Below are 57,671 nucleotides of genomic sequence, written 5' to 3'. Positions count from 1 at the left end.
TATGCACAATATTCGAAACTGAAAGTTCATACTACTAAAATCGTAACGGTTCAGGAAGAACTGACATTTGGGCGCACAACCAAGATTACAATATTAGTAGATAGTGATATTATAGAGGAGTTTATTTCACGTCCTGATGAAGATTTTTTAAAATACATGGCTGATTCAGCGGCTCAAAAGCTATTCAAGTATTTTAAAGATCTGGAAAAGCAAAACAAAATGATTACTCAATATTAAAATTCAGAATTGAGTACATTTTTCGATAAAGCGTTTACTATTTAATGTTCAAACTAAAAAGTATCTATATGAAAACTATAGCATTACTCGTTTGCTTGTTTGGTTTTAGTACAATATCAATTGCACAAAACCTTCAATATAAAGCGGCAAACCCAAATTTTGGAGGCGATACTTTCAATTATCCGTGGTTGCTTAGTTCTGCCCAGGCTCAGAATGATTATAAAGAAGACACCAATTCGCAGTTTAAGCAGCAAACAGATTTGGAACGTTTCAAAAGCAATTTGAATAATCAATTGCTAAACAGACTTTCAAATTCATTATTTGATAATCAATTTGGAAGTAGCACAAATACAGGAAGTGGGACTGGAACGGGAACAGGTACTGGCACAGGCACAGGAACTGGTACACTTTCTCCAGGAACATATGTTTTTGGAACGCTTTCGATTGATATTTACCATTCTAATTTAGGATTGGTGGTTAATGTTTTGGATACAGATACGGGTGAGCAGACACAAGTAATTCTTCCGGGGCAATAAATTTAATTGTCCGAGTAAAAAATAAGGTTCATGTATTATTGTAAATAAGTGAGATTATGAATAAAAGTCCCCTTTTTCTATTTTTATTAATTTGCCTATTCTCAGGATGTGGAGCATATTTTAATCAGCCTGTTGGGGTGCAAAAAGCGGTATATGGAGAAAATACTCCAGCCACTGCCAAATTGGTCGAAATGCCAAAACCAAAAGAGCAGATAGTTGTAGGTGTATATAAATTTAAAGACCAAACAGGACAGTACAAGCCTACTGAACTGGGAAGTACCTTTAGTACCGCTGTTACACAAGGAGCAACATCGATTTTAATAAAAGCCTTGCAGGACTCAAAATGGTTTGTGCCTATCGAGCGCGAAAATCTGGGAAATCTTTTAAACGAAAGAAATATTATTCGTTCTACGCGTCAGGAATACGCATCAAAAACAGAACCAAATGAAGCAGTTTTAACGCCGCTTTTATTTGCAGGAGTATTGCTTGAAGGAGGGATTATTTCTTATGATACCAATATTATTACAGGTGGTTTTGGAGCGAGATATTTTGGAGCTGGAGGTTCAACTCAATACAGACAAGACCGAGTAACTGTTTATTTGAGATTGGTATCGACTTCAAACGGGAAAATCTTAAATACGGTTTACGTTTCAAAAACTATTTTATCACAAAGTATTGATGCAAGTTTATTCAGATATGTTAATTTAAACAGACTTCTGGAAGTTGAAACTGGTTTTACTCGAAATGAACCAATTCAGATGGCGGTAACAGAAGCTATTGAAAAAGCAGTAGAGGGACTTATTGTTGACGGAATTAAAGACAAACTTTGGGAAGTAAATGCACCACAAAAACAAATTGACGACTTTGTAGCGGCTTATGATAAAGAGAAAAGCGATGCCGATTTAGCTCAATTATATAACAGAAATTTAAGCGAAAATAGAAGAGCAAGATTTGGTATAGAAGCAGTGGGAGGAACAACCCTAATGCAAGGTGATTATCCAAATCCAAAACCTATGCCTATGATAAGAGGAGCGGTGAAATTCTTTTTCTCGCCCACATTTAATCTGAGTGCTTCATCAAATGCTTTTCAGGTAGCAAATAAAAATTATATGGATTACGGTTATTTGTCTTTAGATCTAAATCTGGAATGCATCATATTGCCCCGCGACGTTTTTTCTCCTTTTGTTTTTGCCGGAACCGGATTCGAATTTGATCATCATCGGGAAAATTTTCATAGCAAAGTACAGGCTGGAGCAGGTGTCGAATATTTGGTTTCGCCGCACATTGGACTCAAATTGTATGGAGAATTTAATGCGGCATTTAGTGATAATGTAGATCATCTGGTCGCCGGAGTGCGGGATGATTATTTCTATAGGTTTGGTTTTGGGATGACATATTATTTCCCAAAAAATACAAATTACAAGAAAAAATAGGCAGCCTTTTGATCTTTAATAATTTAATGATTAAAGGATTAAGTTCAATATAAGTTTAATAAAATTCAGTCTCAAATGAAAATAGGATTAAAAATTTTGGCGTGCTTTTTTCTTTTAATTTCTTGCAGTGAAGAGCAATTTGATAATACAGGAACTGGTTCAATTAAAGGGCGTGTTGTTGACGTTCGTACTTATACAGGCGTCGAAAATGCCCGTGTGTCGTCGAGCCCGACAACAAGTACTGTTTATACAGATAAGGATGGATATTTTAAAATTGATAAAGTCCCAGTTGGTAAATATGCTTTTCAGGCTCAAAAAGATGGTTTTATCGCAAGATTTCAGCCAGCTACAATTGATAAGGATATTGAAATTGAAGTTATTTTTGAATTAGAAGTCTCAACGGCGACTAATAAACCGCCAGAAATTCCGGTACTTACTGCGCCAACAGATAATGCTACTGGACAAGCTTTAAGTCTTAATTTGACCTGGACTGCCAAAGATCCGGAAGGAGATCCGCTTACGTACACTGTAACTGTGAAAAACGGAACTACAGACGAAGTGAAAACCTATTCTGATCTTAAAACAACAACTTTAGCTATTAAAGATTTAAGTTTCAGCACCAAATATTACTGGCAAGTAAGTGTTGATGACGGAATAAACAAGCCTATAAATAGTGTGACAAATTCGTTTAGAACATTGGCATTCCCGAATCCGAGATACATGTATGTGAAAAAGATAAAAAACAACAATGTAATTTTTACTGCTGATGATGCCGGAAACGAACTTCAATTGTCTTCAGCAGAGGTGAATAGTTTCAGACCGAGAAAAAATTTAAGTATTAACAGAATTGCTTACATAAGTACTGACGGATCTCTGAATCAAATCTTCAGCATGAATCCTGATGGTACCGATGTGCGAAAAATTACAAATTTTGTACCTATAGCAGGTTTCAATATGGATAATGTGAGTTATTCCTGGAGCACAAACGGCAGTCAGTTGATTTATCCGAATTTTGACAAACTCTACCGCATAAATGCTGATGGATCTGGATTGACGCAGTTGTTTAAAACACCAAACGGCAAGTTTATTTCTGAATGCGAATGGAGTCGCGACGGAAGCCAAATTGTTTTAAAAGTAAATGATGTTTCAGGATATAGTGTCGAAATTTATGCAATAGATATGAGCGGAACTGTTTTATATACGGTGCTTTCTGGAGTAACAGGAGGTGCAAGCGGAATTGATATTTCGATTGATAATAAAAGAGTGGTGTATACCAGAGATGTTTCCGGATTTGAAAATGCAGATTACAGACGCTTAGATTCCAGAATATTTATTTACACCGTTGCAACAAATACATCGGCAGAATTGTCGTCAGGTAAAGAAAATGGTTTCAACGACCTCGATGTGAAATTTTCGCCAAATGAAGCAAAAGTCATTTTTGTAAATACCTCAAATGACGGGCTTTCAGCCAAAAATATACAAACCGTCAGCACAACAGACGACAGTACAAGGACAACTTTGTTCCAAAATGCGTCGATGCCTGATTGGAAATAAAAATATCATAATCTTCGAATAATTCTGATGTCTAAAAATCGGCAGTGTTCTCGCTGTCGATTTTTTTTATGAAAAACATAATTTCATTTTAGGAGATTAAGTGACAATAAAAACTAATTTTAAATTGGTATAAACCCAAGAATTAAAAAAACTAGTTATCTTTGCACCACATCAACACAAACTAAGTTTCATGAGTTCAGATTCTAGCAAAAGGTACGCACAAAGAGGTGTTTCGGCATCAAAAGAAGACGTACACAACGCCATAAAAAATATTGATAAAGGTTTATTTCCGCAGGCATTTTGTAAAATTGTTCCTGATTATCTTACCCAAGATGCAGAACATTGCTTAATTATGCATGCTGACGGAGCTGGTACAAAATCGTCTTTGGCGTATATGTACTGGAAAGAAACCGGAGATCTTTCTGTTTGGAAAGGCATTGCACAAGATGCTCTGATCATGAATATTGACGATTTATTATGTGTTGGCGCAACAGATAATATTCTGCTTTCTTCAACTATTGGAAGAAATAAAAATTTAATTCCGGCTGAGGTTATCTCGGCAATCATTAACGGAACAGAAGAATTAATCAACGAATTAAAAACTTTTGGAGTAACTATTCATTCAACAGGAGGAGAAACTGCCGATGTTGGTGACGTTGTTCGTACAATTATTGTTGACTCGACTGTTACAGCTCGTATGAAACGCAGCGATGTTGTAGATAACGCAAATATAAAAGCAGGTGATGTAATTGTTGGTTTGGCTTCTTTCGGTCAGGCAACTTACGAAAAAGGCTATAATGGCGGAATGGGAAGCAACGGACTTACTTCTGCACGTCACGATGTTTTCGGAAAATATTTGGCTAAAAAATACCCAGAAAGTTACGATGCAGCAGTTCCAGAAGAATTGATTTATTCTGGACAGGTTAATTTAACTGATGAAGTTGAAAACAGCCCAATCAATGCAGGTCAGTTAGTGCTTTCGCCAACGAGAACTTATGCTCCAATCATCAAGAAAATTTTAGATAAATATACTCCTGCAGACATCCACGGAATGGTTCATTGCAGTGGAGGAGCGCAGACTAAAATTCTTCATTTCGTTCAAAATTTACACATTATAAAAGATAATTTATTTCCGGTTCCGCCATTGTTCAAGTTAATTCAGGAACAATCAAAAACAGACTGGAAAGAAATGTATCAGGTTTTCAATTGCGGTCACCGTATGGAAATCTATGTTCCGGAAAACATTGCACAAGATATTATTGAGATTTCAAAATCATTCAATGTTGATGCACAAATCGTAGGAAGAGTAGAAGCTTCAGATGCTAAAAAGCTTACCATTACCAGCGAATACGGAACATTCAATTATTAATTTTTTACGTAGAGACGCACAGCAGTGCGTCTTTCGTCATTTTAGACGCACAGTTGTGCGTCTCTACAAATTATAAAACGGCAATATTATGTACGAACTACTTTTTTGGAGATATCTGGATGAAATTTACCTGAACAATCAGGAGGTTTATGAAGCTCTTGTAGAGAAACAAGAAGTAGAAGGTCTGGCTGCGCTTCAAGTAGATGTAATCGTAAATAGAATCAATTCCGTTTTCTCAGAATGGGAAAGAGTGGATGAAAATAGTTGGAAAAACCCAAAAGGAAAAGGTGCTTTTCAAGTCATTACAACTCCTCAAAGCATAAAAATTGATTGTTATGGAACTGAAGGAAAAACCATGAACCAATTGGTTTCTGTGATGGAAGAATTCAAATGTCCCCTGTACGATCCGCAAGTTCCCGAGCGTTACGACGAAATGAGTGAATAATTTTTTTTAAGAAATTATGGACTTCAAAAAATAAGAACAGAAAATAAAGTCCCTTAGGGGCTTTTTTTATTTAAAACGCTTTTTAAAATCAAAAAATAATTTAATAACCAAAAATGAATTATGACTAAAATATCAAATTTCAATTTCACAGATACTATTATTTTAGAAGACGACTTTGTTTTGTTGCGCCCGCTTCAAGAATCAGATGTAGAAAACTTATTAGATATTTCAATCAATGAACCGGAAACCTGGAAATATTCATTGGTTGGAGCAGAAGGAAAAGAAAATTTGATCAATTATATTCAATTGGCAATTAAAGCCAGAGAAAACGAAAAGGAATTTCCTTTTATCGTTTTTGATAAAAAATCTCAGAAATACGCAGGTTCAACACGTTTCTACGATATAAATCTTGAATTCAAAACTTTGCAGTTAGGATATACTTGGTACGGATCGGAGTTTAGAGGAACTGGTTTAAACAAACACTGCAAATTTTTACTGCTTCAGTTTGCTTTCGAAGCTTTAGGATTAGAAAGAGTTGAATTCCGCGCAGATAATAATAATGAAAGAAGTATTGCCGCGATGAAAAGTATTGGCTGTAAAGTTGAAGGCGTTTTAAGAAGCAATATGCCAACAAGAGACAGCAATCTCCGACGTGATTCTATAGTTTTAAGCATTCTTAAAAACGAATGGTTTGATGAGGTAAAAGAAAACCTAAAAAATAAACTATAAAAAAAGCAAAGCAAAAAGAGCCAACGGCTCGATCTATTTTTAAACTGGATTGAAATCCAGCTCTACAATATAAAACGTTCCTTCGGAACTCTTTTCGATTGTATATGTTTTTTTCAACAAATTAGAATCTATTACTGTAAAATGGTTTTTTCTAAATTTAAATCGATCGCATTTTTTCATAGAACCAAAAAAATAAACAGAATCATTGTAAAAAGCCGTTAGGCTCGAACCATATTGTAGGGCTGGACTTCAGTCCAGTCTAAATGAAAAGCGCAAAAATAGATTCATTAATATCCCCACAAAATTTATATTTTTTAAAAGCATATTTTGTTGTATTTTTCTAAACTAAAAATATAGGTAAATCGTTTTAGTAAATACCTGATTTGTTTTGAATAAAAAATATAATGATTTTAAAAAATAACTAATGAATAGATTAAACTGTAAAAGCCTTCTTTTTGGACTTTCATTTTTGATGCTTGGAACCATTTCAAATGCACAAAAAAAAGAATCTGAAAAGCGAAATTTAATTCAGTACGTTGATCCAATGATTGGAACAGCAAGAATGGGACATACTTATCCAGGTGCTACGGTGCCTTTTGGTAGCGTGCAACTTAGTCCTGAAACTGATACAATTGCATATGGTTTGAACGGAAAATATAACGGTGAAGTTTATAAATATTGTGCAGGATATCAATATGAAGACAAGACAATTGTAGGATTCAGTCATACACATTTTAGTGGAACTGGTCATTCCGATTTAGGTGATTTTTTGATTATGCCAACAACAGGAAAACTGCAATTGAACTCTGGAGTTGCGTCAAAACCTTTGTCGGGTTATCGATCAGCATTTTCACATTCAACAGAAAAAGCGGAACCAGCTTATTACAGCGTTTTTTTAGAAGATCATAAAATTAAAGCCGAATTAACAGCAACAACTAGAGTTGGAATGCATCAATATACATTTCCAAAATCAGATGAAGCACATATTATTTTGGATTTAACTTCTGGAATCTATAATTACGACAAGAAAAACGTTTGGACATTTGTTCGTGTAGAAAACGATACTTTAATTACCGGATACCGCCAAACTAATGGCTGGGCAAGAACAAGAACGGTTTATTTTGCAATGTCTTTCAGCAAACCAATTAAAAGCTACGGACAAGCTGCACAAGAAAAAAGCGTTTACAGAGGTTTCTGGGGAAGATTCGACCAGACGAAAAACTTCCCAGAAATGGCAGGACAAAATCTAAAATTGTTCTTTGATTTTAATACCGAAGAAGGCGAAAAAATCAAAATTAAAATGGCATTATCTCCAGTAAGTTCTGCTGGAGCATTAGAAAACATGAAAAAAGAAGTTCCGGGCTGGGATTTCGAAAAAGTAAAAAAACAGAGCCAGGAAGTTTGGAATAGCGAACTGAATAAAATTCAAATTGAAGCCATTCAAAAGGAAGATTATGTAAACTTTTATACTGCAATGTATCACGCCTTTTTAGGTCCGACAGAATATATGGATCTTGACGGAAATTATAAAGGACTTGATATGAATGTTCATAAAGCCGAAAAATTTAAAAATTATACCAGTTATTCATTATGGGATACTTATCGCGCTTTGCATCCTTTCTTTAATATTGTTCAGCCAACACGCAACGCTGATATGGTAAGTTCAATGTTGGCGCATTCAGATCAAAGTGTACATAAAATGCTCCCAATCTGGTCACATTATGCGAATGAAAATTGGTGCATGATTGGTTATCATTCGGTTTCTGTAGTGGCCGATGCAATTGTAAAAGGAAACATTAATTTTGATGCAGAAAAAGCGCTTCAGGCATGTGTCAATACAGCAAAAGTTCCTTATTACGATGGATTAGAATATTATATGAAAATGGGTTATGTTCCTGAAGATAAAAATGGAGCATCAGTTTCTAAAACTTTAGAATACGCATATGATGACTGGGCAATTGCACAAGCAGCTAAAAAACTTGGAAAAACAGAAATTTATAATGAATTCATCAACAGATCGAAAAATTATAAAAATGTTTACGATGAAAAAACAGGTTTTATGCGTCCAAAATTAATCGATGGAACTTTCAAAAAAGAATTTGATCCGCTAGACACACATGGACAAGGTTTTATTGAAGGAAATTCATGGAATTACAGTCTATACGTTCCGCAAGATCCTGCTGATATGATTAAATTAATGGGCGGAAATGAGAAATTTAAAGTTCGTTTAGATTCTTTGTTCAACATGCATCTTCCAGATAAATATTTCGAAAATACAGAAGATATTACCAGAGACGGTATTATCGGGAATTATGTGCACGGAAATGAGCCTTCACATCATGTAGTTTATTTGTATAATTGGACAGATTCTCCGTGGAAATCACAAGATAAAATCCGAATGATTTTGAAAAAAATGTATCGCAACGGAGCAGATGGTCTTGGAGGAAATGACGATTTTGGACAAATGAGTGCTTGGTATATTTTTAGCAGTTTAGGCTTTTATCCTGTTGCTCCAGGTTCTGATGAATATGCATTAGGAAGTCCGCTCGTGAAAAATGCAGTTTTTAATTTAGAAAACGGAAAGAAATTTGAAGTAGAAACTGTAAATCAATCTGATAAAAATGTATTTGTTAGTAAAGTACTTTTGAATGGAAAACCATTAGACAGGCCATTTTTAAAGCATACTGATGTTATGAATGGTGGAAAGATTACTTTTTATATGAGCAGTAAACCTAACAAAAAAGGGTACTAGTTGTAACAAGTTTTTAAAACCTGTTAGGTTTTAAGAATATTAATTCGTGAATTCGTGGCGAATAACAAAAAAACTTCACGAAATTTGCACTTCAAATAAAGACAATTAATATGAAAATAAATCTAAAATCAGGAATTGACAAATTGCTTTTCGGAATGAAACAGAACGATGTAACGGCTGTTTTAGGAAAACCTGATAAAAACTATAAAGACGAAGATGACAATGTGATTTTTGTATACAATGCACATAAAATCAGATTAACATTTTATGAAGAAGAAGATTTGAAATTTGGTTATGCAGTTGTATCAAGCAATGATTTAGAAGTTTTCGGATTCAAAATAATCGGAAGAAATATTGCCGATGTAAAGAAAGATTTTGCTGCAAAAGGAATTACAAAATACAATCAGGAAACTTTTGATACTTTCGAAAATTACTTTAACGAAGACAATTGGTTTATTCTTCAAACCGAATTTGATGAAGTAGTAAAATTTGAAATTGGCGCAATCATTAATAATAAAGATGAATTTGACTGGAAGTTTCCGGTGAAGAAATAAAATAAATATAAAAAAACCGACAATCACTTGTCGGTTTTTTTTATTTGTCTTAAAAAGAAATTATCCTTTTAACCACGCATTTTTAAGTTTTTCTTTTGAAGCATCAGTAGCTTTAAAAGTTTCAGATTCTTCATAAGGTAACTTTACAGTTCCCTTGATAGTTTCTTCTTTTCCTGCACGTTTAATTTTTACAGTAATTGGATCGTTTTCTTTCCAGTTTTCACTTTCTCCAATTAAATCATAAATATTCGCAAGAGAATAAGGTTTGTCATTAATAGAAACCAAAATATCGCCACCTTTTAAATTTAGGTTTTTGAAAAACGCATTTGGTTCAATATCAGAACGAACAGCAATTTCTTTAGTTTGTTTGTCAACAGAAATATAAGGCGTTTGTCCTTTTAAGAATACTGGACTCGCTTTTTTCTCAGTTGCTTTTGTTACTCCAACTTTTGCTAAATAAACATCATAAGGAATTGGAGTTGTTCCAGCTACATATTTATTTAAGAATTCACCAACTTCAGGATAAGTCAATTGTGTGATTTTAGCAAAAAGTTCATCATCATTAAATGGTTTTTCAATACCATATTCGTTTGATAATTTATGCATTAAATCAAGAATTCCTCTCTCGCCATTGCTTTTTTCTCTAATAATAATATCGATACACATACCAATCAAAGCACCTTTTTGGTAAACATTCAAATATTGGTCTTTATATGGCTGCTCCAAAACATTTTTACTCATTACAGTAAACGACATCGTATCATTTAAGCCTTTTGCCTGTTCGATTTTATCAGCGATTCTAGTGTAAAATTCAGCTTCATCAATTAAACCTTGATTGATTTGGAAAAGATTTGCAAAATATTCTGTAACACCTTCATACATCCATAAATGCTCTGACATTTTTGGTGCATTGTAATCAAAATACTGAATTTCTTTTGAGTGAATTGTCAATGGCGTTACAATATGGAAAAACTCATGAGAAACTACATCTTTCATTGATTCAACCAATTTTTCTTTCGGCATTGATTCCGGTAAAACAACCGTTGTCGCTGTTGGATGCTCTAATGCTCCAAAACCGTGTGCATCATCTTTTGCCAAGCTTGATAAATACAATAAAACAGTATATTTTTTAGTAGAATTGATTTTTCCTAAAAAGTTTTTCTGCGCCGTCATCATCGTTTTCATTTCCGGCGTAATGCTTTCTGCAGTAAATTTCCCTGTTGGAGAATAAACAGCAATCAAAATATCCATTCCGTTAACGTTGAATGTCGTGTAATCAGGTTTAGAATACATAATCGGATTTTCAACCAAAACAGCATAACGAGGCGTTGTAAAAACGTCGCTTGTCTTACTTGCATCTTCATCAGTCATTGAAGTTGCGCCCCAAAGCGTTTCAGGATGCGTAATCGTAACTTTATAAGGTACATCTAATTTGTCCTGAAAATAACCAACAAAACCGTGTGTATTCACCATAAAATTTACACCGGCGTTGATGTTAGTTCCAGCTGGAGAAAATACATCATCATTTCCAAAACCGGTTCCTTTTTCAGTGTCGAAAGTATCTCCAACTAAATAAGTGATTTTTTTAAGTGTTTTTGCATTAGAAATTGACCATGAATTATCATCAATTCTCTTTACAGTTAACTCATTTCCTTTAGCATCAAAAGCTTTAAATCCATCAGAATATTTACCATAATTATCTGTAGAATAAGTTCCAGGAACTGTTTTTGGAATACTGTAAATTACTTCATCCGTTTTAATTGCCGGAGGTGTAACAGTCACCAGGACTTTATCATCTTTAACATCTACAAGATTGATGTTAACATCTACAGTTTTGCTTTTTGCATCTCCCGATGTGCTTCCCGTTTTACAGCTCCAAAATGTTACAGCAAGAGCTAAAGTGTAAATTATTTTTCTCATTTGTTCGCGTTTAGTTATGTGTATTTGACTTCTAAATTATCAAATTGTTACACTTTTATATAAATATAAAAAAAAACTCCTGAAATTCAGGAGTTTTATCTTAATCTAGTTTGTTCTTTATGTAATATTTTCCATCCAAATCCTCATCGAAGTCGTCAATTTTGACTGGCTTTGGTTTTGGCTTATTTGCAATTGCCTTTTTTTTCCACATTTCAAATTTTTCTACAGGCATCTTCTTTTTCATGATTTCAAGAACTTCCTTTTCTGCTAATCCAAATTCTTTTTTTATGATTTCAAATGGATTTTTTTCTTCTAAAGCTAACGAAACAAGTCTTTCTGTTTGTTCCCAATTCAATTCTTTGCGGCTACTCTTTTTCATCTCGTGAAAATTAATTCAAAATAGAGGTTAATGATTAATAGATTGATTTTCATTTTATATATCAATATTAATAAAAAAAATAATTAGTTGGTACGCTGAACTATTTTTTTTTATTGATTTTAACTGTTTTTTGCTGATCTTGATTTTTGAAACGGAATTTGCAACAAATTTGCTAATTTGTTGTGTTCTTCGGGCTTCATATGAGTATCAACTCCGTAAATTAATTCTTCTTTTGGCAAAGTTGTAAATGTTCCGAAAAGACGATCCCAAACCGAAAATATATTTCCATAATTACTGTCTGTGTAAGGAAGCATATAATGATGATGAACCTTATGCATATTTGGAGAAACAATTAGGTAACTTAAAAAAACATCCAGCTTTTTTGGTAACGAAATATTGGCATGATTGAATTGCGAACCAATAACGGATAGTGATTGGTATAGAAAGACCATCCACATTGGACTTCCAACAATTAATACACCTAAAGTTGTAAAGATAAAACGAATGACGCTTTCGCCAGGATGATGCCTGTTGGCCGTAGTTGTATCAATCCAGGTATCTGTGTGATGAATAAGATGAAAACGCCATAAAAATTTTATTTTATGCTGTACGAAATGTGCCAGATAAGCGCCAATCAGATCCAGTAAAAGCAAACCTATTATAGTATAAAGCCAAATTGGGATTTCAGGAAGCCATTCCAGGATTCCAAAATGATTTTCAGTAGTCCAAGCTGCGGTTTTGATTAAGATAAAAGCTAAAACGAAATTGACAATAATTGTCGTAAGCGTAAAAAAGATATTGATTCCTGCATGATGCCATTTTTTGTACTGCATCTGAAAAAGAGGAAAAGTATTTTCGATTAGCCAAAAAAGAGTTATTCCTCCAACCAAAATTAAGCTTCTGTGTGAAGAAGGAATTGTACTGAAATAGATAATAATGTTATTCATAATTCAATAATGTATTTGTTCAAATGTAGTAAAATTGACGAAATAACAACATGAATTATGATAAATATGTATTTTAACTTCTAATTTATTAAATTATTTAAAATAAAAAAAAAGAGAAAAAAGGTTGTTAAAACTTCTTTTTTCTCTTGATATGATTTTATTAGGTAACTAATTTATTTTGATGTCTTTGGCTTAAGCTTTTTTAATCAGGCTGATAATGAAGAGTAAAACCCACGCACCACCAACAGCAATTAAAATTTGCCAAAGAAGTCCGCCTCCACCAATGCCAAATTTTCCGGCAATCCATCCGCCAATAAAACCGCCAATGATTCCGACGATAATATTACCAATTAAACCAAATCCTGCACCTTTCCAGATTTGACCAGCTAGCCATCCGGAAATTGCTCCTATAAGTAAGAAATATAAAAATTCCATAATTGAATGTTTTTAGTTTATGTTTGATTTATTTTGGGGATTAAGCTTCATCATGATTTTGCAGCAAAGTTTTATAGATAAACCCAGCTACAATTGCACCTAATATTGGCGCCACCCAAAATAGCCAAACTTGAGATAAAGGTTCACCTCCAACAAAAATTGCCTGAGATAAAGATCTTGCAGGGTTAACTGAAGTATTGGTGATTGGAATACTGATTAAATGAATTAAAGTTAAAGCCAAACCAATTGCGATTCCTGCAAATCTTCCGTTTGCGAATTTGTCTGTAGCTCCCAAAATCACTAAAAGGAAAAATAAAGTCAATACAAATTCGGCAATAAAAGCTGCCTGAAGTGAATACCCGTCAGGAGAAAAAGCGCCAAAACCATTTGATGCAAATGCACCAGCTTTTGTATTGTCAATTACAAAACCGGCTTTTCCAGAAGCGATTGTGTATAAAGTTCCTGCCGCAGCAATTGCTCCAATACACTGTGCAATAATGTAAGGAATAAGATCTTTTGCTGAAAATCTTCCGCCAGCCCACAATCCAAATGAAACTGCTGGATTAAAATGTCCACCGGAAATGTGACCAACAGCATATGCCATTGTTAGAACCGTTAAACCGAAAGCTAAAGCAACTCCTGCAAATCCAATTCCTAAATCAGGAATTCCGGCTGCAAAAATCGCGCTTCCGCAACCTCCAAAAACTAACCAAAAAGTTCCAAAAAACTCTGCAAATAATTTTTTCATAATTAAGTAATTTTAAATTAATAGATTCGATTATTAAAGGGTATATTGGAATGCCCAAAAAATCAAAACAATTTGTAAGGGCAAACGTACAAATAAAATCCATTTGGGTAAATTAAAACTTGCTTTTTTATTTTGGTACATGTATAAATTCGCAGGAAATACTGCAATTAACAATGCAATAATTCCCCATGCGGCAAAATTTTTTGTAAAAGGAAGCAATAGGAGGAAGCCTAATATGATTTCGGCAGCTCCACTTAAATTATTTAGTAATTTGGGGTTTTTAAATGCGGGCGGAATGATCTTAATGTACATTCCCGGCTTTCTGAAATGATTAATTCCGGCAATTATATATAAAAAAGCCATTAAATATAAATGCCAAGGTTGTTTCATGATATAGTGTTGTATATCACGAATTTATAAAAAAATTAACAATTATTGCATTACAAGGCCCTTTTTTTTAAAGAGCATCAAAAACGTCTATTTTTTAGCCTTGAAATTTACATTCATAATAATTATGGCGAGAATGATTAAAACAATTCCGATCCATTGTAAAAGGATAACTTTTTCATTCAAAAGAACAAAAGCCATTGTAACAGAAACAGGAAGTTCAAGAGCAGAAACAATACTTCCTAATCCAATTCCGGTCAAAGGGAAACCAGCATTCATTAACATAGGAGGGATGATGGTTCCAAACAAAGATAGAACAATTCCCCATTTCATAAAAATAGCCAGATTAAAAGCTCCTGTCTGAGTTGCGAAAGCGAAAGAAAAAACAATTACAGCTCCTCCCAAAAGCATATACAAACTGCGTTGTGCAGACGAAATTTCGGTTGCAACACGATTTGCGGTAAACATAGTTGTAGTGAAAGAAGCAGCTGCTAAAATCCCCCAAACGATTCCTCTCCAATCCAATTGAAAATCAGCATGAATAAGATTTGTAGCCAAAGCTGTTCCAATAAGAACAATAAAAACGGCGATTACTTTTTGTTTTGAAGGTAGTTTTTTTTCTAAAATCATTTCTAATAAAACGCCCATCCAAACCGTCTGCATCAATAAAACAATCCCAATTGAAACCGGAATATATTTTACAGCCAGATAATAAAACAAACTTGTCATTCCTAGTGAAGTTCCGGCAAGCATCAGGCTGAAAATGTTTTTTGAAGAAGCTTTTACAGCAGTTCCTTTATTTTTTATTTTCTGAAATGCATTGATTATCAAAATTCCAATTATTCCCAAAACAAATTGAGAAGTTGTTACTTCGGCTGTTGTATATCCTTCAGAATAAGCCATTTTTACAAAAGTAGCTAGCATTCCGTAAGTTGTAGCTCCTAAAGCAACTAAAAAAACTCCTTTTAATACATTGTTTTGTGACATTTGATATTCCTGTTTTAAAATTAAGGCCGGCAAAGGTAAGCTATTTTGTTTGTGATTTAATAGAAAAATGAAGTAAACATTAGGATTAATATTATTCAGGGATTGTTTTATGACTGTAAATTATATATTTTTTAAAAATTAAAAACCTGTAAAAACGAAAAAACCATCAAAATATAAGCTTTGATGGTTTTTATTTTTAATAAATCTTTCAGTTCAATTATTTGACTGGCTGATTTTTATAAGTTTCAATTTCGAAAATTAAAGTTGCATTTGGAGGAATCACACCGCCAGCACCTTTTTCTCCATAAGCTAAATTTGAAGGAAGGAAGAAAATTGCTTTTTCTCCGTCTGTCATCATATCTAAAGCTTCAATGAATCCCGGAATCATACCGTCTTTTTTGCCCACTGCAAAAGGAAAAGCTTTGTATCCGCCTGCTGCATCTCTGTTTGCATCATATTTTCCATATGCTTTTGCAACTGTTGCCATACTGCTATCAAAAAGATTTCCGTCTTCAAAATAACCCGCATAGTGGAAATAAATTGTTGATCCTTCAGCGCCTTTTACGCCAGTTCCTTTTTGTGTAATCACATATTTTAAGCCAGATGCAGTTGTAGTTGCTTTTGCTTTAGTTGCTGTAAAATAAGCTGCTTTTTGTACAACTACTTTTTGTGCTTCAAGTTTTTTTGCCTCTTCTTTTTTAACATCATCAGCCAAAACTTTCACAGCATCAAACTTTTTAGCAGCGTCGCCTTTGCGTGTAATTGTAATTTTTGTCATGATATCATTCTGAACAATTTTATTTACATTGTCCATTCCTGAAACGACATGACCAAAAATAGTGTGTTTTCCGTTTAACCAAGGAGTATCTTTATGTGTAATGAAAAATTGGCTTCCATTAGTTGCCGGACCAGAATTTGCCATTGCCAAAATACCACCTTTGTCAAATTTCAATTCTTCAGTAAATTCATCTTTAAAGGAATAGCCCGGACCTCCAGAACCATTTCCGTCTGGATCTCCACCCTGAATCATGAAATCATTAATAACTCTGTGAAATTTCAAACCATCATAAAATGGTTTACCTTTTAGTTTTTCTACTTTAACATTTGGATTATTTCCTTCTGCCAAAGAAATAAAATTTGCAACAGTAACTGGAGCTTTTACATATTCTAATACAACAACAATATCACCTTTTGAAGTTGAGATTGTTGCAAAAATACCTTCATTAGGATTTGCAGGCGTAACCGTTTTTACCGCTGCTGTTTTTGCTGGAGCTGCCGATTTTGCCGGAGTTGTTTTTGTAGTCGCAGCTTTTGGTTTTGCTGCTGGTTTTTTAGTTGCCTGAGCTTGTAAATTTACTACTGCCAAACAGAATAATAATAGAAATTTAAATTTCATTTTGTTTCGAATTTAAGTCTATGAAATAATTTATTATTGTGGTTTTTCTAACAATTGAATCTCGAAAATAATGTTAGCATTTGGCGGAATAACTCCTCCAGCACCAGTTGCTCCATAAGCTAAATGAGAAGGAATAAAAAGAACCGCTTTATCTCCAAATGACAACTGCTCAATTCCTTCAATAAATCCAGGAATCAAACCATCTTTTTTACCTGCTTGAAATGGAATTGGTTGATAACCGTTTTGTTCTGCTCTTGTAGTATCATATTTTCCAAAAGCTTTATTAACATCTGGGATGCTTGAATCGAATAAAGTTCCATCTTCAAGGAAACCTGCGTAATGAATATAAATCTGGGTTCCAATTGCTGGTTTTTTGCCAGTTCCTTTTTCGGTAATAACAAACTCTAAACCTGAATTGGTTTTTGTTGCTTTTGGTCTGATTGAAGCATAATAAGCCACTTTTTCTTTTTGAACTCCGGCATATTTACTTTTCTCTTTTGCAATTTCTGAAAAATAGTCATGGAATACTTTTACGGCATCAAATTTCTTTGCTGCTTCTCCATTTCTGATAATTGTAACTTTTACAATCGTGTCATCTTGTTTTACTTGATTTACAACTTCTTGTCCTTTTTCAACTACATGACCAAAAATAGTGTGTTTTCCTTCTAACCAAGGCGTTTCAACATGCGTAATAAAAAACTGGCTGCTGTTTGTTCCAGGACCGTTATTTGCCATTGCCAAAACTCCAGGTTTGTCAAATTTCAAATCGGTAATTTCGTCTTTAAATTTATATCCAGTATCACCAGAGCCAGTTCCTTCAGGATCTCCAGACTGGATCATGAAATTTTCAATAACTCTGTGAAATTTTAAACCATCAAAAAAGGGTTGATTTTTTTTGTATTCTTTGGTTACAAATTCGTTTTTTCCTTCTGCCAAAGTCACAAAGTTTGCTACTGTAACAGGCGCTTTTGTATAGTCTAATTCAACAATGATATGTCCTTTATTTGTTTCAATGTCGGCGTATAAACCATCAGGCAAATTGCTGTGTTCATCTTTACAAGAATAAAGTGAGGTTACGGCTAATAGTAATAATAAGATATTCTTTTTCATTTCTAAAATGTTTTTATTTAAGGGTTTACTGTGTCTTTTTTAGTTGGTGCGGCAGGTTTTGAAGCAACCGGTTTTGGAGTAGCAGGTTTCGGTGTTTGTCCTGCCGAAGCTTGTGCATCTGCAGGTTGTCCAGCCGGAACAGCTGTTTTTGGAGCTGCAGGATCTGGAACAAAATTACGAAGCGTTACGGTGCACATTAAAGATTCATTTGGCCCAATTTTGTTATTGTCTCCATGATATCCGTAAGCAATGTGTGAAGGAAATAAAAAGGTAACGGTTTCGCCCTTGTGCATATATTTGATTCCATCACGCAATCCCATCATAATGTCTTGTTTGTCTACATAATAGGTTTGCGGACCAAGATCAGCTTCAGAATAAATAATTTTACCCTGAATGTCTTTTACTTCTAAATTGAAATAAGCAATGTCTCCTCGACGAGGCGCTTGAGTTTCGTTAGGATTTTTTTCATCATAAGAAAACCAATAGCCTTTTTTGGTAGCGTAATATTTTACTTTCGGATTGCTTTTTATGATTTTTTTGATCACATCCTCTTCATTAGCCACTAGCTTTTTATTTCGGTCAGCTGATTTTTTCATGAAAGTGCCCGATGCTCTTGAAAGCGGTCTTCTAGCTTCTTCATGTTGCTTGCAGCTGGCAAATAAAACAGTAAAAAGAAGTGTGTAAATACTGATTTTTAAATATTTCATATTCGGTTATATTGCAAGTTTAGTAACTAAATCTTCAAATTTCGCTAAGGTTTCTTCCATTGATAATTCAGATTTTCCGCCGGCTGCATTGCTGTGCCCTCCGCCGTTAAAATGATCTCTGGCAAATTGATTTACATCAAATCCTCCTTGCGAACGGAAAGATATTTTAATGATTTTCTCGTCCTTATTTTCGATAAAAATAGCGGTAAAAACAATACCTTTTATACTCAGTCCGTAATTTACGATTCCTTCAGTATCGCCTTTTACATAATCGAATGAATCTAATTCATCCTGAGTAAGCGAAGTATAGGACGTTTTATGTTCTTCAAAAACTTTCATATTCTGCAAAGCACGACCTAATAATTGTAAACGGCTGTATGAGCTGTTATCGAATAATAAAACGGGAATTTGCGTGTTTTCAACACCTAAATCAATTAATTCAGCAATAATTCGATGCGTGTTTCCTGTTGTTCCTGGAAAACGAAACGAGCCAGAATCAGTCAAAATTCCGGTGTAAATACAGGTTGCAATAGTTTTATCAATATCTTCTTTTTTGTTTAGAAAAGAAATAAAGTTGTAAACCATCTCACAGGTTGAACCAAATTCAGTGTCAGAATACATGTAGGTTGCATAATCATCAGGTTTTTGATGATGATCGATCATGATAAACGGAACTGTCAATTTTGCTAAAGTGTGTTCCATTTCGCCTGTACGATGAAATGCATTAAAATCAAGTGTGAAAATTAACTCGGCTGCTTCTAATATTTGGGTACAGTTTTCGGTATCTTTTTCAAATATTTTTACGTTTTCAGAACCCGGAAGCCAAGCTAAAAAATCAGGAAAATCATTAGGTGCAATTACCGTTGCCTGATGATTATTTTTTATTAAAAAATGGTATAATGCTAAAGTTGAACCCATAGCATCGCCATCTGGTCCTCTGTGCGGGATTATTACAATTTTCTTTGGGGCAGAAAGCAACAATTGTATTGCCTGAATATCTTGTATTTTCATAGTGTGCGAATTTACATTTTTTTAATGTAATGTTGCAATCATTTTATAGATTAACACACTTTTAAGTTATGAATTACAAGTTGTGAGTTTTGGGATTTAAATCAAAGATGTTCCAATTCTTCTTTCTTAAATCTTTGATACAATTTGTATTTAGCGCCTTTAACGATTTGCGATTTATAAATTCCGACAGAACCTGAGGAAAAATAAGCGATTGTACAACCAATTGCAATGAATATTCCAGGCTGAATACCAAATAATTCCATTCCCATAATGGTACATGCGATAGGTGTGTGGGTTGCGCCAGAAAAAACAGCTACAAATCCAACTCCGGCCAGAAGTGCAATTGGCATTGGAATTATGGTTGACAAAGCGCTTCCTAAAGTTGCGCCGACAAAAAATAACGGGGTTACTTCACCGCCTTTAAAACCAGCGCCTAAAGTAAATCCGGTAAAGAGAATTTTTAGTAGAAAATCATACCATTCGTTTGGATTTGAAAATGAATCTACAATTACAGGAACGCCAAGTCCAGAGAATTTTGTAAATCCTAAACCTGCAATTGCAATTGCCAGAATGACGCCGCCAATAACAGGGCGAAGTGGTGGATATTTTACATTTTTTGAAAAAAGAGAACTCCAAAAGTGCGTGCTTCTAGCAAATAATAAAGCAGCAAAACCAGATAAAAGCCCGATAATTATGGTATAAAATAAATTACTGAAATTAAGTTCTGGAATAACCGGAATACTGTAATGTGTATGTTTGATTTCCCAAAATTCAACTGTGAAATAGGCAGCATAAGCTACTAAAAAAGAAAGCAAAATACTTTTGAAATTGATTTTACTAAAATATAAAACCTCTAAAGCAAAAATAGCACCGGCTAAAGGTGTTCCGAAAACGGATGCAAAACCTGCGCTGATTCCGAGAATAATTAAAATTTTGCGTTCGGAATTATCGAGTTTGAAAAATTTGGTGAATTGATCAGCAATCGCGCCTCCCATTTGAACTGCTGTACCTTCACGTCCGGCAGAACCTCCAAATAAATGTGTAAGTAATGTTCCCAAAAGAACTAAAGGCGCCATTTTGAACGGAATAGTTTTCTGTGGATTTTCGTATTCTTCCAACAATAAATTGTTCCCTTTTACAACAGATTCTCCGAAGTAATAATAGCTTAAACCAACTAATAATCCGCCTATTGGCAAAAGCCAAATAATCCAATCGTGTGCAATTCTAAATTGGGTAACCCATTCTAAAGAAACTAGAAAAAATGCTGAAGCGGATCCTGAAAGTATGCCAATTAATGCACAAATAATTATCCATTTTGAAATAGAAAGCAATAATTGTTTTAGGTTTTGGGAAGTCATTTTTTAAAGAGGAGCGTTTTTTTCGCCACGAATCACAAATGTAAAGAATTGAATACTTTAATAATAAAAAATTCGTGAATTCGTGGCGGAAAAATATTATTGTACTACAGCTGTAAATTCGATTTCAACCAAATATTCTGGAGCAACTAATTTGCTGATTTCATAAAATCCGGTTGTAGGTTTTACATCTTTAAAGAAAGCCGAATGTGCTCTGGCAACTTCTTCAAAAGTAGAAACATCTGTCGTAAAAATTCTTGTTCTGATAACATCTTTAATTCCAACGTTCAAATCTTCAAGAACTTTTTCAACACGTTCAATAATGTTATATGTCTGCGCGTAAGCGTCATCGGCTTTCACTTTATCACCATCAACAATCGCTACAGTTCCCGAAACCTCGATGATATTACCAATTCTTACAGCACGGCAGTATCCCATTTTGTCTTCCCACGGTGATCCTGTTAAGATGTTTTCTCTTTTCATTTTATGATTTTTTTTGAATTGTTTTTGGTGGTTTTTAAAAACAAATTCAGGTTAATTAATGCGCTGCAATTTATAAAATAAGGTGGTGAAAAAGAATCATTTTGGTTTGAAATCCTATTATAAATCTTTCTTTTTTGTGATATTTTAAAATCCCATTTGCTTATTCTCTTACTTCCTGTTCTTCGTAAATTCTAAGTTTGTTTTGGGTATTTGTTAAATGTTGCTGTAAAGTTTCAATTTTATTCAGCAGATGATAAATGGCATCAATTCCTTCTAAATTGATATTTAAATCATAATGCATACGCATCATTTTTTCGATTGAGGGTAATTGTTCAGGCTCTAAATATTCATCATTTTCTTCAAAAATAATTTTGATCAAACCATAACTATTTAGCTCTTTTATAAATGTATTTTCAATTTCGTGATACAGACAAAACTGTTTTATTTGGATCAAATTTTTACTGCCCATGATTTCTAAGTTTAGATAATTCTGCAAATAATTCTTTTTCTTTTTCCGATAATTTAGTTGGGATTTTTAGGTTGTATGTTACATACAAATCGCCAAATTGATTGTCTTTCTTATAAACAGGAAATCCTTTTCCCTTTAATTTGACTTTTGTTCCGGTTTGAGTTTCGGCTGGAACTTTTATTTTTACTTTTCCATCAAAAGTTTTAATGCTAATTTCTCCACCAAGAATGGCAGTGTACAAGTCCAAATCAACATTTGAATATAAATTATTGCCGTCTCTTTTAAAATCAGAATTGTTTTCAATTAAAAAAGTAATGTACAAATCGCCATTTGGCCCGCCATTTACACCGGCGCCGCCATGCCCAGGGATTTTTATAACCTGACCGTTTTCAACTCCGGCCGGAATAGTAATTCTGATATTTTTGCCATTAACGGTCAAACTTTGTTTGTGCGTGGTATATGCCGATGCTAAATCCAGTCGTAATTCGGCATTAAAATCCTGGCCACGATATTTGGACTGAGCTCGGCTGCTTCGTCCAGATCCGTACATTGAATTGAAGAAATCGGAGAAATCACTTCCCGAAAAATCACCTCCAAAACCAGAAAAATCCTGTCCGCTTTGTTGTCTTGAATACTGCTGTTGTTGCTGATTTGGATCATAACCTGCTTTTTCAAATTCATCGGCGTGTTTCCAGTCTTTTCCGTATTTATCGTATTTTTTGCGGTTTTCAGGATTGCTTAAAACCTCATTTGCTTCGTTTATTTCCTTGAATTTTTTCTCCGCTTCCTTATCATTCGGGTTTAAATCCGGATGATACTTGCGAGCTAGTTTTCTGTAAGCTTTCTTGATTTCAGCTTCCGTCGCGGTTTTCGTAATTTCTAATGTTTTATAGTAGTCGATATAATCCATTTTCCTAATTTTTTTAATGAAGAAAAATTTAAACCTTGAATTTAGGAATAAGTTGCTTACTGTCAAAGCAAAAGAAGATTTTATAACAAAATTTTTACAAAAGAAATTAATTAGAATATCTTATAGATGATATTTAATTTTTACAATTTGAATTAAACCTTGGCAGGTTTTTTGATTCTAAAAATTAGCCCAAATAATTGTTATAAAAACCTTAAAGTGAAAGTTCAGAAACAAATTATGTTATTTTTGCTTTGCTATAAATATTTTATAAAATTATAAAAGCCGATTCGATAAAACTTTTTCAATGAAGCACATTTTATTTGTCATATTATTTTTTACTGTTGCCTCGGTATCAGCCCAAACGGAATTTAGTACTAAATTCAAGAGTATTCCAGCTCCAAAGTTTGGCGCAAAACCAAAAAAAATACCTGCTCCAGATATGCCAAGTTTAGATGATCCGGCTGCACCAAATGGTGAAATTCCAAGTATAAAAACACCAAATGTTTACGATAATACCAAACTAACGACAAAATCTAAATTTCAGGTTGGGGAAGAAAAAAGCAAATTTTCAATGTCAACTGAAAAACAGTTTGCCAATCCAGGGGATCGATATGTGGACAAAATGGAGAAAGATTTGAATAAGGCTTTAAAAGATGCCGGATTAAAAGAAGATCAGCAGCCTTTAGTTATGACAGATATCAGTTATGGTGATATAAGAACAAGTTCGTCTTGGTTTCTTATCAAATGCCGTGATTATGGTGCTATTGATGGAGATTTAATTAAAGCCGTTTTAAATCAAGATGTTATAAGAGAAAGAATGCTTTTAAGATCTGATTATCAGGAGTTTAAAATTTATCTTAAAGATGGAATTAACACCTTTGAATTGATTGCTCTTAATAAAGGGGAACTTGGTGGAAATACTGGAGAATTCCAGATATATGATGCAGAAGGTAAATTCATTTTATCTGATTTATGGCAAAATTTAAATACAGGAGTACAGGCAAAATTTGTCATTATAAAAGAAGATGAAAAAGTTGGGAAAAAATCAAAATAAGAATTGATTTATATAATTATATATTGCTAAGATTCTAAGTTTTGATTTAGAATCTTAGCAACTTAGAGTCTTAGCAACTCAGAACCTTAGATTAAAACGGATCCGCAGTAACCTTAAACTTCATATCAGCTTTAACAGTTACATCTTTGGTTAAAGTTTCTTTCAATGTTACCTGAGTTCTAATTTTGTAACTATCGGCTTTAATGTATTGGTCTAGTTTTTTATCGGTACAAATCAAATCAATTGTGTTGCTGGTTGACATAATATTGTCCTGATAAGCCAATTCAATTTCGTCAGAGTTTGTAGTCGAAATATACAAATGAACCGATTTTAAAAACGTAAATGTTTTATCTGACGGATCAGAAATCGATAATTTTAATGATCTCAATTTTACATCTTTTACAAGACTAGCTTTTGTTTTGTTGTTTTCAAATTCGGCAGATGAATTTGTAGTTACTTCCGGCGTGATTATTTCCGAAGGCAGATTAATAGGCGAAGTACTCTTAATTTTTATTGAAGTTTCATTCGAAATACTGAATGTCAATAAATCATCAACAGCATCACAAGAAGTTAAAAAGATTGACAGCAAAATTGTCAAGGCAATAAATTTTGATTTCATAGTTAAATTTAAATTGGGTTTTTCTGTAAATACGAAATATTTTGAGGTTTGGATTTTTTCTAAGATGCTAAGTTGCTAAGATTCTAAGTAACTAAGTTTTTTACCTTTTTATTACGTTGAAAAAAACTCAGAACCTTAGCAACTTAGCATCTTAGAACCTAAAATGAAAAAAAAATATTTTTTTTCATTGCTCCGATTTTTCAATTTCGAATATAAAAAGTATTTTTGCGCATGCAACACAACGTACTTATTTTAGATTTCGGATCGCAATATACTCAACTTATTGCGCGTAGAGTTCGCGAATTAAATATATTCTGCGAAATTTTCCCTTACAATCACATTCCAAGTGATTTATCAAGTTATAAAGCCGTAATTTTAGGAGGAAGCCCTTTCTCTGTTAGAGGAGAAGATGCACCGCATCCAGATTTATCGCAAATTAGAGGTAAAATGCCTTTATTGGCCGTTTGTTATGGAGCGCAATATTTAGCGCATTTCAGCGGTGGTGAAGTAGCAGCTTCTAATACAAGAGAATACGGAAGAGCAAACTTGTCTTATATTAAAGAAGGTGAAACTTTCTTTGAAGGAGTTTCAGAAAATAGCCAGGTTTGGATGAGCCATAGCGATAGTATCAAAGCACTTCCAACAAATGCTGTAAAATTAGCAAGTACGCATGACGTAGAATACGCTGCTTACAAAATTGAAGGCGAAACTACTTATGCAATTCAATATCATCCAGAAGTTTACCATTCAACAGATGGAAAACAAATGTTAGAAAACTTCTTAGTAAAAATTGCTGAAGTTCCTCAAAACTTTACTCCAAATGCTTTCGTTGATGAAATGGTGGCTGAATTAAAAGAAAAACTAGGAAACGATAAAGTTGTTCTTGGTTTATCTGGTGGAGTAGATTCTACTGTGGCAGCAGTTTTATTAAACAAAGCAATCGGACAAAATTTATATTGCATCTTCGTTAACAACGGACTTCTACGTAAAAACGAATTCCAAAGTGTATTAGATCAATACAAAGGAATGGGATTAAACGTAAAAGGTGTAGATGCCGGAGATCGTTTCCTTGGCGAATTAGCTGGAATCAGTGATCCTGAAACAAAACGTAAAACAATTGGTCGTGTATTTATCGAAGTTTTTGATGATGAATCACATTTATTAGAAGACGTAAAATGGTTAGCACAAGGAACAATTTATCCAGACGTTATCGAATCTGTTTCGGTAAAAGGACCATCTGCAACTATTAAATCGCACCACAACGTTGGTGGATTGCCAGATTATATGAAATTAAAAATTGTAGAACCGCTTAGAATGCTTTTCAAAGATGAAGTTAGAAGAGTTGGAGCTACATTAGGAATAGATCCTGAATTATTAGGAAGACACCCTTTCCCAGGACCAGGATTATCAATCAGAATTTTAGGAGATATTACTCCAGAGAAAGTACAAATTTTACAAGATGTAGATTCTGTATTTATTGAAGGATTAAAATCTTGGGGATTATATGATAAAGTTTGGCAGGCTGGAGCAATTTTGCTTCCTGTAAACAGTGTTGGTGTAATGGGTGATGAGCGTACTTACGAAAAAGTTGTAGCACTTAGAGCTGTTGAATCAACTGATGGCATGACGGCTGACTGGGTTCATTTGCCTTATGATTTCTTGATGAAAGTATCAAATGATATTATAAATAAAGTAAAAGGCGTGAATCGCGTTGTTTACGATATTAGTTCAAAACCACCTGCAACAATTGAGTGGGAATAGTAAGATTTTTCAAATTAAGGCGTTACATTTGTAACGCCTTAATTTTTTAAACCTACTATTTATGAGAGAATTTTTAACGTTTTTTCTTGTCTTTATTTTGTCTTTTAACAGAATAACTGCACAAGATTCATTTATTGAGCACAAAATTCAAAAGGGAGAAACCGCTTATTTTATAGCCCAAAAATATAAGGTTTCGGTTGATGAAATCTACAAGTTCAACCCCGAATCTCAAAATGGAATCAAAGACAATCAGATTATTAAGATTCCGGTTCATTCTTCAGAAAAAATAAAATCAGACCAACAAATTACTCATATTGTTGGGGAAAAAGAAACACTTTACGGTTTATCAAAAAAATATAAAGTTTCTCAAGAAGCACTTCAGGAAGCCAATAAAGAAATTCTTGCCGGCGGACTTCAGGTTGGTCAGGAATTAATTATTCCGCAAAATGCTTCAAATCTTTCAAAAACTGAAAACACAAATACTTCAAAAGCTTCGCATCTTGTTGTTGCTAAAGAATCGTTATTCAGCATTGCCAGACAATATAATGTCTCGGTTCAGGATTTAGAAAATGAAAATAAAGAATTGCTGCAAAACGGATTGCAGATCGGGCAAACTATTTCAATTCCGAATAAAAGAAAAACTTTAGACGGAAGAGTTCGTGTGATTAATAAAGAAACTATTTTTCATGTTGTTGAACCAAAAGAAACGAAATTTTCGATTGCAAAAAAATACGGAATTTCTATCGATCAATTAGAATCACAAAATCCAGAAATTGTAAACGGATTGATTATTGGAAATAAATTAGCCATCAACACAAAAGAAATAAGACCTGCAAATGAAAGCGAAGAATTGATGCTTGCTCTTGCAGAAAAACAAGTTGTGGTTGAAAAAACAAAAGCCAAAACTGTAGAATTAGAAGATTTGAAAGACAGATTGGTTATTCAGAAAGAAATGAATCAGAAGATTATCAAAATCAATGATTTGAAAGTAAATCTGAATGATATGAATGGTTCTAAAGAAAATTCGGTTGAAAAATTGCGTTTGGTTTTAGAAGCCAATAAAAATGTTCAGGATATTTTGATGGCCAAATTAGATTCATTAGTAAATACAATGAATAATGATTTGGTTGAATTGAAACGAATGGATATTATGAATGTTGATGAATCAAAACGTCTGGAAAGACAATCGTACGAAAGCATTGGGAAAACCAGTGAATTATCTTCTCAATTGAAAAAAGAATTGGCAGAAAACAGAAAAGCATATGCCGGTTTGATGAACAAAGTAGAAAAAATAGCCGTTGAAGAAAATCAGGAATACAAGAAGAAAATCCGCGAAAGCGAAAAAAATAATAATGTAACTTCAATTCAGCAAAGACTTTCTTTAGAAGAAATCAAGCGTTATAAAATCGAGCAGGAGCAAGGTGATGCGCAAAACCAGCTTTTGATAGCGAAAATCGATTCATTAGACACTCAAAAGCAAATTGAAGTAAAAAGACATATCAGCAAAGCGTCCTATTATAGTATGGAAGCTCGAAAATTTGATGATAAATTGGCTTTGGTCAAATTGAAAAAGTATCAGGATGAAGCAATTAAAAAGCAAAATAAATCGGGGATTTCTGAAGCTTCAAAAGTGGTTTCATTAGAAGAAATGAAACGCGAATTGGAAGAAAATCCGCTTAAAAAAGGCAAAACAGTTAAAGTTGAAGTTTTTGATAATCTTAAAGAAGTTTCAAACGGCTATTACTTAGTTTTAGGTATATTTACAGACGCAACATTACGCGATAAGCTTATCATGAAACTTATTGATTCTGGTGATTTTAACGCAAGTTTCTTTTTCAATATAAACAGTCTTTCGTATTATGTTTACTCGAATAAGTTCGAAAACATGGAAGAAGTTTTGTATAAATGCAAGAAAAAGGAAGAAGATGAGTTATATAAAGAGATAATTATTGCTAAGGTCGAGATTGATCTGAGATAATATTTGGGACGGAATTAACACTGGCTCGAATCTTGCTCTGACAAGAATTTAGTAACTTGTTTTTGAATTAAAAATTAAATTGTTTTAAGTCTATTATGAAATATTATTCAACATTATTGTTTCTTGTTTTTTTTGTAACCTGTTCTGCTTTTTCGCAGGGAAAGACAGTAAAATATACCGTTTCAGGAAATGAAACTGTAAATGAGATTGCATTAAAATTTAAAGTTACGCCTTATGATATTTATGCATTGAATCCTGATGCAAGAAATGGTGTAAAGCCAAATACGGTTTTGCTGATTCCTGCAAGCGGTTCAAAAACAGCGGTAAAATCTGAACCAACTGTGGCGAAAACGGCTGCTAATTCTAAAGATATTATTCACGAAGTACAGCCTAAAGAAACTTTTTGGAGTATTGAACATAAATATGGAATTTCAGATGAAGATTTGAAAGCCGCAAATCCATTTTTAGAAAAAGATGGTGTTGTAGTTGGACAGAAATTGGTAATACCATTCGGAAAAAGCATAAAACAAAGCCAAATAACTGCAACTCCCATAAAAAAAGAATCAGCTTCAAAGGAAAAGTATGTATATCATGATGTACAGCCAAAGGAAACAAAATTTGGTATCGCAAAGCAATATAATATGACAGTTGAGGAATTGGAAAAAAGAAATCCTGAAATTGTTTCAAACCTTCCAGTTGGATACCGATTGACTATAAAAGGAACTGCTCCAAAAACAGAAGCAGGGCCAATTGCAAACACCACAAAACCTGCTGAAACCAAAAAAATGGAAACTTCTAAAAAAGCAGTTTCTTACATGGATTATCAAGTAAAGCCAAAAGAGACTTTTTATAGTTTAGGAAGAACTTTTCATTTGAGCCAAGAGGAATTGACGGCATTAAATCCAGCACTTTCTGAAGGTGTAAAAGAAGGAATGGTTTTGAAAGTTCCGACAGGATATTTAGCGCCTCAGCCGATTATCGCTCAGGCACAACCAGTAGAAAAAGCTGTTGAAAAGCCAATTGAAAAAGCGGTAGAAACTTCAGCTCCAAGCGGTATTAAAATTGTTGATAAAGTGAAATCTGAAACGGTTTCTGCAGATCCTGAAATAGTAGAATTGACAAAGAAAAGAGGTCAGACTGATCGTCAGAAAGTAGTTTTATTATTGCCGTTTAATTTGGCTAAAATGCAAAGTGATACTACAAGTGCTGCAAACCGAATTAAAAGCGATAAATTTTTAAATATGACGTTGGATTTTTATTCAGGAGCGATGATGGCAATTGATTCAGCTAAAACGTTGAAATTACCAATTGATGTTGCCATTTATGATTCAGGCGAAACTAAAACTTCATCGAATATTTCAAGTTTAATTGCTCAGAATAAACTACAAAATGCCAACGCGATTATTGGACCATTTTATCAAAGTAACGCTGAAGCAACTGCAAATGCGCTTCGCTCAAATAACGTTCCGGTAATTTCTCCGTTATCAAAAGATACTGCAAACCCAATTGATAATTTATATCAGGCGATTCCATCAAATGATGTGATCCGTAATTCTGTTTTTGATTATATGCGTGCAAAAAACGGAAATATAGTTGCCGTTGTGGATAAGAAAAAAGAATCGGTAATAAATTATATTAAACAGAATCAAAAAGGTGTAGTATTTGCTTCTTTAACAGAAACCGGCGGATTAGATGTTGCTAATCTAAAAGGTTTGCTTCTTCCTGGAAGAATGAATTATGTAGTTATGGAAACAGGAAATACGGCTATGATAAAAACAACAATAAAAGCATTGCTTGATTCGCAAAAAACATGTCAGGTACAATTAGTTATTTTAGAACCAAACAGTACATTGGATACTGATGAAATTAGTTTTGATAATTTGATAAAACTGAAATTGATGTATCCTTCTATTACGCGCGAAAGTAATGAGGCAGGAGCATTGATTTTCAAAAAAGAATATAGATTGAAAAACAAAGTGAATCCAAATACTTATGCAACAAAAGGATTTGATGTCACTTTTGACACCATGATGCGTTTGGTTCAGGGAAAAACATATCAGGAAACAGCAGATTTAATGACCACAGAACAAGTGGATAATAAATTTCAATATTACAAAAAAGAAGATGGCGGACACGCAAACAAAGGTGTTTACATTTTATATTACGACACCGATTTAACTTTAAAAGCAGCAAATTAATGACATCAAAAGTAACCTATTTAGGCGATTTAAGAACAAGTTCAATTCACGTGCAATCTGGAAGCGAAATTATCTCAGATGCGCCATTAGATAATAACGGAAAAGGCGAGGCTTTTTCTCCAACAGATACAGTTGCCAATGCTTTAGCAAGCTGTATGATGACAATTATGGGAATTAAAGCTCGTGATTTAGAAGTTGATTTTGTTGGTTCTACAGCGGAAGTAACTAAAATCATGAATGCAGAACCAAGAAGAATTGGAGCAATTGAAATTGTATTTCAAATGAAAAGTAATGCTGATGAAAAAAGCAAAACTATTTTGGAAAGAGCAGCAATGACCTGTCCAGTATTCTTGAGTTTAAGTTCAGAAATTGAAAAGAAAATTACTTTCAACTGGAACTAATTTTTAAACGAATATAAAAAAAGCCATTCACCGCGGTGAATGGCTTTTTTGTTTTTTATCCTTTTTCAGGTTTTAAATCTTCTAGAATTGGTGTTGCAATAGTTTTGACTTCTTTTTGAACGGTTTCATTTTTTTGTTCAAAAATGGTAATTTGGTTTTTTCCTTTTTTAAGCCAACATCCTGGAACGTAAAGCGTTTGTTGTGGACCAACACTCCAATAACGGCCAATATTGATTCCGTTGATAAAGACAATTCCTTTACCAAAGTCTCTCATATCTAGAAATGTATCTCCTATTTTTTTCAAATCAAAAGTTCCTTGGTACAAAACAGGACGATTTGTTTTTCCTGAGTTTTTGTAAGCCGTTAAGTCAGGTTCTTTATTCATTGGGAATTTATACATTTCCCAATTTCCGGTAATCGTTTCTCCATTAATAATTACCGGACTGATAATTCCTTTGTTGTTAGAATTAATTTGAGAACCATAATTAATACGTCCCATATTTTCGACTAAAATATCTAAAGTCGCATTGAAAGGAACTTCAATTTCGCAGCTGTATTTTTTGTAATAGCGGTTTAATTCGGCAACTTTTTTTCCGTTCAGATATACGATGGCATAATCACGCAATCCGTTTAATTCCAATTTTCCACTGATAGGCTGTGTAAATTTTTTGCTGTACCAAACATAGCCTTCGCCTTGATTTAATTGCTCAAATGTTTGTGGCGTATCTTCGATTATCGGATCGATTTTCGATTTTAAATCTTCCAAATCAACCACTTTCGAAAGAGAAATATTTGGAATTGTGATTACAGGAATTTGTTCAGGAATATTTGGTGTTTCTTTAGTTTTTAAAAGTTCTCTTAAAGCATTGTATTTTGGAGTTGCCCAGCCGGCTTCGCTTATTGGAGCATCATAATCGTATGATGTCATATCGGGCTGAATATCGTGTTCTTTATCATAATTAGCACCAGAAGTAAATCCGAAATTGGTACCGCCGTGAACCATATAATAATTGAACGATACCTTATTATCTAGATACTTTTTAGTTTGACGAACGGTTTGTTCTGGTTTTTGTGTTGGGAAAGGTTCTGCCCAATGATCTAGCCAACCCGGATAGAATTCAGCAACCATGTATGGACCTTGATTATTATTAAATTGATCAACCACTTTTTTTAGTTTTGCGACATCATCTTCGCCATTTGCAGTTGGTAAAGCTCCTGGAAGAGCTCCGCCTTCAAAAAGCCAGCTTCCATCTGAAGTAAAAAAGGGAACTTCGAAACCAACATCTTTTAATTGTTGAAAAACAGCTGCACTATATTTTTTATGTTCTTCCAACGGAATATCTTTTCGTTGAGAAACATACGAACCAAATTCATTTTCGCCCTGAACCATGATAATTGGCCCGCCTTTCGTAATTTGTAAATCGGTAACTTGTTTGTATAATTCAGTAAAATAAGCCTTTGTAGCGGCTAAATAAGCTGTGTTATTACCGCGAATAACCATATTAGGAACATTTTGCAAGAACCATGGATAACCTCCAAATTCCCATTCCGCACAAACGTAAGGACCTGGACGTAATATGACAAACAAACCTTCTTCCTGAGCGGTTTTAATATATTCGGCTAAATTTTTATTACCTGTTTTAAAATCCCAAACTCCGGGAACAATTTCATGATAATTCCAAAATACATAAGTAGCAACAGCGTTTAAGCCCATTGCTTTCATCATCTTTAAACGATGTCTCCAATACGGCTGTGGAATTCGGGAGTAATGCATTTCACCAGAGTGAATTTGTATCGGATTCCCATTTAAAAGAAAATTCCCGTCGCGAATCGCAAAGGTTTGCTTTTGTTGTGCAGTTGACGATAACGCTGTGAAAAGCAAAAATAAAAAGGTGTATAAGATTTTTTTCATTAGTGAAATACTATAAATAACTGTAATAAACAAGAGAGCATTTTTTTTAAATAATGCCCTCTTGTCCCTTTTAACTAACCAATAAAAAATATTTACTCAGAAAACTCTAATTTTTTAAGTTTATTCCAGCCTCCACGAGTAAAATCAGGAATTTCAACAGGAGCCGAATTATTATCTAATGAAATTTCTGTTAATGGACCAAGACAAGACCATTCGGCTAAATCGTAAACGTCCATATCTAATGGAAGTCCTTTTTGAAGGCAGTGAATTAAACGATAATCCATAATAAAATCCATTCCGCCGTGACCACCCACTTTTTTAGCTTGTTCCTCAATTCCTTTTGCGATTGGATGTTTGTATTTTTCCATTAAAGCTTTTTTAACTTCTTCAGGAACAAAAGAATGTGCGCTTAGTTTTTCATGATTTGGTTTAACATCATCCCCAAGTTCTTTTCCATCTAAGGCATAACCTTCTAACGGATATTTATTTGCGAAACCTTTTGTACCGCTCAATTGATACATTCTGCTGTACGGACGAGGCGAAGTAACATCATGCTGAATCTGGATTGTTTTTCCATTTTCAGTACGAATCATCGTCATGGTATGATCTCCGTTTCTAAAATCTTTAATTTCCTGTCCTGATTTTTCTTTGATGTAAGCAGGATTTCCAACTGCTTTTGTATCCATAGAAACCAGGAAATTCATTTTGTCACCACGGTGAATATTTAGTGCCTGACAAGCCGGCCCCATTCCGTGTGTCGCATAAATATCGCCGCGGTGTTTGATGTTGTAATCCATTCTCCAGTTGTTCCAGTATTCTCCCCAGAATGGCTGTAAACCATGGATGTAAGAACCTTCAGCATGAAGAATTTCTCCAAATAAACCTTGTTGTGCCATATTTAAAGTAGTCAATTCAAAGAAATCGTAAACACAGTTTTCCAACTGCATACAGTGTTTTCTAGTTTTTTCGGAAGTATCAATAAGTTCCCAGATTTCTTTCATTGTTAATGCTCCCGGAACTTCAATAGCAACGTGTTTTCCGTCTTTCATTGCTTGAACGCCAATTACGGCATGATGAAGCCAATCAGTTGCTACATAAACTAAATCTACATTTGGCAGCGCTGTAACTTTTCTCCAAGCATTTTCATCACCATAAAATTCCTGCGCTTTTGGAAATCTAGCTTTAGTCAAAATTTCATTCGCTTTAGAAGTGTTTTCCTGAGTCATATCGCAAAGTGCAACAATTTCAACACCCGGAATATGCGTCATGCGTTCAACAGCTCCAGGACCGCGCATTCCAAGTCCGATGAAAGCAATACGAACAGTTGGAATAGCAGGTGCAGACATTCTAAGAACATCTTGCTGTCCTTTTGGTCTTGATGGTGTTTTGGTTTTGATCATTTGTGCCGAGACTGTCCAGCCAAATAAAATACAGACGATTAAAAAGAGTTTTAAAATACGAGTTTTCATATGTGGTTATTTATTTTTTTGATTATTTAAAGCAATCAATTTTAAGGCAAAGCATCAAAATTGATTTCTGGTTTTTTATTGTTTAATTGTCTTGTGAAAACGGTTTTTGGTGTTGTGAAATCGTCAAAGAAACCGCCATCTTTTAAATAAAAAGAATCATTTTCGAGTCCGCCTGCAAAATCCATGCGATATCCTTTTGCGCCAGTATTGTCTGTGGTAAAACGAGCCGAATTGACTTCAGTCCAATTTCCTTTTTCGTCACAAACCCATTGATTATTGAATAGAACTTTTCGGGATAAATCACCTTGTTCCGGAACGAAATTTTCTAAAAAGGAATGAAATCTTTTTAAATAAGTATGTGTTTGAGGACGATTGAAACTCGCAATCAACAGCCATTTTTTTAATTCTGGTGCATAAAAATAAGCGGTATAATTTGTAGAATTGTCGTTTTGAGGATTTCCTCGCAATAAGAATTTATAGGTTGTACCAGCTTTCCACATATATTTCAGATAACTTTGACCACCAGAACCTTCGCTTCCAAATTCGCCAGTATGAACATTTTCTCCTTTTTTCAGCATTTTTATTCTCTGATTTTCAGGAATACTTTTCGGATCATCTGTTGTAAATGGACTCCAAACCGAGAATAAAATTCTTCTTTCTGTTGCCGAATTTACCTGAATCCCAAAATAACCTTCACCAAAACCATTTGCCATAAAATATGAACCTATTTTGTCTTCATTTTTAGGAACGGTAATTTCGTTGTAATACCATTCGGCATTAATATTTTCGGGAACTTGATAATTTAAATGAACTGAAGGCCCGCGACGTCCCCAATGATAAAAGTTGCCTTCGTTATTTGGTACATAAGAAATTTTTCCATCAAAATCTTTGCTTGAAATTGTTAAGCGGTTGATGGAAGGAAATTGAGTACCGCTTTTACTAATTCCTTTTATTTTTAGGGCAACATAACCTTCTTTTTTTATTGTCCAGGTTCCAATGGAAACCGCTTTTTTTGAAGTATTGAAAGTTGCTTTTTTCACTTCATTATTTATTGAAAATTCAACTTCCGATTTTCCAAAAACTTCTACTGATTCTTCAACAGAAATCTGAAAAGTTCCAGGTTTTGAAATTTTAAAATAAACAGTAAAAAATTCCTTTGTATTTGTCCAGTTTTCAATACCATTGTCCGTAATTGTATTGCTTCCATCGACATGCTCAGAACTGAATGCATTTCCAGCAAGCGGAATAGAAACAGTTGTTTCGGCCTCTTTTTTTTCATTCGAAAAAGAGACTAAAAGAAAAGCAAAAAACAGGTAAAATAAATTTTTCATTTGCTGTGATTTTGGTTTTTTTATTTAAAAGTAACCTCTCTAATGAACCAGATTAGAGAGGTTTTCAAAAACAAAACAATTCAAATGGACCTTGCTAATTATTTTTGACTATTAAATCTTTTCATTAATGGCGTTACATGTTTTTTTGTATCGTCATCTAATCCTGTTAATGCTTTATCTGCTTCGGCTGGAGAATATTTTGTTAATCCACTAATTCCTGCTGCAATTACGTTGTATGATTGTTCTTTGATACTTTCTTCCATTAAACTTTTATAAGAAGCATCACCTGTAGAAGCTAATTTTACAATAGCATTTGCTCTGGCAATTGTCTTTTTATCATTTTTAGCGATGTCAAGAAGCGCTTTTAAAACCTGATCTTTTGTTTGTTTTTCATTTAAATCAATTGCTTTGATACTCAGTACTCTTAAATCTTCTTGCGGATCTTTTAAACCTTCCAATAAAATAAGCTGTGACTCTTGACTTCTATCTTTCGAAGCAAATTTTATAGCTTCAATTCGGTTGTAATATGATGGTGCATTTTTATATTGAAAAAGATAATCAGCAGCAGTTTTTCTATCTACCTTAACTTCGCCCACTAAGATTTTATCTGGATCTAAATCTATAAATTCTGGTTTTGAAGGAAGATCAAAACTGAAGCTTTGTTGTCTTTCATTAATTAAAATATCCTTTCTGATTTTAGTTCCGTTTACATAAAAATCAACTTTTAAAGGCAGTGTAAAGGTTTGTACTGCACTATCCTGAGATTGATTTATCGTAATGATGATTTTTCCGTTAGCATACCTGTAAGTCACATCCAGAATCGGACTTCCAGCATTATAATACCATTGATCAAAATAAGGTAGCCAGTCTTTTCCAGTCACTTCTTCTATAGACAAACGCAATTGATGCGGTTCACCAGATTTAAAAGCATTTGTAGTTAAATAATGATTTAATCCTTTAAAAAAGGCTTCGTCACCCATTTGGTTTTTCATTGCATACAAAATAATCGAACCTTTAGAATAGCTGATATTATCAAACATATCTTCTGCATTTTTGTAATGAAAACGTGCTAAAATAGGACTGTCACCATTTTTTTGAGAACGTAAATAATTCTGCAGTTTTTCATAACGCGATCTGTCTTCTGCATCCTGTCCGGCATCGTGACCGTGCCAAAGCACTTCTCCAAAAGTGGCAAACGATTCGTTCATGGTTAAGTTTGACCACGATTCAGCCGTTACGTAATCTCCAAACCATTGGTGAAAAAGCTCATGAGCTATCGTACTTTCCTGATTGTCATCCAGTAATTCTCTGGCTGTTTTTTGTACATACTCGCCATGCAAAGTTGCAGATGTATTTTCCATTGCACCAGAAACATAATCTCTGGCAACGATTTGCGCATATTTTGCCCATGGATATTCAACACCTAGCATTTTGCTGTAAAAGTTCATCATATCCGGAGTTTTACCAAATATTTGTTTTGCGTATGGGGCATATTTTGGTTCCAGATAATAGCTTACTTCTTTACCATTGTAAGTGTCTTTGGATATTTTAAAATCACCAACAGCCATCATAAACAAATAAGGAGAATGTGGTAAATCCATTTTCCAGATATCCGTGCGGGTTCCGTTTGAATTGGCTTTTTGTGACGCCAGTTTACCGTTAGATAAGGTTACATATTTAGCGTCAACCGTCATCGCAATTTCAGAAGTTGTTTTCTGATTTGGTTTGTCAATTGTTGGAAACCAAGCCGATGAAGCTTCGGTTTCTCCTTGTGTCCAGATCTGAATTGGTTTATCATCTTTTCCATCAGGATTTATAAAATATAATCCTTTTGCATCTGTAATTGCGGCACTTCCTTTTACTTTTAATTCATCTGGTTTTGCGGTGTAATTAATGTAAATAGTGAACTTTTCAGTGCTTTTGTATTTTCTGTTTAAAGCGATAAAAAGCTGTTCATTGTCATACGTATACTTTAAAGGTGTTTTTTTGTTTCCTTCAATAATTGCAATTTCTTTAAAATCCATTCCTTTTGCGTCAAGTGTAAGTGAATCGGTTTCATAGAAATGTGGTTTTAAAGTCAGCCATTCTTTCCCATACAGATATCTTTTGCCATAATCAAAGGATACGTCAAGTTTAGTGTGAATTAAATCGTGAACTTTTTGAGGGGTTACTCGGTAAACAGACAATTCATCTTTGCTCTTGTCTGCGTTTTGCGCCTCTGTATTTTGACCTGCTAATAAGGCAAGACCAAAAAGAGTACATTTTAAGAAAAGGTTATTCATTTTTTTGATTTTAAATGATTGTTTTATGGTCTTAAAAGTACAGCTAATTGTATTGTACTTTTAATACATTTTTTAAAGTTTTTCGATAATTCTAACTTCACCGTCTTTTTCATCTTCGCTTAAAATATTCGATTGTTTTTTAGTGTAAACCAATAAACTCCACTGAACTATTTTATTTGTCGGGTATAAGTCTGCCTGATTTTTAATCCATTTTTCAGCTTCTTGAGCAGATGAAGTTTTTTCAATTGCCCAAGTCGAAACCAATTGATTTGCTGGAAGAAAATTCATAACCGTATTATCCACGACAGGATGAAAAGCGACAATTTTTTCTAAAGATTTAGAAGCCATTTCTTTGTTTCCAAGACTGCTGTAACATTGATAATCCAGCCAGTTTTCTAGTCTTTCATCTATATTTTCGTCATAAGGTTTTCCAACGCCTAAATTTTCTGGAAACAGTTTGGCATCGGCAATAAATTGTAATGCTTTTTTGTACTGTTTGTTTTTGATTTCTGCTAAAGCCTGCATCAATTTAGCTTCGTGATACAATTGTCTTCCTGCCGTTGCGCCTTCAAACGGAAGGATTTGCAATTTGGTTAAGAATGAATCAGCTTCACGGTATTTTTTGTTCAGCAATAATGTTTTGGCATACAACATTCCAATCAAATAATTGTCCTGATGTTTTTTATAGAAAGACTCAGCCGTTGTAAGCGCTTTATCAAATTGTTTTTGAGCGATATAATGTTCTGCCAGCATTTTATGGTATCTCCAGCCTTGTGGGTCCAATTTTAAAGCTTGTTGAAGACTTGCCAATACTATTGAAGCATCATCTTTAAATAACGAAGCTTTAGCTCCATAAAATGCAGGATCATTTGGTTTTGAACCGCATTCTGAAAACAATCTTTTAGCTTCTGAAATACTGTTGCGATTCCATTCAATTAAACCTAAATGATATTTTAACTGATATTGATCGTTTGTTTTAATTAATGATTTCAAAATCTCAGCCGTTTCATTTCTGAAAGGGAAACTTGTTCCTGGTTTGATTTTGCTTACATCAACTGGTTTGTTTTCTAAAAAGGCTTTCCAATAAATAATTTCAGCACTCGGTTCTGCAATAGAAAATACTTTTAGTGCGTCTTCTTTTCGACTTATATTATTGTACCAAATTCCCAATTCCAGAAAAGTCTGTTCTGGCATTTCATTTTGAATCGCTGTAGTAAAAGCATTTTTTGAATCGTTTGAATTGTTCCAAAGGTATTTTTCAAAATCAGCAAAATGATTCAACGGATCCAATTTTGTAATGGTTTTCAAAACCGAATTTGCTTTATCGGAATTATTCTGAAGACGATATAAAACAGCTAAAACTTGTAAACCTTCTACATTGTATTGATTGTACACTAAGCTTTTCTCGGCATATTCAACCGCTTTTGACAGATCGTTTTCTGCCAAATAAATTTTGCTTAAAGAAGTGTAAGCTGGGCTTCTAAATTCAACACTTGCAGCAGCAATATCAAAACCATCTTTTGCATCGATATTATTTCCTAAATGGAAATTCGCCAAAGCATAAAAATAATTTGCAGCAGAATCGTAAGTATCAATTGATAAAGCTTTGCTTGCTGAAATTACAGCTGCTTTGTAGTCTAATTTTCTTATTTGTAAAGAAGCTAATGCAGAAAGGGCAGGAGCGAAGTTTGGATCTAATTTCAAACAAGCATTTAGTTTTTCTTCAGCCTGAACATAATCTTTAAAACTGATGTAATTTTTTCCTTGCTGATACAATCCGTAAACTGAATTATGATCAAAATTTTTTGGAATTTCGACAGGACGATTGATGTTTCCGTCTTCTGGAGCAGAATTCCAAACCAATTTATTGCTGCCCAAAACAAATTTCAATTTATTTGAATCGACTTTTATCTGAATTGAATCTTTAAAAGTTTGCATTGTATTCAAAGCAATATCTTTTGAATACACTTTTTTGTCGTTTTCAAAAACTTCAATTTTTTCATTTAATTTTTGAAGCGGAGAAAAATAGATTTTCAACCAGCCATTTTCGTTTTTGATATTGACTGAACCATAATTGTTGGCTTTTACGAAACCTTTTGTGTGTTTTACAGGAAACCAATATTCGGTCCAGGTATCGGTTTGATACGGTGCAAAAGAACGCTGTTTGAAAGGTGTAAGATTACTGCCTTCGCTCGCCTGATTAAACAATCTTCCGCTTTGCACTTCAACATATTGTCCGTCAGTATCGGTTAATAATTTTTCCCAAATCATTCCTTGTTGGGACAATCCCCAAATCCAGATTTTTTTACCCGGTTTATCGTCATGATTGCCATATCTTCCCATTCCGAAATCTTCGTCATGATAATATCCTCCGAAGAAATCATCGTATTTTCCGAATACGTGATACGATTTGTAACCGCCAAAATTGTTGTTTTTGTAGAATGACAAATCTTTGCCGTTTTCTTTGTCAATTGGCCACGAATTGTATTCTCCGTTGTGCCCGATATAAGTTTGTCCCGGATAAATAAATTGCAGATTTTCGGCTGCTTTTATACCCGTATTCATCCAAGTATAATAAGGCTGTTCGAATTCGGTTGTGTTTGACCAAAACGAATTTGTGGTAAAATAGGCTTTGTCTTTTGGAAGATTGATGTCTAATTTCCAAGAAGTTCTGGTCAGTAAATCTAAAACTCCAATTACACAGCTAATACTTCCGTCTTCTCGGTTTATAATTTTATAATCGACAGGAGTTGCGCAGTTTGGCGTGTGACCGATAATTCCGTAATTGCCTTCAACACCACCGCTTGTCCAAGGTCCGCGCATGGCAATGTCTCTGAATTTTACAACATGGTTATTGTAAACAATGTCTTTTCCTGTAGATTTTTCTATAGCCGACCAAACTTTTCCGCCAATTTCAGGCAAAATCATCAGTTTGATGTAATCATTTTCAATTTCGATTACTTTCCATTCTTTCTGAACAGGTTTGTCTGTAAAACCATCAAAACGGAAATACGGATAAAACTTTGTATCTGGTTTCGGAATCGGATCAGGATCTGAGAATGGGTATGTGGTAAATACTTTTTTGTATTCTTTTACAGTTGGTTTGTTTTGTGCTGTGACAAAGAGGCTTCCAAAAAGTAGAATTGATAATAGTGGTCTAAATTTCATGATGGAGAGCTGGTTTTTGTGGTTGTTTTTTTGCCACAGATTAAATAGATTTCAATGATTTAATAGGCATTAATTGTTGTTAAAGTGCCGTTAGGCACTAAACATTGGTAGAAAAACATGATTCGGAATAGATTTAGCGTGCCGTAGGTACGCAATAATGATCGTTTTGTTGCGTACCTACGGCACGCTTGATATACTCTAAACATATATTTTCTACCAATATTAAGTGCCTAATGGCACAAAAATCTTGATTCAGATTATTGTTTAACAATGAGTAACCATCCTTTTCCTTTAGGAACAGTTATTTCGTCTTTTGTTGTAAACGTTTTTGCAGGCTGGAAATTGGTAACTTCTGGAGCAGTAATAGTTGCTTTTGCAGGATTGATTCCTAATTTTTTCCAGTCAATGTTCAATTTTATATTTACATCAGCATCTGCCCAGCTTGCGATTGAAATTAAAGCCGTTCCATTCTTTTTATAAACTGTTGCAAGAACTTTGTCATTGTTTGTTTTTACAGGACAGTTTTCGCTCCAATATCCAATCATTTCAGAACCTTTAATTCCGAAAGAATCCCAAACTTTCCAGATATTTCTTGGGTCAGCACCATCGCTCCAAGGCAATCTGTTTGTCATTCCGTAAACCATTCCTCTCCACGGATTTCCGCCGTCTTGAAGCATTTCTCCCATTAGTCCAAACGGAATTCCGCTTACCTCAGTCAAGAAAAAGTCAGGCTGATTTTTTTCATAATCAAAATATTCTCCAAACCATAATTTGTTGATGTACGGGAAGTGCTCCATGTATAAGTTCGCACTATTGTTGAATCCATCACTTTTGTTGTATTGATTTGCACTATGTAAATCGATAATTCCAGGATGACCATCTTTAGTCAAAACTCTTTTGATACGTTTCATCGTGATTCTGTCAAAAGCAACGTCATCTAAATAAATTCCGTCGATACCAACGTTTTGAGTTAACCAATTCATTCCTTCAACATAATAATTATGCCAACGGTTCATACCACTGTTTACGATTGCAGCATCTTTAATTTCAGGAACAAACCAAGCTGCGATATAATCATCACCAACATGTTCTTGAAGCCAAGAGAATCCGCCTCCTTTTCCTGGAGAATAGATTTCGTGACCTAAACTTCTTAAAGCAAAAGTTTCATAAGCTTTATTTGAAACCTCTCTAACCGTATTGTAGATTTTTACTTTTAATCCTTTTTCGTGTGCTTCATCGATATACGTTTTCATCTTTTTAAATTCGATAAAAGGATAATTGATATAAGGATTAATTGCATTTGCGTGGTGAATATTAATTACCGTTGCGCCCGTTTTAGCAATAGAATCAATTGGGCTGTATTTGTGGTAAAACTTTGTATCCCATTGAAAATCGGTATTAATTGTGTGGAAAGGCGTGATTAATAAATTGAAGTTATAGTATAAAACATCGCCTTTTTTCATTGTTCTTGCTCCGCTGTAAGCATTTACTAGAATCGATTTTTGGTTTGGTGTAATCGTAATTCCACCTTTATTTTCGTTGCCCCAAGAAGTTGGAAGCAATAAAGGTTTTTGCAGGTAGAAATTGGTATTTAACGGACGGCTGTATTTCTCGTCTCTCAAAGAAAACTGCAATCCAGAGTTTACAGCACCAATCCAAGCTCCGTCTTGGTTTTTATGTGCTACATCCCATTTCCAGTCGAAAGTTGCAGGACGATCGCCGCCTTTTTGACCTAATCCCATCATATATTTTGCTGATGTTGGCTGAATTGGCATTTGGAAATTAATATCATTGAAAGAAACATCTTCAAGAGCTGTAACTTTTACAATATAATGTACGAAACCATCAAATTCAACAGAAGCATTTACATCCATTTGAACCGATTTTGAAGTCGAAGTATTTTCCCAAGAAACCGTTCCAGCTTCTTTTTTAGTGAATTTTACACCGCTGTTTTTCCACTGTACTTCTTTTCCAGAAGCATCAACAAAATGAAAATCAATTGGTGAGCTTAAAATATCATTTGCTTTGGTTGTTACAGAAGTCATTTCTGGAGTGAAATAAGTCTGGATTTGTGCTGGGAATCCGTTTGGAGCTAAAATCAGTTTTCTTCCTAATAATGAAATTTCAGAATTGTTTACTGTTAATGGAGTATAAGGTGCAATAACCGTATTTTCCTGAGCTAATGTTGAATTTAACCATTTTAGGCGCGTCATTTTTTCTGGACTGTCAATTCCGCCGTTTTTCGTTACTTCGTTCGAAACCGTGATTTGAAGATTGATTTCCTTTGATTTTCCGTCAGCAGTAACAGTTGCTTTTCCGTTGTAAGTTCCAGCGGCAGTAGTTTGAGGAACATCAACACCACACCACATTGCCTGAATTTTTCCTTTTGAAACTGAAACAGTGTTGGTAAAAGGATTACCGTCATATTTAGTTCCGTCAGTGTTGATACAGTTAATGTTCTTTGCATCAATTGTTCCTGTTGAACTAGTTAAATTTGAAAAAGTAACTTTTACATTTTTCAAATCTTCAAGAGCGTAAACTCCTAATTGAAAAGCTAGATATTCGCCTTTCATTGCAGTGTCAGAAAAACTATTCTGAACGCCTTTCTGGATCCATCTTTGTGGTAAATCCGATTTTAATTTGATAGAATGTTCTCTGTCTTCAGGGAAAACTAAAAATGAATTTCCGCTATTTTTAGCAACAAGAGCTGAAGTCTCAGATGCTGTAGCAATTACTTCCATCGGATAAAAACTATTGAAAGCATTTACACTCTGAATTTCAGTTACAGAAGCATTGTCTTTTAAGTTTGCTTTTATATTAGAAAGCCATTGTGCATCAGCTTTGTTTTCAGGCTTCTGATAAATTCCTTTTGGATAATTAGCAGTTCCTTCGTCGACATAAGGCATATAATAAACGTAATATGTTCCTTTTCCAGAAATTGGTTCAAAGAAAATAGTTCCGTTTTCTCTATTGATATTTTCTGTTTTTATGTTCTGAATTTCTTTTCCTGAAGCATCCTGAACAATGATTTTTTTAAGTTCTGGATTTTGATCTCTTCTTCGCCATTCGATAGTCGTTTTAGCAATATTTCCTGAACCAGAAAAGGTAACTACAGCGCGGTGATTTCCTAATTGGTTAGGATTCCAGCTGTCATTTCCATCTGAATATTTTATTTGTGCAGTCAATGAAATACTGAATACGAAAAAGCACGCAATCAATATTTTATTTATGAGTTGTTTGTTTAGGTTTAGTTTCATTTTGTTTTTTGTTCAGATTATAATAGTGTCGTAAGATTTTGATATTAATAAACAGCTTTCCATCCATTTTTCTGCCAATACGCAATTATTGGTTTGTAAGGCCCGTATTTGTGCTGTTCTTCAGTAAAATTATCTTGAAAAGGACTGTGTGAATAATCGATTGGTTTGCCCATTTTATTTGGATAATCAAATGTTTTTGGGTTTGGTCTTGTATGTTGAGAATCGTCATTTACATACGCTGCAATGTCTAGTGCTTCTTTATCAGTTAAATATGGTTTTCCAAGTTGTACTTTATCATAAGGCATATTGCTTTTCAGCCACTGTGCTTGTTTGATTACACGGTGCATGCTTGAACCTGGCTGATAACCGTATTCGCCCCAAAGTGGAGGATAAGTATAACCCGATTTATCGGCATTGTAAACTCCTTCACCGTTATTTCCGTGGCAACGTGCACAATTTTCTGCAAATAAAGCTTTTCCTCTTTCCGGACTCGCGGCAACATCAGGAAACTCGATTTCTAAATTTTTAGCTCCTTTAAAATTACCATCTTTTGGAACAAATTTGCTGATCCATTTAAAATAAGATAAAAATGCAACCATTTCTTTGCTATCCAACGGAAGTGGTCTTCCAGAATGAGGACGCATAATACAGTTATTTACACGTTCAGCAAGTGTAAGCACTTTATTTTCACGTCCGCGATATTGTGGATAATTATCATGTGAAGACATTAAATTGAACGCATGAGGTTTTGTTCCTGCATCCTGATGGCAGTTTGTGCAGTTCATTTTATTGCCTAAATATTTTCCGTTTTTTCCGTTTGGACCAATATAATAAGCGGTTTTCATCATCAATTCTCTTCCATAACGAACCGATTCTCCAAATTGATCATCTGGAATTTTCGATGTATCGATTGTAATATATCCTTCATCTTCTTCACCTTCTTCACCTCCTTCAGTTGTTTGCGAAGCTAAGGTTTGAGAATTTGATTTGGTACAAGAATTGAAAACAGTCATTGATAATGCTGAAAAAAGTCCGATAAGAATTGTTTTTTTCATGGTTGCTATTTTTTAATTTAGAAGAAAAGGTTTTAGTTTTTCTTCAGGAATAAAGATTGTTCTGTATGGCGGAATTTCAGATTCTAAAGCCCAAAGTAAAACGCCTTTTTTATTGGTTAAAACCGTAATATGTCTTTTTGAACAACAAACTAAAAAGAGATCTTTATTGATCATGTAAGCGCTCCCCATTCTGTCATTATAAATATCTTTTGGTAGTTTTATTTGGAAATCCAGATTTACTGAATTGTCTTTTTCATTGACTTTTAATGCAAAAACCGAAGATTGTTTTTTGTCAACTCCATTATCAAAAAATAATAAACTTCCTTCCTGATCAATATGCGCGGCATGCGCCTGAGAGAAATTTGTGTCTGGGGCCATTTTCATATTGCCGCCTTTTCCTAATTTCCAGATAACTTTTCCGGTTTTAGAATCTACTTTCCAAATTTGGCCGTTGTTATAGAAAGAAATTAGAAAATTTCCATCTGTATCATAATTAAGACTGTTGGCGTGTGTCCAGTCTTTTTTGTTTTTCAGTAAATCTTTATCTTTCAACGGATCCAAATCATCGAAAACACTCCATTTCCAAAGTTGTTTTCCTTTTTTATCCATAATCAGGATTCCGTCACTATTAATAGTATCTTGTTTTTTTCCTCCAATAGAAGTTAAATCGATTATTTTTTGGTCAACGGTTATAGTCACAAGTTCGTTAGCCGATTTTTTTAAAATTTCATGATGAATAGTTTGTTTAAAATCGCCCTGACCCTTTTTGATATGCGTTAATGTATCGCCTTGAAGATTGATTTCCAAGATTTCGCTTCCGTAACTTGTAGGTTCATCATTTGTTCCTAAAATAGAAAGAATGGTTTGGTCTTTTGTAAAATGTGCTACTTTAAATCCGGTTCCTTCGACTGTATGGTACCATCTTAGGTTTCCTTTATAATCAACAATATAAGCAGTTCCTGGTGTTTCTCTTTTTGCCAAAAGCATAAAACCTTTTTTGAAATTTTGAGGTAATAATTCTGGTTTTGGACAATTGGCTTTGAATTGTTTTTGAAGCCATTCTGGAAGTTTTCTTGATTTGAAAGTGTAAACTTTACTTGGTTTTTTTTCACCATTCTGAATCGTAACCAATTGATAATTATAATTCGTTTCCGGACTGATATTGCAAAGAACCAAAGAATGCTCAAGACCAGCTTTTGAAATAGGAGAAGTTGTTTTATTCTTGATTCCGTCTTTATCCGACCAATATTCTGCATATACCTGAACATTGTCCTTCGTAGTAACATCGATCTGAATTTTCAGTTCGTTGTTGCTATGAGTCCCAATATTGATATTTGTGATACCATTGCCCTGATTTTTGGAACAGCTTGCCAAAACAAGCAAAACCAAAATAAAACTCCATTTTAATACTATTTTTTTGATCATCTTAAAGGCTTTCTTTGTGAAACAGAAAAGTACTTTTTTTGTTTAAAAAATCAAGAATAGACAGACAATTTTAACTGTCTATTCTTGATTTAGATTTTTATTTATTGTCTGTCGGCATTACTTAATTTAGGGTTAAGATTCACCTGACTTTGCGGATAAGTGTAATACTTATTTTGCGGCATTTTGATTTGTGCCGCTTCTCCAACTCTAAGGTGGTAAGCGTTTACAAGAACATCATATTTGTTCATTCTGATCAAATCGGCGCGACGTTTTCCTTCATAGAAAAGTTCCCAGCCTCTTTCTTGTAATATCGCATCTCTCAACGTTTCTTTCGTCAAACCTGCTAAAACCAATAATTTAGCATGAGATCTTCCTTTTACTTGATTGATCAGGTTAATAGCTTCAGGAGTAGGCCCGTTGATTTCATTTAAAGCTTCAGCTCTGCTTAACAAAACATCAGCATAACGTAAAATATTCACACTATGTCCATCATAATAGGTTGTTGTTTCATCATCAGCATATTTTCTTGTTGACACGTCTGGCATATAAAATTCACCAGCTGGAGGTTGAGCTCCCAATGATGGCGCTTGTTTGTGAAGAAGACCATCAGTTCCCATAAATTCTGGGAAGAAGCATTTTTTTCTATCATCTTCGTCACCAAAAGTGTTGTAGAAATCCCAGTTTACTGTATAATACTGCCATCTGTTTTCGACAACTGGGTGATCAATTGGTCCAAAATGATTTAACAATTCTGTTCCGTTTGTGTTAGCATCGCTCAAAGAAGAGAAGATGTTTTCGCTGCACCATTTATTACTTTCTTTAAACAAGCCTAAGTAAGAAGGATATAAACTATATTCGTTTAAAGCTATTACTTGCTGTGTCAATGTTACTACTTTTTGCCAGTCGTGGCTGCGCATGTAAAGTTTTGCTAATAAAGTAAGTGCAGCTCCTTTTGTAGCTCTACCAACGTCATTTGTACTATAAATAGCATTGCTTTTATAGTTTACTGGCAATACATCAGCAGCTTCAGTTAATTCTTTTACAAGGAAAGCATCAATTTCTTCAACAGATGATGGTGGTGTCTGATCCAGATAACCTGGACTTCCTAAGTTGGCTTCGGTGATTAAAATTACCGGACCCCAAGAATCAGTCAAATCCATATAAGCAGAAGCTCTCAAAAATTTAGCTTCAGCTATAAATTGTGCTTTTTCTGCTGCTGTAATTCCAGACATTGGTGTAATGTTGAAAATTGCATTGTTTGCATTGGCAATCAATTTGTACATAGCGTTCCAGTCTTCAGCCAGTAATCCGTTTGTTGAACTCCAGGTTCCTAATGATAATTGTCCTGGATCGCCTCCATATTGACAATGTCCTAAATCTGTAGCAATATCAGTCAAGGCGAAGTGTCTTGTTGCCCAGTATGAAAAGTTATCGCCTACAGCAGGACCTTTCAGTCTTCCGTAAATGGAATTGATTGACGCAATAGCATCTGACTTGGTTTGATACCCATTCGTATTAGTCAAATTGCTATATACTGTTGGATCCAAATCTTCGTTGCACGAAAATTGCACTCCTGCAGCGAGTAAAAGGAATAATATTGTATATTTTTTCATTTTCATAAATTTAATGTTACTTAAAAAAGCTTTTTAGACTAGTGAATTGCTACTTTAATACCAAGTATAAAAGTTCTTGAAGCTGGGAACGAGTTAAAATCGATTCCACCGCCTAAATTGTTTCCTGAGTGCCCATTAACCTCTGGGTCATTTCCAGAATAATTTGTGATTGTCAATAAATTTTGTCCGATAGCATATAATCTGATGCTGTCAATAAATTTTACTGTTTTTAATGCGCTTTCAGGAATCGAATAGCCAATAGAAACATTTTTTAGACGCAGGTAAGACGCTTCTTCAACAAATTTAGAATTCACATAACTTCCATATTTGCTTTTGTAGTAACCATCTCTCGGAATATCAGTATTTTCATTTGTTCCGGCAACCCAACGGTTCAAAGCATCTGTGCTTGTAGTTGATTCGCCCACCATTGCGGTCATATTATATACTGAATAATCAAAAGCTCCTTGGAAAAAGATATTCATATCAAAATTTCCATATCTGAAATCATTATTGAAACCAGCAATATAATGCGGAATAGAATTTCCTAAATAAGTTCTGTCTGCAGCAGTAATTGTACCGTCTCCGTCAACATCCACATATTTTGGATCTCCTGGTTTAGAAAGCGGTTGTGGAGCATAAGTTTCTCCAGTTTTGATAACTCCTGCATATTTATAACCGTATAAAACACCCATTTCTTTTCCTGGTTCTAATCTTGTGAATTCTTGCCCAGAAACAGTTCCACTTGGATTTGAAGTATTTGTACTGATGATTTTTACGTTATCAGCAAGAGATACAATTTCTTGTTTGTTGTATGCTAAGTTTAAAGATGAACTCCAAGTGAATTTATCTGTTTTAAAGTTTACTGTGCTGATTCCTAGCTCAATTCCACTGTTATCAATAACTCCAGAGTTAACTCTTTGAGTACCAAATCCCCACCATCCTCCAACAGGAACATTCAAAAGAGCATCAGAAGTTCTTTTTTTGTAGGCATCAATTGTAACTGTAACATTGTCATTAAAGAATCCCATGTCCAAACCTAAGTTCGTTTGAGCTGTTTGTTCCCATTTTAAATTTGGGTTTGCTAAGTTGGCTGGTTCAGTACCTGCAACAAATTGATCAGGTGCGATTGTTACGCCCCATGATTGTAGTCTGCTCATGTATGAGTAGTCACCAATACCGTCACTTCCTGTAATACCATAACTTGCTCTTAATTTAAGATCAGAAAAAGTATTTAGATTTTGAATGAATGATTCATTAGATAATTTCCAAGCCACAGCTCCTGAAGGGAAAATACCAAATTTGTTATTTGGCCCAAAACGAGAAGAACCGTCTTTTCTTATTGTAAAAGTGAAAAGATATTTGTCATTGAATGCATAATTTAACCTTCCAAAATAAGAAGTAAGTTTTGTTTCTGTTTTTTCAGTTTCTGGTTTTAAATAAACTGCAGCTCCCTGAAGATTGTAATAAGTAAGTAAGTCGCTTGAGAAACCAGTTCCTGATGCTTTTACTCTCTCGTAAGTATCTTTTTGGTTTGAAGTTCCAATCATTGCTGTAAATGCATGTTGTTCAGCAACATTAAACTTATAAGTCAAATATTGTTCTGTACTCCATCTGAAATACGTTCTGTTTTCCTCAGAACCAGATCCTTTTAATGCAGCTCCAGCTACTAAAGTACTTGGCGTATATTTTCCTTGAATAACTTCCTGCCATTCAGCACCAGCACCAAAGTGGTACGTTAAACCTTTAATGATTTCATAATCTAAAAACATATTTCCGTTCACCATTCTGTTGATAGTGTGGTCAGTAGGTTCTAACAAAAGCGCTAAAGCATTATCTTTTCCTTGATATTTGTAATAAGAACCATCAGCATTATAAATAGGAATTGTTGGAGGTGCAGTCTGGATAGAGAACATCGGAGATAAAATATTGTCTCCAAAATCACTGTTATTTCCTTCACTCACAGCGCCATAAACATTCGTTCCCATGTTTAATTTGTCATTAAATCTTTTCTCGCCGCCCATTCTTACAGTATATCTTTCAAAATCTGTATTTTCAATAGCTCCGGTTTGTTTCAAGTAGTTTCCGGAAAGGAAAAATTTAGACGTTTTATCGCTTCCGCTAAAAGTAAGTGTTCTGTTTAAAACCTCACCCGGACGCGTTGCAGCTTCAAACCAGTTTGTGTTTGCAATAGGAAAACTTGCAGGGAAAACCGGCGGTCTTCCATTTTCTAATGCAATTGCATTTTGAATATCAGCATATTGTTGTCCCGTAATTAAAGATGGTTCTTTGATGATATTTTGAAAACCATCAGAAACTTCAGCCTCAACCTGCATTTTTCCTGATTTTCCTTTTTTGGTAGTAATCAAAATAACCCCATTTCCACCTCGTGCACCATAAATTGCTGTAGAAGCGGCATCTTTTAGAATCTGAATATTTTCAATATCATTTGGGCTGATAGATCCACCAGTACTTGTAATAAACCCGTCAACTACGTACAAAGGCGCATTTGAAGTATTGATAGAGTTTCCTCCTCTAATTACAACCGAAGGATTCGTTCCAGGTGCGTAACTGTTTTGCTGTACCTGAACTCCAGAAGCACGACCTTGTAAAGCCTGTCCAACGTTTGAAACGGTTCCGCCTAAGTTTAAGTTGTCTTTACTGATAGAAGCAACAGAACCTGTAAGATCTTTTTTCTTTGATTTTCCGTATCCAATAACAACCTCGTCTAATTTTTGTCCTGCTTCTTTCATGACAATTTTTAGAGGAGAACTTCCTACTGATACTTCCTGATCTTCCATACCAATGTAGGTTACAACAAGTTTAGTAACGTTGTCTGCTACAGTAATCGAGAAACTTCCGTCAACATCTGTCTGAACTCCTTTTGTGGAACCTTTTACGACAACATTTGCACCAGGAAGAGGCAGTCCGTTTTGATCTGTTACTGTACCTTTTACCGTTTTCTCAAAAAATAAGGAAGTATAATTTTTGTTTGAAGTGCTTATTGATGTAGCTGCCGAAGCTTGAAATGTCAAAGCTAATAGTGAAAGAACTGTTAGTTTAATTTCTTTACGGGATAAATTGTTAATCCGAAAATCTCTTGGCTTTTTTTGGGTTAATAATTTCATACGAAAATTGGTTTTGGTTAATGATTAATTTGTTTTTTGTTGTTTGTAGGTTTTAGACTTCTTTTTTGATTCTCAAATTCATTTTTGTTTTTTTATTTGACTTCTGCTGTATTGTTTTCTTCTAAAAAAAATCAGTTTAATTTTTCAGTCGAAATACAGCTTGTTCACTTCATTTTTGATCATTTTTTAGGCTTCAAAATCACCAAAAATTTTACTGATTTAACTCAGTTTTAAGATTAATCTCTGACGAAACTATAGATTATATTTTTATAAAACAAGAAAAAACACAAAAAATGTGCTCGAACACACAAAATTTATGTTCTCGAGCACATAAAATTGTGCGATACGTTTTTTTTACGCTAAAATGATGTGATATTTTAAAAAAAAAATGGAAATTAGCGGACATTTAAAAAGTGTGCTTTTTTAAATAATAAATGGTGTTTTTGAAAATAGTTGTGAATTTCGCAATGACCAATCCAAAAACGTATAAATTAAGCAGGGTTTTCTGATGTCTTTTTAAAAGGAATTTTTCGGTTTATTTAAGAAAAGCAAAAGTTTTTTATTCATCTTTAAAGCAGATTTAGTTTCTTTAAAAATGAATAGCTGTAGAAGCGGAGTTTAAAGATGTTTTCGGGTTTTTTAAAAATCAAAAATTAACAAAAATTTTAAATCAAAATCATGAAAGAATATCAAGTAGTTTTAATCACAGAAAATGTGAAAAATGAAATGGAAATTTTGGATCAGTCAATTTGGAAAAATGCAAATTGTCTGACTGATTTTTCATCGCCATGGAATAATGATTTGGTTTCTAAAATTGAGTTTCGAGCACTTTGGAATGCTCAAAACCTTTATTTTAATTTTAGGGTTTTTGATACTGATATTTATATCGATAAAAAAGACAATAGTATTGATAGTATTGGAAACTCAGATCGTGTTGAGCTTTTTTTTAGAGAAAACGATTCTCTGAATCCGTATTATTGTCTTGAAATAGATACTTCGGGAAGATTAATGGATTTTGAAGCAAAGCCGAACAAAGATTTTGATTTTAACTGGAAATGGCCAAAAGAAGATTTAAGCATAACAGCTTCAAAAGATGCAGTTTCTTTTACTATTGAAGGAAGAATCAGTATTGAATCATTAAATAAATTGAGTTTGATTCAAAACAATAGAATTGAAGCGGGTATTTTTAGGGCAAAATTTTCTAAAGGTGAAAATCAAAACTATGAACCAACATGGATTTCATGGGTAAATCCAAATACCGAAACTCCAAATTTTCATATCGCTTCATCTTTTGGTAAGTTGATTTTGATGAAATAGTTTGGGTAAAGTGACAAAGAAACAAAGAAACAAAGAAACAAAGAAACAAGGGAGCAAAGGTTTAGGGGGATTTCCTATAAGGAAAAAACTTAGAACCTTAGCATCTTAAAAATAGAAAGACGCATTTTCAGAATTGATAATATCAATTGGAAGCAAAATAGTATCCGGAAACTCTTTTCGGAATAAAAAATGTTCTACTAAAGTGCTGACTCCCAAATAAGCTTGTCTTTTTTGATTTTGATGAATTAAAAAATGAACTTTTCCCTGATTCAAGAAATTGACATTCTTTTCAATTAAATCGTAACCAATAAGTGCAATTTTTTTGGTTGTCGCCAATGATAAAACGGAGGCGATTTGATATGCTTTTGAAGTGGTAATGAAAATCCCGCTTAAATCTGGGTTTTCTTCCAGAAATGCAGTAAACTTGGTTTCAATATTAGAATATTTGAGCTTCAGAGTGGTTAAAGAAAAATCAGAAAGTTCTTTTTCGTCAAAATAATTTCTGAATCCTTTTTCCTTTTCCTGCATGTGAACTGCGTTTTTAAGACTTTCGTCAATATGGATAATCGCAATTTGGCCTTGACTTAAAATTAAATTCATTAAACTCGCCGCAACGCGTCCGCTTTTGTGTAAATCCTGTCCAACAAAACTTTTAACAGATGAAGATTCAACCTGGTTGTTAAAAGTATTTACCATAATTCCCAATTCGTCGTACTGTTTGATAATTTCGACAGTTTCTTTGTGAAACAGCGGCGTCAGTAAAACAGCATCAGGAGATTGCGAAATAATGGTTTCGTTAACCTTTAAAAAAGATTTAGTGCTTTCTGGATTAAAATAATGAGTTTCAATAATAACGCTATAAGCTTTAAATTCTGTAATAGCATCCTGAATTCCGTTAACACAAGGAAGCCAATAAGGGTCAAATGCCGGATCAGGAAGCAAAACACAAACGCGATAAATTTTAGTGCTCTTCAGATTACGCGCAATTAAGTTTGGTTCGTAGTCAATAACATTCAAAACTTCATTGATTTTCTCAAGCGCAGCAGGAGAAACTTTTCCTCTATTATGCAAAACGCGATCTACAGTCCCCTTAGAAACTCCAGCCATTTGCGCAATATCCTTAATTGTGTACTTTTTATCCATATAAGCAAATATAAAAACTTTGATTTAATTATCGGAAAAAAAATTGATTGATTTCAATTATGTGCTCGAGAACATAAATTTTGTGTGTTCGAGCACATTTTTTGTTTTTTTCTTGTTTTATCAAAATTTAATATATAGTTTCGTAGAATCAAAACCGAAAATATCAAATAAATTTATAACCAACAAATATTGTAAATTACTGATTTATAATATTCTAATGTAATTTGTTTACATGAAAAAAATTACTTCACTCGCCCCGGGCCGTACTTGTCTCTTTGGAGATCATCAGGACTATTTAGGATTGCCTGTTATAGCCTGCGCGATAGATCGAAATATAAAGCTGACCGCAGAGCAAAATACCACGAATACATTTATTATTAATATGATTGATATCAATGAAATTAGAGTCATTGATATTAATGCATCTTTTGAAATACTCGAGCCACGAGATTACTTCGCTTCGTCTTTGCGTGTTTTACGCAGGCATGGCTGTATTCCCACTAGTGGCTATACAATTACGATTACGGGAGATATTCCAATAAATTCTGGTACATCAAGTTCATCGGCATTATTAATGGCCTGGATTCGGTTTTTAATCGAAGCCTTCGGAGTTAATGAAGAAGTCACTCCAGAATTTATTGCCAAAATAGGATATGCATCTGAAGTTTTGGAGCATGGAGAGCCTGGCGGAATGATGGATCATTTTAGTATTGGAGTAGGGAATATTGTTTTTATTAATACCAAAGATCCTTTTTCCTATCGTTCTATCGGCACAGAATTAAAAGGTTTAATCACAGGAGTTTCCGGAGTTCCAAAAGAGACTATCGGATTAATTGGAGAGTTAAAAGGAAATGCTTTAATGGCGATTGATCTTGTAAAACAAAATTATTCTGATTTTGATTTGAATGCTTCTGAAATTGAAGATATTGGTCGTTATAAAAATTGTCTGCCAGATCGTTTGATTCCGTTTTTTGAAGCGGCATTGAAAAATTACCATTATACTAAAGAAGCATTAAAAGAATTTGAAAAACCCGTTTTAGATCTTAAAAAAATTGGTTTTTGGATGAATCAGCATCATGAAGTTTTGCGCGATTTATTGAAAATTACCGTGCCACGAATTGATACTATGATAAATGCTGCTCTTCGAGCGGGTGCATTCGGAGCAAAAATTGTAGGTTCTGGAGGCGGAGGAAGCATTGTTGTAATTGCAGATCCTAAAAATGAGGCTTCAGTTATTGAGGCAATTTTGAATGCTGGCGCACAAGAAGCTTATAGCGTAACCGTTGATCCAGGCGTGAGAATTATTGAAAATATTGAAATTTAGAGAAAGAAATATGCACAACAATTTAGTTATTCTTGCGGGCGGAGCATCGTCACGTATGAAAAAAGAAGCCGTTACAGATAATTTATCTGCAGAAGAAATCGCTCAGGCAAATGAAAGAAGTAAAGGTTTGATTGGCGTTGGATTAAGCGGAAGACCTTTACTGGATTATCTTTTATTGAACGCTAAAAAAGCAGGTTATCAAAATATTTACATCATTATAGGAGAACAGGGTGAATTGTTTAAAGAATTTTACGGAAGTCATGATACTGATAATGATTTTCATGGACTAAATATTTCATTTGCCGTTCAATATATTCCAGAAGGAAGAATTAAACCTTTTGGAACAGCAGATGCACTTTTTCAGGCTGTTGAGCAATTTCCGGAGCTGAATGAATTGGAATATTCTGTTTGTAATAGCGATAATTTATATTCTGCAGAAGCTTTGTTGGCTTTAAGAAAAACAGAAAGTCCAAATGCTTTTATCAGTTATGATCGTGACGCTTTGGAATTTCCTTTGGAAAGAATTTCGCGTTTCGCCATTGCAAAATTGGATGAAAATAATCAGTTATTGGATATTTTAGAAAAACCTGAAGCTTCTGATTTGGAACATTATAAAGATGTGGAAGGGAAAATAAGAGTAAGTATGAATGCTTTTAAATTTACTGGAAAGACTTTATATACACATCTTAAAAATTGTCCGGTAAATCCTGAAAGAGATGAAAAAGAGTTACCTACAGTTCTTTTGAATACTGTAAAAGCAAATCCGAACACCACAATCGGAATTCCATTTTCTGAACATGTTCCTGATTTGACAGCAAAAGAAGACATTGCCGACGTCAAAGAATATCTTAAAAAACACTATCCAGTACTTGACTGGGAGTCTTAAAAATATTAACAAAAATTTCATATCTATTTTAGGGATTAGTACAACTTATTACATTACTTTTGTATTGCAAAAAAAACGCAATTTTTTGCGTAAAAAACGCAAGATAGTTTGGTGGTGTTGATTCTACTATAGATTGAAAGCAAAAAATCTATTAACAATCAACCCAAAAGTATTATGTCGAACATTGAAAATGTTATCCAGGTAGAAAAAAGGAATTCAATAATTCCGATGGTTATTTTGACCGCATTATTTTTTATTCTCGGATTTGTAACGTGGCTGAACGGACCATTAATTCCATTTTTTGAACTAGCATGTGAGTTATCTCCATCTCAGGCTTACTTTGTAACTTTTGCTTTTTATATTGCATATTTTGTTATGGCTGTGCCGTCATCGTGGGTTATCGAAAAAGTAGGCTACAAAAATGGCATTTCGCTCGGATTATTGATTATTGCGTTAGGAGCATTTTTGTTTTATCCAGCAGCCGAAAGCCGTACTTTTTTACTGTTTTTAATAGCGCTCTTTGTTATGGGAACCGGTTTAGCGATTTTACAAACGGCTTCAAACCCGTATGTAGTTGTAATTGGCCCAAGGGAAAGTGCTGCAGCAAGAATTAGCGTTTTGGGAATTGCTAATAAATTAGCCGGATTTGTAGCACCAATTATATTAACCGCTTTGGTTTTGTCAAATATGCAGGAGTTCACGGCAGACAAAATTGCAATGCTGGATTCGGTTTCAAAATCAAATGCTTTAAATTCTCTTGCATTGCAATTACAAAGACCTTATCTTTATATGGGGTTGATTATTATTGTGTTGGCTTTATTTGTGAAGCTTTCACCTCTCCCAGAGATTGATTTGGATGAAGATGGAAATGTAACAAATTTGAGTGTTTTTAAGCAAATTAAAAACGCATTCAAACGCCCTCAATTGGTTTTAGGAGTTGTAACTTTGATGCTTTATTTGGCAGCTGAAGTTTTGGCGGGAGATTCAATTGGAGGTTTTGGAAAACAATTAGGCGTTTATGGAGACGAAGGGAATTTTTACTTAAAACTAACTTCTTTCACAATGTCGGCGATGGTTGTGGGCTATATTTTAGGAATAACTTTGATTCCAAAATACCTTTCGCAAGTAACAGCTTTAAAAGGATCTGGAGTTTTAGGAATTATTTTGGTTCTGTCAATTGTTTTGATTTCACCAAAATTAATGGTTCAGTTGCCGGGAATTCCAAATTTGCCAATTGTAATTCTTTTGGTAGCTTTATTAGGTTTAGCAAATGCACTTTGCTGGCCGGCGATTTGGCCAATGGCATTAGAAGATTTGGGCGGATACACTAAAATAGGAAGTGCTATTTTAATTATGGGAATTATTGGCGGTGCAATCTTTCCTTTGTTTTATGGCTTGATTACGGAAACTATAAATATATCAAATATTGCAGCCGGGACAGAAGCAACTTCAAGAAGTGGCAATCAGCTTGCGTATTTAATGCTTTTGCCATCTTATGTA

General features: G+C 34.1%; 45 protein-coding genes (2 of these 45 only partly in view). 18 read left to right on the top strand and 27 right to left on the bottom strand.

All coding sequences use genetic code 11. From position 1 onward, the window contains the following. The 9 genes from GQ47_RS23185 to GQ47_RS12390 all read left to right on the top strand — a co-directional run. A protein-coding gene (locus GQ47_RS23185; RefSeq protein ID WP_081909348.1) for a CsgE family curli-type amyloid fiber assembly protein crosses the window boundary here: on the top strand, nucleotides 1-237 show its end. It extends 501 nt beyond the left edge of the window; the window shows 237 of its 738 coding nt (coding positions 502-738); its start codon lies off the left edge, out of view; it ends in the stop codon at nucleotides 235-237. Nucleotides 238-305: 68 nt separating this feature from the next. Then, complete coding sequence (locus GQ47_RS12425) at nucleotides 306-773, top strand: curli assembly protein CsgF (RefSeq protein ID WP_035649412.1); 468 nt, start codon at nucleotides 306-308, stop codon at nucleotides 771-773. A 56-nt stretch (nucleotides 774-829) separates the two neighbouring features. Then, a complete protein-coding gene (locus tag GQ47_RS12420) occupies nucleotides 830-2,206 on the top strand; it encodes a CsgG/HfaB family protein (RefSeq protein WP_035648937.1) in 1,377 nt (458 codons plus the stop codon). A 75-nt stretch (nucleotides 2,207-2,281) separates the two neighbouring features. After that, on the top strand, nucleotides 2,282-3,760 hold the full coding sequence (locus GQ47_RS12415; protein WP_051951511.1) for a carboxypeptidase regulatory-like domain-containing protein: 1,479 nt from the start codon (nucleotides 2,282-2,284) through the stop codon (nucleotides 3,758-3,760). Nucleotides 3,761-3,950: 190 nt separating this feature from the next. Beyond that, nucleotides 3,951-5,129 (top strand): AIR synthase related protein, encoded by a 1,179-nt coding sequence (locus tag GQ47_RS12410; RefSeq protein ID WP_035648934.1) that lies wholly within the window; start codon nucleotides 3,951-3,953, stop codon nucleotides 5,127-5,129. A gap of 88 nt (nucleotides 5,130-5,217) precedes the next feature. After that, nucleotides 5,218-5,574 (top strand): hypothetical protein, encoded by a 357-nt coding sequence (locus GQ47_RS12405; RefSeq protein WP_035648932.1) that lies wholly within the window; start codon nucleotides 5,218-5,220, stop codon nucleotides 5,572-5,574. Between the two features lie 120 nt (nucleotides 5,575-5,694). Beyond that, on the top strand, nucleotides 5,695-6,303 hold the full coding sequence (locus GQ47_RS12400) for a GNAT family N-acetyltransferase (protein ID WP_035648930.1): 609 nt from the start codon (nucleotides 5,695-5,697) through the stop codon (nucleotides 6,301-6,303). 424 nt (nucleotides 6,304-6,727) lie between these two features. Next, nucleotides 6,728-9,055 (top strand): GH92 family glycosyl hydrolase, encoded by a 2,328-nt coding sequence (locus GQ47_RS12395; RefSeq protein WP_035648928.1) that lies wholly within the window; start codon nucleotides 6,728-6,730, stop codon nucleotides 9,053-9,055. A gap of 110 nt (nucleotides 9,056-9,165) precedes the next feature. Beyond that, complete coding sequence (locus tag GQ47_RS12390; RefSeq protein ID WP_035648926.1) at nucleotides 9,166-9,609, top strand: hypothetical protein; 444 nt, start codon at nucleotides 9,166-9,168, stop codon at nucleotides 9,607-9,609. A gap of 60 nt (nucleotides 9,610-9,669) precedes the next feature. Here GQ47_RS12390 and GQ47_RS12385 read toward each other — a convergent pair whose 3' ends face one another. The 15 genes from GQ47_RS12385 to GQ47_RS12315 form a co-directional block, all read right to left on the bottom strand. Continuing rightward, nucleotides 9,670-11,529: a M61 family metallopeptidase gene (locus tag GQ47_RS12385; protein WP_035648925.1), complete on the bottom strand. Its 1,860-nt coding sequence runs from the start codon at nucleotides 11,527-11,529 to the stop codon at nucleotides 9,670-9,672. A 100-nt stretch (nucleotides 11,530-11,629) separates the two neighbouring features. Next, on the bottom strand, nucleotides 11,630-11,908 hold the full coding sequence (locus GQ47_RS12380) for a DUF2805 domain-containing protein (RefSeq protein WP_035648923.1): 279 nt from the start codon (nucleotides 11,906-11,908) through the stop codon (nucleotides 11,630-11,632). Between the two features lie 119 nt (nucleotides 11,909-12,027). Further along, nucleotides 12,028-12,855 (bottom strand): sterol desaturase family protein, encoded by an 828-nt coding sequence (locus GQ47_RS12375; RefSeq protein WP_035648922.1) that lies wholly within the window; start codon nucleotides 12,853-12,855, stop codon nucleotides 12,028-12,030. Nucleotides 12,856-13,047: 192 nt separating this feature from the next. Beyond that, a complete protein-coding gene (locus GQ47_RS12370; RefSeq protein WP_035648920.1) occupies nucleotides 13,048-13,290 on the bottom strand; it encodes a GlsB/YeaQ/YmgE family stress response membrane protein in 243 nt (80 codons plus the stop codon). Between the two features lie 40 nt (nucleotides 13,291-13,330). After that, a complete protein-coding gene (gene aqpZ, locus GQ47_RS12365) occupies nucleotides 13,331-14,038 on the bottom strand; it encodes an aquaporin Z (protein WP_035648918.1) in 708 nt (235 codons plus the stop codon). A gap of 33 nt (nucleotides 14,039-14,071) precedes the next feature. Continuing rightward, nucleotides 14,072-14,428, bottom strand: coding sequence for a DoxX family protein (locus GQ47_RS12360; RefSeq protein ID WP_035648916.1), 357 nt, complete (start codon nucleotides 14,426-14,428; stop codon nucleotides 14,072-14,074). 87 nt (nucleotides 14,429-14,515) lie between these two features. Continuing rightward, nucleotides 14,516-15,412, bottom strand: a complete 897-nt coding sequence (locus tag GQ47_RS12355) for an EamA family transporter (RefSeq protein ID WP_035648914.1) — start codon at nucleotides 15,410-15,412, stop codon at nucleotides 14,516-14,518. Nucleotides 15,413-15,629: 217 nt separating this feature from the next. Further along, nucleotides 15,630-16,808, bottom strand: a complete 1,179-nt coding sequence (locus GQ47_RS12350; protein ID WP_035648912.1) for a peptidylprolyl isomerase — start codon at nucleotides 16,806-16,808, stop codon at nucleotides 15,630-15,632. Nucleotides 16,809-16,841: 33 nt separating this feature from the next. Further along, on the bottom strand, nucleotides 16,842-17,918 hold the full coding sequence (locus GQ47_RS12345; RefSeq protein WP_035648910.1) for a peptidylprolyl isomerase: 1,077 nt from the start codon (nucleotides 17,916-17,918) through the stop codon (nucleotides 16,842-16,844). 17 nt (nucleotides 17,919-17,935) lie between these two features. Beyond that, on the bottom strand, nucleotides 17,936-18,625 hold the full coding sequence (gene gldI / locus GQ47_RS12340) for a gliding motility-associated peptidyl-prolyl isomerase GldI (RefSeq protein ID WP_035648908.1): 690 nt from the start codon (nucleotides 18,623-18,625) through the stop codon (nucleotides 17,936-17,938). A gap of 6 nt (nucleotides 18,626-18,631) precedes the next feature. Then, nucleotides 18,632-19,636 (bottom strand): DHH family phosphoesterase, encoded by a 1,005-nt coding sequence (locus GQ47_RS12335; protein ID WP_035648905.1) that lies wholly within the window; start codon nucleotides 19,634-19,636, stop codon nucleotides 18,632-18,634. A 101-nt stretch (nucleotides 19,637-19,737) separates the two neighbouring features. Next, nucleotides 19,738-20,994: a voltage-gated chloride channel family protein gene (locus tag GQ47_RS12330; RefSeq protein ID WP_035648903.1), complete on the bottom strand. Its 1,257-nt coding sequence runs from the start codon at nucleotides 20,992-20,994 to the stop codon at nucleotides 19,738-19,740. A 96-nt stretch (nucleotides 20,995-21,090) separates the two neighbouring features. Further along, the gene (locus GQ47_RS12325) at nucleotides 21,091-21,474 is read right to left on the bottom strand and encodes a RidA family protein (protein ID WP_035648901.1); all 384 of its coding nucleotides are present in this window, start codon (nucleotides 21,472-21,474) and stop codon (nucleotides 21,091-21,093) included. Between the two features lie 160 nt (nucleotides 21,475-21,634). Further along, nucleotides 21,635-21,943 carry a chaperone modulator CbpM gene (locus GQ47_RS12320; RefSeq protein WP_051951509.1) on the bottom strand — a complete coding sequence of 103 codons (309 nt, stop codon included), beginning with the start codon at nucleotides 21,941-21,943 and terminating at the stop codon, nucleotides 21,635-21,637. Then, on the bottom strand, nucleotides 21,933-22,853 hold the full coding sequence (locus GQ47_RS12315) for a DnaJ C-terminal domain-containing protein (protein ID WP_035648900.1): 921 nt from the start codon (nucleotides 22,851-22,853) through the stop codon (nucleotides 21,933-21,935). Before GQ47_RS12315 ends, GQ47_RS12320 begins: the two co-directional genes overlap by 11 nt. A 304-nt stretch (nucleotides 22,854-23,157) precedes the next feature. Between GQ47_RS12315 and GQ47_RS12310 the strand changes: the two genes are divergently transcribed. Then, nucleotides 23,158-23,907 carry a hypothetical protein gene (locus GQ47_RS12310; protein ID WP_035648899.1) on the top strand — a complete coding sequence of 250 codons (750 nt, stop codon included), beginning with the start codon at nucleotides 23,158-23,160 and terminating at the stop codon, nucleotides 23,905-23,907. Between the two features lie 91 nt (nucleotides 23,908-23,998). On the opposite strand, the gene GQ47_RS12305 is transcribed toward GQ47_RS12310, so the two are convergent. Beyond that, the gene (locus GQ47_RS12305) at nucleotides 23,999-24,526 is read right to left on the bottom strand and encodes a hypothetical protein (RefSeq protein WP_035648898.1); all 528 of its coding nucleotides are present in this window, start codon (nucleotides 24,524-24,526) and stop codon (nucleotides 23,999-24,001) included. A gap of 231 nt (nucleotides 24,527-24,757) precedes the next feature. Between GQ47_RS12305 and guaA the strand changes: the two genes are divergently transcribed. The 4 genes from guaA (at nucleotide 24,758) to GQ47_RS12285 (ending at nucleotide 30,864) form a co-directional block, all read left to right on the top strand. Beyond that, nucleotides 24,758-26,287, top strand: a complete 1,530-nt coding sequence (gene guaA, locus GQ47_RS12300; protein ID WP_035648896.1) for a glutamine-hydrolyzing GMP synthase — start codon at nucleotides 24,758-24,760, stop codon at nucleotides 26,285-26,287. A 61-nt stretch (nucleotides 26,288-26,348) separates the two neighbouring features. Then, a complete protein-coding gene (locus GQ47_RS12295; protein ID WP_035648894.1) occupies nucleotides 26,349-28,265 on the top strand; it encodes a LysM peptidoglycan-binding domain-containing protein in 1,917 nt (638 codons plus the stop codon). A gap of 95 nt (nucleotides 28,266-28,360) precedes the next feature. Next, on the top strand, nucleotides 28,361-30,463 hold the full coding sequence (locus GQ47_RS12290; protein ID WP_035648892.1) for a PBP1 and LysM peptidoglycan-binding domain-containing protein: 2,103 nt from the start codon (nucleotides 28,361-28,363) through the stop codon (nucleotides 30,461-30,463). Further along, a complete protein-coding gene (locus GQ47_RS12285) occupies nucleotides 30,463-30,864 on the top strand; it encodes an OsmC family protein (RefSeq protein ID WP_008462463.1) in 402 nt (133 codons plus the stop codon). Before GQ47_RS12290 ends, GQ47_RS12285 begins: the two co-directional genes overlap by 1 nt. Before the next feature lie 55 nt (nucleotides 30,865-30,919). Here GQ47_RS12285 and GQ47_RS12280 read toward each other — a convergent pair whose 3' ends face one another. The 10 genes from GQ47_RS12280 to GQ47_RS12235 form a co-directional block, all read right to left on the bottom strand. After that, nucleotides 30,920-32,776, bottom strand: coding sequence for a glycoside hydrolase family 35 protein (locus GQ47_RS12280; protein ID WP_035648890.1), 1,857 nt, complete (start codon nucleotides 32,774-32,776; stop codon nucleotides 30,920-30,922). A 92-nt stretch (nucleotides 32,777-32,868) separates the two neighbouring features. Then, nucleotides 32,869-34,245, bottom strand: a complete 1,377-nt coding sequence (locus GQ47_RS12275) for a Gfo/Idh/MocA family protein (RefSeq protein WP_035648889.1) — start codon at nucleotides 34,243-34,245, stop codon at nucleotides 32,869-32,871. 41 nt (nucleotides 34,246-34,286) lie between these two features. After that, complete coding sequence (locus GQ47_RS12270; RefSeq protein WP_035648888.1) at nucleotides 34,287-35,576, bottom strand: DUF3472 domain-containing protein; 1,290 nt, start codon at nucleotides 35,574-35,576, stop codon at nucleotides 34,287-34,289. 98 nt (nucleotides 35,577-35,674) lie between these two features. Further along, complete coding sequence (locus tag GQ47_RS12265; protein WP_035648885.1) at nucleotides 35,675-37,858, bottom strand: M1 family metallopeptidase; 2,184 nt, start codon at nucleotides 37,856-37,858, stop codon at nucleotides 35,675-35,677. A gap of 72 nt (nucleotides 37,859-37,930) precedes the next feature. Beyond that, nucleotides 37,931-41,026 carry a DUF5107 domain-containing protein gene (locus tag GQ47_RS12260; RefSeq protein WP_035648883.1) on the bottom strand — a complete coding sequence of 1,032 codons (3,096 nt, stop codon included), beginning with the start codon at nucleotides 41,024-41,026 and terminating at the stop codon, nucleotides 37,931-37,933. A 257-nt stretch (nucleotides 41,027-41,283) separates the two neighbouring features. Continuing rightward, nucleotides 41,284-44,283, bottom strand: a complete 3,000-nt coding sequence (locus GQ47_RS12255; protein ID WP_035648881.1) for a glycoside hydrolase domain-containing protein — start codon at nucleotides 44,281-44,283, stop codon at nucleotides 41,284-41,286. Between the two features lie 44 nt (nucleotides 44,284-44,327). Then, nucleotides 44,328-45,338 carry a c-type cytochrome gene (locus GQ47_RS12250; protein ID WP_035648878.1) on the bottom strand — a complete coding sequence of 337 codons (1,011 nt, stop codon included), beginning with the start codon at nucleotides 45,336-45,338 and terminating at the stop codon, nucleotides 44,328-44,330. 12 nt (nucleotides 45,339-45,350) lie between these two features. Beyond that, nucleotides 45,351-46,763 (bottom strand): aryl-sulfate sulfotransferase, encoded by a 1,413-nt coding sequence (locus GQ47_RS12245; RefSeq protein ID WP_035648876.1) that lies wholly within the window; start codon nucleotides 46,761-46,763, stop codon nucleotides 45,351-45,353. A 101-nt stretch (nucleotides 46,764-46,864) separates the two neighbouring features. Continuing rightward, entirely contained in the window at nucleotides 46,865-48,376 is a 1,512-nt protein-coding gene (locus GQ47_RS12240; protein WP_035649406.1) for a RagB/SusD family nutrient uptake outer membrane protein, read from the bottom strand. A gap of 38 nt (nucleotides 48,377-48,414) precedes the next feature. Continuing rightward, entirely contained in the window at nucleotides 48,415-51,501 is a 3,087-nt protein-coding gene (locus GQ47_RS12235; RefSeq protein WP_035648875.1) for a SusC/RagA family TonB-linked outer membrane protein, read from the bottom strand. Nucleotides 51,502-52,179: 678 nt separating this feature from the next. Here GQ47_RS12235 and GQ47_RS12230 point away from each other — a divergent pair. Beyond that, on the top strand, nucleotides 52,180-52,818 hold the full coding sequence (locus tag GQ47_RS12230) for a sugar-binding protein (RefSeq protein WP_035648873.1): 639 nt from the start codon (nucleotides 52,180-52,182) through the stop codon (nucleotides 52,816-52,818). Nucleotides 52,819-52,923: 105 nt separating this feature from the next. Here the strand turns inward: GQ47_RS12230 and GQ47_RS12225 are convergent, their stop codons facing one another. Beyond that, complete coding sequence (locus tag GQ47_RS12225) at nucleotides 52,924-53,961, bottom strand: LacI family DNA-binding transcriptional regulator (RefSeq protein WP_035648871.1); 1,038 nt, start codon at nucleotides 53,959-53,961, stop codon at nucleotides 52,924-52,926. A gap of 232 nt (nucleotides 53,962-54,193) precedes the next feature. Between GQ47_RS12225 and GQ47_RS12220 the strand changes: the two genes are divergently transcribed. From GQ47_RS12220 to GQ47_RS12210, 3 genes are all read left to right on the top strand, one after another. After that, on the top strand, nucleotides 54,194-55,285 hold the full coding sequence (locus GQ47_RS12220; protein WP_035648870.1) for a mevalonate kinase family protein: 1,092 nt from the start codon (nucleotides 54,194-54,196) through the stop codon (nucleotides 55,283-55,285). A gap of 10 nt (nucleotides 55,286-55,295) precedes the next feature. Next, nucleotides 55,296-56,171 carry a sugar phosphate nucleotidyltransferase gene (locus GQ47_RS12215; protein ID WP_035649404.1) on the top strand — a complete coding sequence of 292 codons (876 nt, stop codon included), beginning with the start codon at nucleotides 55,296-55,298 and terminating at the stop codon, nucleotides 56,169-56,171. A 174-nt stretch (nucleotides 56,172-56,345) separates the two neighbouring features. Continuing rightward, nucleotides 56,346-57,671: the 5' portion of a sugar MFS transporter gene (locus GQ47_RS12210; RefSeq protein WP_081909347.1), read on the top strand. 48 nt of this gene lie beyond the right edge of the window; 1,326 of the gene's 1,374 nt are visible here — the first part of the coding sequence; it begins with the start codon at nucleotides 56,346-56,348; its stop codon lies off the right edge, out of view.

The organism is Flavobacterium sp. ASV13, from assembly GCF_000745775.1.
GTDB lineage: Bacteria > Bacteroidota > Bacteroidia > Flavobacteriales > Flavobacteriaceae > Flavobacterium.
Note: the sequence above shows the minus strand (reverse complement) of the source record. Positions and strands in the feature narration are given on the sequence as shown.

Coding starts and splice junctions, on each gene's coding strand:
- GQ47_RS12425 (WP_035649412.1), top strand. CDS start 306: ATGAAAACTATAGCATTACTCGTTTGCTTGTTTGGTTTTAGTACAATA.
- GQ47_RS12420 (WP_035648937.1), top strand. CDS start 830: ATGAATAAAAGTCCCCTTTTTCTATTTTTATTAATTTGCCTATTCTCA.
- GQ47_RS12415 (WP_051951511.1), top strand. CDS start 2,282: ATGAAAATAGGATTAAAAATTTTGGCGTGCTTTTTTCTTTTAATTTCT.
- GQ47_RS12410 (WP_035648934.1), top strand. CDS start 3,951: ATGAGTTCAGATTCTAGCAAAAGGTACGCACAAAGAGGTGTTTCGGCA.
- GQ47_RS12405 (WP_035648932.1), top strand. CDS start 5,218: ATGTACGAACTACTTTTTTGGAGATATCTGGATGAAATTTACCTGAAC.
- GQ47_RS12400 (WP_035648930.1), top strand. CDS start 5,695: ATGACTAAAATATCAAATTTCAATTTCACAGATACTATTATTTTAGAA.
- GQ47_RS12395 (WP_035648928.1), top strand. CDS start 6,728: ATGAATAGATTAAACTGTAAAAGCCTTCTTTTTGGACTTTCATTTTTG.
- GQ47_RS12390 (WP_035648926.1), top strand. CDS start 9,166: ATGAAAATAAATCTAAAATCAGGAATTGACAAATTGCTTTTCGGAATG.
- GQ47_RS12385 (WP_035648925.1), bottom strand. CDS start 11,529: ATGAGAAAAATAATTTACACTTTAGCTCTTGCTGTAACATTTTGGAGC.
- GQ47_RS12380 (WP_035648923.1), bottom strand. CDS start 11,908: ATGAAAAAGAGTAGCCGCAAAGAATTGAATTGGGAACAAACAGAAAGA.
- GQ47_RS12375 (WP_035648922.1), bottom strand. CDS start 12,855: ATGAATAACATTATTATCTATTTCAGTACAATTCCTTCTTCACACAGA.
- GQ47_RS12370 (WP_035648920.1), bottom strand. CDS start 13,290: ATGGAATTTTTATATTTCTTACTTATAGGAGCAATTTCCGGATGGCTA.
- aqpZ (WP_035648918.1), bottom strand. CDS start 14,038: ATGAAAAAATTATTTGCAGAGTTTTTTGGAACTTTTTGGTTAGTTTTT.
- GQ47_RS12360 (WP_035648916.1), bottom strand. CDS start 14,428: ATGAAACAACCTTGGCATTTATATTTAATGGCTTTTTTATATATAATT.
- GQ47_RS12355 (WP_035648914.1), bottom strand. CDS start 15,412: ATGTCACAAAACAATGTATTAAAAGGAGTTTTTTTAGTTGCTTTAGGA.
- GQ47_RS12350 (WP_035648912.1), bottom strand. CDS start 16,808: ATGAAATTTAAATTTCTATTATTATTCTGTTTGGCAGTAGTAAATTTA.
- GQ47_RS12345 (WP_035648910.1), bottom strand. CDS start 17,918: ATGAAAAAGAATATCTTATTATTACTATTAGCCGTAACCTCACTTTAT.
- gldI (WP_035648908.1), bottom strand. CDS start 18,625: ATGAAATATTTAAAAATCAGTATTTACACACTTCTTTTTACTGTTTTA.
- GQ47_RS12335 (WP_035648905.1), bottom strand. CDS start 19,636: ATGAAAATACAAGATATTCAGGCAATACAATTGTTGCTTTCTGCCCCA.
- GQ47_RS12330 (WP_035648903.1), bottom strand. CDS start 20,994: ATGACTTCCCAAAACCTAAAACAATTATTGCTTTCTATTTCAAAATGG.
- GQ47_RS12325 (WP_035648901.1), bottom strand. CDS start 21,474: ATGAAAAGAGAAAACATCTTAACAGGATCACCGTGGGAAGACAAAATG.
- GQ47_RS12320 (WP_051951509.1), bottom strand. CDS start 21,943: ATGGGCAGTAAAAATTTGATCCAAATAAAACAGTTTTGTCTGTATCAC.
- GQ47_RS12315 (WP_035648900.1), bottom strand. CDS start 22,853: ATGGATTATATCGACTACTATAAAACATTAGAAATTACGAAAACCGCG.
- GQ47_RS12310 (WP_035648899.1), top strand. CDS start 23,158: ATGAAGCACATTTTATTTGTCATATTATTTTTTACTGTTGCCTCGGTA.
- GQ47_RS12305 (WP_035648898.1), bottom strand. CDS start 24,526: ATGAAATCAAAATTTATTGCCTTGACAATTTTGCTGTCAATCTTTTTA.
- guaA (WP_035648896.1), top strand. CDS start 24,758: ATGCAACACAACGTACTTATTTTAGATTTCGGATCGCAATATACTCAA.
- GQ47_RS12295 (WP_035648894.1), top strand. CDS start 26,349: ATGAGAGAATTTTTAACGTTTTTTCTTGTCTTTATTTTGTCTTTTAAC.
- GQ47_RS12290 (WP_035648892.1), top strand. CDS start 28,361: ATGAAATATTATTCAACATTATTGTTTCTTGTTTTTTTTGTAACCTGT.
- GQ47_RS12285 (WP_008462463.1), top strand. CDS start 30,463: ATGACATCAAAAGTAACCTATTTAGGCGATTTAAGAACAAGTTCAATT.
- GQ47_RS12280 (WP_035648890.1), bottom strand. CDS start 32,776: ATGAAAAAAATCTTATACACCTTTTTATTTTTGCTTTTCACAGCGTTA.
- GQ47_RS12275 (WP_035648889.1), bottom strand. CDS start 34,245: ATGAAAACTCGTATTTTAAAACTCTTTTTAATCGTCTGTATTTTATTT.
- GQ47_RS12270 (WP_035648888.1), bottom strand. CDS start 35,576: ATGAAAAATTTATTTTACCTGTTTTTTGCTTTTCTTTTAGTCTCTTTT.
- GQ47_RS12265 (WP_035648885.1), bottom strand. CDS start 37,858: ATGAATAACCTTTTCTTAAAATGTACTCTTTTTGGTCTTGCCTTATTA.
- GQ47_RS12260 (WP_035648883.1), bottom strand. CDS start 41,026: ATGAAATTTAGACCACTATTATCAATTCTACTTTTTGGAAGCCTCTTT.
- GQ47_RS12255 (WP_035648881.1), bottom strand. CDS start 44,283: ATGAAACTAAACCTAAACAAACAACTCATAAATAAAATATTGATTGCG.
- GQ47_RS12250 (WP_035648878.1), bottom strand. CDS start 45,338: ATGAAAAAAACAATTCTTATCGGACTTTTTTCAGCATTATCAATGACT.
- GQ47_RS12245 (WP_035648876.1), bottom strand. CDS start 46,763: ATGATCAAAAAAATAGTATTAAAATGGAGTTTTATTTTGGTTTTGCTT.
- GQ47_RS12240 (WP_035649406.1), bottom strand. CDS start 48,376: ATGAAAAAATATACAATATTATTCCTTTTACTCGCTGCAGGAGTGCAA.
- GQ47_RS12235 (WP_035648875.1), bottom strand. CDS start 51,501: ATGAAATTATTAACCCAAAAAAAGCCAAGAGATTTTCGGATTAACAAT.
- GQ47_RS12230 (WP_035648873.1), top strand. CDS start 52,180: ATGAAAGAATATCAAGTAGTTTTAATCACAGAAAATGTGAAAAATGAA.
- GQ47_RS12225 (WP_035648871.1), bottom strand. CDS start 53,961: ATGGATAAAAAGTACACAATTAAGGATATTGCGCAAATGGCTGGAGTT.
- GQ47_RS12220 (WP_035648870.1), top strand. CDS start 54,194: ATGAAAAAAATTACTTCACTCGCCCCGGGCCGTACTTGTCTCTTTGGA.
- GQ47_RS12215 (WP_035649404.1), top strand. CDS start 55,296: ATGCACAACAATTTAGTTATTCTTGCGGGCGGAGCATCGTCACGTATG.